Raw genomic sequence first — 55,877 nt, forward strand, 5'->3', positions numbered from 1 at the left:
TGGGCAGTTTTCATATGGCTATATACCTATTACGCGTTGTATGGGGCCCGGCCCTACGGGGCGCAGATTCTCTGCGCCCGGGCACCGGTGCCCGGGCGTAACAGCGTTCAGGGCATGGCCTTTCACAAGACTTTCCCCTCGCTGCGAGGCTGAGCATCGGCGTGCTGACGGCCGTGCTCAAGGGGTTGCTGGACGGCTTGCGGGGCCAGGGTTTGCAGGGCCTGGAACTGGCTGATAAACACCTGACCGCCGAACTCGTCGAGAAAGCTGGAGCGGCGCAGTTGGTCCATCACCGGGCCCTTGACCTCGGACAGGTGCAGCTGCACCCCAGCGGTGCGCAGGCGCTCGACGATGGCCTCCAGCGAGTCCAGGGCGCTGGCGTCGATCAGATTGACCCCCGAACACATCAGCACCAGATGGCGGACCTGCGGCCGGCTGGCGATCAGCTCGCCAATGCGCTCTTCCAGGTAGCGCGCATTGGGGAAGTACAGGCTCTCGTCGACCCGCAGCGACAGCACGCTGGGCGACTCGATCACGGCGAAGCGCTCGACATTGCGAAAGTGTTCGCTGCCCGGCACCTGGCCGACCACGGCCATATGCGGCTGGCTGGTGCGCCAGAGAAACAGCAGCAGTGACAGGCCGACGCCGAGCAGGATGCCGACCTCCACGCCGATCAGCAGCACGCCGAGGATGGTCGCCAGCTGCGCCGCGCCGTCCTGGCGCGAGTAGCGCCAGGTGCGGCGCAGGGAACCGAGATCGACCAGGCTGAGCACCGCGACGATGATGGTGGCGGCCAGCACGGCCTGGGGCAGGTTGTGCAGCAGTGGGGTCAGCAGCATCACGCTCAGCGCGATGCCGGCGGCGGTGAATACTCCGGCCATGGGGGTCTGCGCGCCGGCGTCATAGTTGACCACCGAGCGGGCAAAGCCGCCGGTGACCGGGAAGCCGCCGCTGAATGCCGAGCTGAGGTTGGCCGCGCCGAGGCCGAGCAGTTCGTTGTCGGGCTCGATGCGCTGGCGCCGTTTGGCGGCCAGCGTCTGGCCCACGGAGACCGATTCGACGAAGCCCACCAGGCTGATCAGCAGTGCCGCCGGCAGCAGTTGCAGGGCCAGGCTCAGGTCCAGGGTGGGCAGGGTCAGGCCCGGCAAACCCTGGGGAATGGCCCCTACCACCTTGACCCCAACCTGATCCAGCTGCAGCAGCGAGACCGCGACGATGGCGACCACGATGGCCAGCACCGGGCCGGCCTTGGCCAGGTTGCCCGCCATGGGCGCGGACAACCCCAGGCGCTGCAGCAGGGTTTTCAGGCGCGCGCGGGCCCACCACAGCCAGGCCAGGCTAAGCAGGCCGATCAGCAGGGTCGGCCAATGGGTAGCCGGTAACGCCTGCCAGAGTTGCGGCAGGATCTGCCGCAGGCTTTCGCCCGAGGCCGATACGCCGAGCAGGTGCTTGAACTGACCGACTGCGATCAAAATCCCCGAGGCGCTGATAAAGCCGGAAACCACCGGGTGGCTGAGGAAGTTGGCGAGAAAGCCCAGGCGCAGTAGCGCCATCAGGGCGAGAAGCAGACCCGACAACAGAGCCAGCAGCATCGCCGCACCGATATATTCGGCGCTGCCTGCGGGGAACAACGGGGCCAGCGCCGCAGCGGTCATCAGCGACACCACCGCCACCGGGCCGACCGCCAGGGTGCGGCTGGAGCCAAACAGGGCATAGGCCAGCAGCGGCAATATGCTCGCATACAGGCCGGTGACCGGCGGCAGGCCGGCAAGCATGGCGTAGGCCAGGCTCTGAGGTATCAGCATCAGCGTCACGATCAGCGCCGCCAGGCCATCCTGGGCGGCGCTTGCGCGGTCGTAGCGTCGTCCCCAGTCCAGGCAGGGCAGCCAGCGGCTCAGTTTCATTTACCCGGTTCCTTGCTGAAGTCGCAGGCGGCCGGGGCTTCTACCGGCAGCGGTTCGTGGGGCAGGCGCTTGGGCCCCGCCAGCCACTCATGGCCACGCAGCATCATGTCGAAGTAGATGCTGGGCATCGCTTTCACCTTCAGCTCCCAGGCAAGGCGGCGCGGTATGGCGGGGTCGAGGGGGAAGGTCGGCAGCAGCTTGCCACCGTAGCCGAACTCAGCGAGCACCACCTTGCCTCGCTCCACTGTAAGCGGGCAGGAGCCGTAGCCATCGTACAGCGCTCGCGGCCCCTTGCCGGCGAGCACTGCGATAACGTTTTCCGCCACTACCGGTGCCTGCTTACGCACCGCGGCGGCGGTCTTGGCATTGGGCGCGGCACAGACATCGCCGAGGCTGAAGATATTGCCGAAGCGCGGGTGACGCAGGGTTTCATGATCGGCTTCGACCCAGCCGTCGGCATTGGCCAGCGGGCTCTGGCGGATAAACTCCGGCGCGCGCTGAGCGGGCACGGCATGCAGGAAGTCGAAGGATTTTTCGATGGTCTGGCTGTTACCCGCAGCATCGATCTGCTTGAACCAGGCCTTGTGGGCCGGGCCGTCCACTGCAGTCAGGGTGGTGTTGAAGGCCAGTCCAACGCCGTAGCGCTCGACGTATTTCATCAGCGGCGGCACAAAGGTCGGCACGCCGAACAGCACCGCCCCGGACGAGCAGAACTCCACGTCGATATCCTTCAGCACGTCTTCTTTGCGCCACCAGTCGCAGGACAGATACATGGCCTTCTGCGGCGCGCCGGCGCATTTGATCGGCATCGGCGGCTGGGTAAACAGCGCGCGGCCCTGACGCAGGTTCTGCACCAACTGCCAGGTATAGGGGGCCAGCTCGAACTGGTAGTTGGAGGTGACGCCGTGTTTACCCAGGGTCTCCTTGAGTCCTTCGACCGCATCCCAGTGCAGGCTCAAGCCGGGGCAGACGATCAGGGCGCGATAACCCACCCGGGTGCCGTCTTCGAGTACCACACGCTGTTGCTCGGCTTCGAAACTGGCCACGGCGGCGCGAATCCACTGCGCGCCGCGGGGTATGCACTGCGCCATCGGCCGTTCGGTGCGGGCGCGGTCGAAGATGCCGGCACCCACCAGGGTCCAGCCCGGCTGGTAGTAGTGCTGTTCGCGCGGTTCGACCACAGCGATGCGCAAGTGCGGATCACGGCGCAACAGGCTGGCGGTTACTGCACAACCGGCCGCGCCGCCCCCCACCACCAGCACGTCGTAGCGCTGGGTGGGGGTGCTAGCAGCCTGGGGAATCGAGGCCGGGGCCTTCTGCCAGCGTTGCTCCAGGCGCTGGGCCAGGCCACTCAGGTCATAGCCGTTATCCCGTGTGGTTTGCAGCAGGGTCAGCGGGTCCAGATGATGGGCTTCGCTGAGCGCCCAGAGGCTGGTGGAGCGGGTTCCGGTGCGGCAGAACGCCAATACCGGGCCGCGCACCTGGGCGAGCAGTTCGGCGAACGCAGCCACATCGTTTTCGCCGATCTGGCCCGAGATCACCGGCAAATAGTGGTAGTCGAGACCGCTGGCTTGCGCCGCCGCCTGCAGCTCAGCCGAAGTGGGTTGGCCTTCGCCCTCGCCATCCGGACGGTTGTTGATCACGCTGCGAAAACCCGCGGCGGCCAGGGAACCCATGTCCGCTGGTTGCATTTGCGCAGCCACGGCGAGGAAGGGCGTCAGGCGTTTCAGCGATTCCATAGCGTCACCTCAGAGCACGTCCAGGGGGATTTTCAGGTAGCGGGTGCCGTTGTCCTCGGCGGGCGGCAGCTGCCCGCCGCGCATATTCACCTGCACCGACGGCAGGATCAGGCTCGGCATCCCCAGGGTGGCGTCGCGGGCGCTGCGCATGGCGACGAAGTCCGCCTCGCCGATGCCCTCATGCACGTGCACGTTGTGCGCGCGCTGCTCGGCCACCGTGGTCTGGTTGCGAAAGTCATCGCGGCCCGGTGCCTTGTAGTCATGGCACATAAACAGGCGCGTTGCATCCGGTAGCTCGAACAGCCTGCGGATCGACTGGTACAGCGTGTGGGCATCGCCGCCGGGGAAGTCGCAGCGCGCGGTGCCATAGTCGGGCATAAACAGGGTGTCGCCGACAAAGCCGGCATCGCCGATCAGGTAGGTCATGCACGCCGGGGTATGGCCGGGGGTGTGAATGGCCCGGGCTTCGATAGCACCGACCTGGAAGCTGTCGCCATCCTTGAACAGATGGTCGAACTGGCGGCCGTCGGTGGCGAACTCGGTGCCGGCGTTGAACAGCTTGCCGAAGGTGTTCTGCACGACGGTGATGTTCTCGCCAATCGCCAGCTGCCCGCCCAGCTCGCGCTTGAGGTAGGGCGCAGCCGAGAGGTGGTCGGCGTGCACATGGGTTTCCAGCAGCCAGTCCACCTGCAGTTGGTTGTCCTTGACGTACTGGATCAGGCGATCGGCGCTGTTGTGCGAGGTGCGCCCGGAGGCGGGGTCGTAGTCCAGCACCGAGTCGATGATGGCGCAGCGCTTGCTGCCGGGGTCGGTGACCACATAGCTGTAGGTGTAGGTGGCAGGGTCAAAGAATGCTTGGACTTGGGGTTGCATGACGGCGCTCCTCTCGGATACCCCTTGGGGTATTTATTTAAGGAAGAGCGTAACTATTTTTCAGTTCTATGCATAGATTAAAAAGGCATATACATGGATGGTGTTGCGTCAGGCAGCCATATGATTTTTCAACTGATTGAAAATAAAGGTTTTATGGGGGCGTTCGAGATTGGTCTTAGGGTGCTTGCGCAGGTGCCGGCCTGATAGGCGGAGCCTGTGGTGCCGAATGAGGCGCTCATCATGCAGGTGCTGAGCGCCTTGCGCGGGCCCCGCAGGCATTGCGCGCTGCGGGGCCGGTGGCGGTTACAGCAGGTCGAAACGGTCGGCGTTCATCACCTTGGTCCAGGCCGCCACGAAGTCGTTGACGAACTTCTCGCGGTTATCGTCCTGGGCATAGACCTCGGCGTAGGCGCGCAGGATCGAGTTGGAGCCGAAGACCAGATCGGCGCGGGTCGCCGTCCATTTCAGCGCACCGGTCTGGCGATCACGAATCTCGTAGAGGTTTCTGCCGGTCGGCTTCCAGGTGTTGCTCATATCGGTCAGGTTGACGAAGAAGTCGGTGGTCAGCTGACCTTCACGGTCGGTAAACACTCCATGCCTGCTGCCGCCATGGTTGGTCCCGAGCACGCGCATGCCGCCCACCAGCACGGTCATTTCATGGGCCGTCAGGCCGAGCAGCTGGGTGCGATCAAGCAGCAGCTCTTCGGCGCTGACCACGTAATCCTTTTTCAGCCAGTTGCGATAGCCGTCGGCCACCGGCTCCATAAACTCGAAGGATTCGACGTCGGTCATCGCCTGGCTGGCGTCGCCACGCCCCGGACTGAAGGGCACGCTGACCTCGAAGCCGGCGGCCTTGGCGGCCTGTTCGATCGCCAGGTTGCCGGCCAGCACTATCACGTCGGCCAGGCTCACAGCGCTTTGTGCGGCGATCCCCTGGAGAACCTCGAGCACCCTGGCCAGACGCGCTGGCTCGTTGCCTTCCCAGTCCTTCTGCGGGGCCAGACGGATGCGCGCGCCGTTGGCACCGCCACGCATGTCGGAGCCGCGGAAGGTGCGCGCGCTGTCCCAGGCGGTGCTGACCATTTCGCTCAGGGTCAGGCCACTGGCGGCGATTTGGGCCTTTACGGCGGCCACATCGTAGTCGCTGCGCCCGGCCGGCACCGGGTCCTGCCAGAGCAGCTCTTCCTGCGGCACTTCCGGACCGATATAGCGGGTCTTGGGGCCCAGGTCGCGGTGGGTCAGCTTGAACCAGGCGCGGGCGAACACCTCGGAGAAATGAGCCGGATCCTGGTAGAAACGCTCGGCGATCTTGCGGTACTCCGGGTCCATCTTCATGGCCATGTCGGCGTCGGTCATGATCGGGTTGTGGCGGATGCTCGGGTCTTCGACATCGACCGGCTTGTCTTCCTCGCGGATATTGATCGGCTCCCACTGCCAGGCACCCGCCGGGCTCTTCTTCAGCTCCCAGTCGTAGTTGAGCAGCAGCTGGAAATAGCCGTTGTCCCAATGCGTCGGGTGGGTCGTCCAGGCACCTTCGATGCCGCTGGTCATGCTGTCGCGGCCAATGCCACGGCTGCTGTGGTTATTCCAGCCCAGGCCCTGTTCTTCGATACCCGCCGCTTCCGGCTCGGGCCCGAGGTTGGCGGCGCTGCCGTTGCCGTGGCACTTGCCGACGGTGTGGCCGCCGGCCGTCAGGGCAACGGTTTCCTCGTCGTTCATGGCCATGCGGGCGAAGGTCACGCGCACGTCCTGTGCGGTACGCAGCGGGTCGGGCGTGCCGTCGACGCCTTCCGGGTTGACGTAGATCAGCCCCATCATCACGGCGGCCAGCGGGTTGTGCAGATCCCGTTCGCCGGAGTAGCGGCTGCCTTCGCTGCCGGTGGGGGCGAGCCATTGCTTCTCCGAACCCCAGTAGATGTCCTGCTCGGGGTGCCAGATGTCGGCGCGGCCAAAGGCAAAGCCGAAGGTTTTCAGGCCCATGGATTCATAGGCCACATTGCCGGCCAGGACGATCAGGTCGGCCCAGCTGATCTTGTTGCCGTACTTTTTCTTGATCGGCCAGAGCAGGCGACGTGCCTTGTCGAGGTTGGCGTTGTCCGGCCAGGAGTTCAGCGGGGCGAAGCGCTGGTTGCCGGTGCCGGCACCGCCGCGACCGTCCGCCACCCGGTAGGAACCAGCTGCGTGCCAGGCCATGCGGATCATCAGGCCGCCGTAATGGCCCCAGTCGGCTGGCCACCAGTCCTGGCTGTTGGTCATCAGGGCGGTGAGGTCACGTTTCAGCGCGGCCACATCGAGGCTCTTCACCGCTTCGCGGTAGTCAAAGCCCTGCCCCAGCGGGTTGGTCTTGCTGTCGTGCTGATGCAGGATGTCGAGGTTCAGTGCGTTCGGCCACCAGGCCATGTTCGTGTTGCTGGTGGCTGTATTGCCGCCGTGCATGACCGGGCACTGGCCGGCACTTTTGCGGGTGTTCGAATCCATCTCAAGCTCCTCAGGTCTACACATGCTCGGCCCGTTGGCGGGGCGCGGACGGCCGAGCAGATGTGCGGCGGCGGGTCATCGTCAGGCCCGCCGCGGGTGAAAGTGGGCTCGAGGTTAGCAGCTAAGGGTGCGGTAAATACGCTCGGGGGTATTGGCATTCTCTATGAGTCTGTTAGCCACAATTGCTTTCAGGGCCGGGGATGGTTGTCGCCAGGACGGCCCTGCGGGTTTATGGCTTACCGATGAACCCGGGGCGCAGCGGCCGTCGCCCAGGCAAGGCGACGGCCCTGGCGTGAAAGCTGGTTACTCTATTGCCTCGTAGGGCAGGCCGACGTAGTTTTCCGCAATGGTCTTGCGCCCGGCCTCGGAGCCGACGAAGTAGTCCAGTTCGGTCTGCTGCATGCGCCGGCTGAAGGCATCGGTGTCGGGGAATTTGTGCAGCATCGAGGTCATCCACCAGGAGAAACGCTCGGCCTTCCAGATGCGCTTGAGGCACACCGCCGAATAGTTTTCCAGCAGCTCGTGACGGCCTTCGCGGTAGACCTTGAGCAGGATGCGATACAGGGTGCTGACATCGCTGGCCGCCAGATTAAGGCCCTTGGCACCGGTGGGCGGGACGATATGCGCGGCGTCGCCAAGCAGAAACAGATGGCCGTACTGCATCGGTTCGACCACATAGCTACGCAGCGGCGCGATGCTTTTCTCAATCGACGGGCCGGTGATCAGGCGCGCGGCGGCTTCCATCGGCAGGCGGCTTTTCAGCTCGTCCCAGAAACGCTCATCGGACCAGTCCTCGACCTTCTCCTCGCTCCCCACCTGCACGTAATAACGGGTGCGGGTCGGTGAACGCATGCTGCACAGGGCGAAGCCGCGCTCGTGGTTGGCGTAGATCAGTTCCTCGTTGACCGGTGGGGTATCGGCCAGCACGCCGAGCCAGCCGAACGGGTAGACCCGCTCGAATTCCTTGAGCACGCCGGCCGGAATCGACTGCCGCGACACGCCGTGGAAGCCGTCGCAGCCGGCGATATGATCGCAGTCCAGGCGTACCGCTTCACCGTTATGGGTGAAGGTGATGTGGGGCTGTTCGCCCTTGAGCTCATGCAGCTGGGCGTCGGTGACGTTGTACAGGGTGATGCCGCCGCTGGCCTTGCGCGCTTCCATCAGGTCGCGGGTGACTTCGGTCTGGCCGTAGATCATCACCGTCTTGCCGCCGGTGAGTGCGTGCAGGTCGATGCGTTCGCGGCGGCCGTCGAAGGCCAGTTCGAAGCCATCATGCACCAGGCCTTCGCGGTCCATGCGTGCGCTGACGCCTGCCTCGCGCAGCAGGTCGACCATGCCCTGTTCCAGAACGCCGGCGCGGATGCGACTGAGCACATAGTCGGGGCTCTGGCGTTCGATGATGATGTTGTCGATACCGGCCTTGAGCAGCAGCTGGCCGAGCAGCAGGCCCGAGGGGCCTGCACCGATAATGGCGACTTGGGTGTTCATTGTTATTGTCCTCGGGGCCACAAGGCCTTGGTGGGTTCTCCTGTATTTTTGGTGGATTGCATCGGGCTTTGAAGGCACTATCCGATTATATTTATGGATTTTCCGAGGGTGCTGGCGATGCATAAAGCCTCTGCCGCAGCGGTGCCGGTGTTCAAGCTATATGGCGAAACGGCAGTCTGGCCGACGCCGGACCTGCTCCATTGCGAGTCGATTCCCGAGCGCAGTCGCCTGCACGATTGGGAGATCAAACCCCATCGGCATGGCGACCTGGTGCAGCTGCTATATGTGCAGGGCGGCAGCGCCGAGCTGGAAGTGGAGGGCGTGGTCAGCCACGTGCAACAGCCAGCGCTGCAGGTGGTGCCGGCGCTTAGCGTGCACGGCTTTCGCTTTTCCCGGGACGTTCAGGGCCATGTGCTGAGCCTGGCTTTGCCGCTGGTGGAGCAGCTCGGCGCGGTGCTCGACAGCCCGCCGCTGGCGCGCGCGGCCTGTTACCCGGCGGCTGAGCAGCGGCGCTATCTGGATGCCCTGTTCGACTCCATCGCCGAGGAGTACAGCACCCAGCAGCCGGGGCGCGAGTTGATGCTGCAATCGCTGATCAGCGCCTTGCTGGTATGGGTCGGCCGCCGTTCCCAGGCCCTGGCGCATGCCGAGACCCAGGGCCAGGACCGTGGCCGCGAACACTTGCAGCGCTTTACCCGCCTGCTGGAAAGCCACTTTCGCGAGCATCGGCCCATCGAACAGTACGCTTCCGAGCTGGGCATCAGCGCCGCGCACCTCAACGCCCTGTGCCGACGCCTGGCCGGGCAGTCGGCCTTGCAGCTGATCAACCAGCGCCTGCTGCTGGAAGCCAAGCGCAGCCTGGTGTACACCGCCATGACCATTAATCAGGTGTCGGACAGTCTGGGCTTTTCCGAGCCGGCGTATTTTTCCCGTTTCTTCAAGCGCGGCAGCGGGCTGTCGCCCAAAGCCTTCCGCCTGCAGCGTTGAGGCAGAGAGCCGTATGAATATCGACAACCGCATCAAGTTTCGCCATCTGCTGTGCTTTCTCGAAGTGGCGCGCCAGGGCAGCCTCGCGCGCGCCGCCGAGGTGTTGGCGATCAGCCAGCCGGCGGTGTCGAAGACCCTCAAGGAGCTGGAGGAGGTCCTCGCCGCGAGCCTGTTCGACCGCAGCAAGCAGGGGGCCGTGCCGACCGCGGCCGGGCTGGCCTTTCTGCGCTACGCCGGGCCCAGCGTGCAGGCACTGCGTGAAGGGGTGCGCAGCCTGCGCAGCGGCGAGCACGAGGCCGGGGTGGTGCGCCTCGGCGTGCTGTCGACGGTGGAAAGTTCGTTGCTGCCCGAGGTAGTGCGGCGGCTGCATAAACAGCACGTGGCCCTGGTGGTCAGTGTGGTTACCGGGCCCAGCGCCCACCTGCTCGACCAGCTGCGTGTCGGCGCGCTGGACCTGGTGGTCGGGCGTATGACCGACAGCCCGCAGATCGAGGGGCTGACCTTCGAGCACCTGTACAGCGAGTCGATGATCCTGGTGGTGCGTCCCGCTCACCCCTTGCTGCAGGCCGACCTGCGTGACCGCAGCCAGTTGGGTGATTACCCGGTGGTGCTGCCGCTGGGCGGTACCACCATCCGCCGCTATGCCGACAGCCTCTATGTGCAGTGCGGCATCGTCATGCCGCAACAGCGTCTGGAAACCCTTTCGGTGGCCCTCAGCCGGCGCTACGTGCAGTCCAGCGATGCGGTGTGGATTGCCCCGCAGGATGCCGTGCGTCAGGACCTGGCGCGTGGCGAGCTGCAGGAACTGGATATCGGCCTGCGCGAACCGGGCGGCTCGGTGGGCATCTGCAGCAACCCCACGGCGGCGCTGTCGCTGGCGGCGCAGTGGTGTTGCGAGGCCTTGCGTGGGGCCGCAGCAGACTACCGAGACGGACTAGCAGGCTGTTGAAAAACTACCTGCGTTGCCATCGCCGCGTTAAAAACAGGCCGGGACGCGGCGTCTCAAAATGCTCATTTACAACTCGTAAACTCCGCTTTTTCGCCTGTTTTTGCCTTGCGCTGGCTGCCTCGCCAACGTTTTCAACAGCTTGCTTGATCCATAACCATTTGGTTATGGATGGCGACGATCTTTTCAATTTTCAGCCTTGTTGCGCTGCTGGAGACTGTGGCTCTGCCTGAGCCTGCAGGCCGCTGCAGCCATTCCAACAAGAGGAGATCGATATGTCCGACGCGCAGCACAGCCGCTTCGTCATTCGCGACCGCAACTGGCACCCCAAGGCCTTTACCCCGGACTACAAGACCTCCATTGCCCGCTCACCGCGCCAGGCGCTGGTGAGCATCCCGCAGTCGATCTCGGAAACCAGCGGGCCGGATTTTTCCCACCTGAAAATGGGCCAGTACGACAACGACCTGCTGCTCAACTTCAATAACGGCGGCCTGCCGGTGGGCGAGCGCATTCTGGTCAGCGGCCGGGTTATGGACCAGTACGGCAAGCCGATCCCGCATACCCTCGTGGAGATGTGGCAGGCCAACGCCGGTGGCCGCTATCGGCATAAGAACGACCGCTACCTGGCCCCGCTTGACCCCAACTTCGGCGGCGTCGGTCGTGCCCTGACCGACAGCGAAGGGCGCTACAGCTTCCGCACCGTCAAGCCCGGCCCGTACCCCTGGCGCAACGGCCCGAACGACTGGCGTCCGGCGCATATCCACTTCTCCATCAGCGGCCCGTCGATTTCTACCCGCCTTATTACCCAGCTGTATTTCGAAGGCGACCCGCTGATCCCCATGTGCCCGATAGTCCGATCGATCGCCAACCCGGATGCGGTACAGAGCCTGATCGCCAGGCTCGACATGAGCGCGGCCAATCCCATGGATTGCCTGGCCTATCGCTTCGATATCGTGCTGCGCGGGCAGCGTCAGACCCACTTCGAAAATCGCTAAGGAGCGTTCTATGCCTATCGAACTGCTGCCGGAAACCCCTTCGCAGACTGCCGGCCCCTATGTGCATATCGGCCTGGCCCTGGCCGCTGCCGGCAACCCGAGCCGCGATCAGGAAATCTGGAATCAGATGGCCAAGCCTGGCGCGCCGGGCGAGCACATCACCCTGATCGGCCAGGTCTACGACGGCAACGGCCATCTGGTGCGCGACTCCTTTCTGGAGCTGTGGCAGGCCGACCATGAGGGCTGCTACGACAGCGCCTTCGACCTGGAAAAACCCTTCAACGGCTTCGCCCGCACCGCCACCACCTTTGATGCCGGCAGCGAGTGGAGCGTGCAGACGATCAAGCCGGGAGTGGTGCTCAATGCCGCCGGGGTAGCCATGGCACCTCACGTCAACGTCAGCCTGTTTGCCCGGGGGATCAATATCCACCTGCAGACCCGCCTGTATTTCGACGACGAGGCCGAGGTCAACGCCCAGGATCCGGTGCTTAACCTGATCGAGCAGCCGCAGCGCCGCGAAACCCTGATCGCCAAACGTTGCGAGCTGGACGGTAAAACCGCCTATCGTTTCGATATCCGCATTCAGGGCGAAGGCGAGACGGTGTTCTTCGATTTCTAGCGAGCCGTTGAAAACCTAGGCATGTGAGGAAAAAGCGCTCTTGAGCAACCAACTGTTCGACCGTTACTTCATCAGCGCCGCCATGGCGGCGGTGTTTTCCGACACCGGACGGGTCCAGGGCATGCTCGATTTCGAGGCCGCCCTGGCCCGTGCCGAAGCCCGTGTCGGCCTGATTCCCCAAAGCGCGGTGGCCCCCATCGAGGCGGCCTGCCGCGCCGAGCGCTATGACTTTGCCGAGCTGGCCGAGGCCATTGCCCTGGCCGGCAACTCGGCGATTCCGCTGGTCAAGGCGCTGGGCCGGCAGGTCGCCGCGGTTGATCCGCAGGCCGAGCGCTATGTTCATCTCGGGGCCACCAGCCAGGATGCGATGGACACCGGCCTGGTGCTGCAACTGCGCCAGGCCTGCGCGCTGCTCGACGCCGATCTGGCGCAGCTTACCGAGGCCCTGGCGCTGCAGGCCGAGCGTTATGCCGACTGCGTGCTGCCCGGGCGCACCTGGCTGCAGCACGCCACCCCGGTAACCCTGGGCATGAAGCTGGCCGGCAGCCTGGGTGCCATCACCCGCCACCGCCAGCGCCTGGCCGAGCTCAAGCCGCGTCTGCTGGTGCTGCAGTTCGGCGGCGCGGCCGGCACCCTGGCGGCGTTGGGCGAGCAGGGCTGGGCGGTGTCGGAGGCGCTGGCCGAGGAGCTGCAACTGGCCTTGCCCGATCAGCCCTGGCACACCCAGCGCGACCGTTTAGTGGAATTCGCCAGCTTGCTCGGCCTGATCGCCGGCAGCCTGGGCAAGCTGGGGCGCGATCTGAGTCTGTTGATGCAGACCGATGTGGCGGAAGTCTTCGAACCGTCGGCGGCGGGCAAGGGCGGTTCCTCGACCATGCCGCACAAGCGCAATCCGGTCGGCGCGGCGGTGCTGATTGCGGCCGCCACCCGTGCGCCTGGGCTGGTCGCGACGCTATTCGCCGCCATGCCCCAGGAGCACGAGCGCAGCCTGGGTCTGTGGCATGCCGAGTGGCAGACTCTGCCGGAGCTGTGCGGCCTGGTTTCCGGGGCGCTGCAGCAGGCGCTGCTCGCCGTGCCGGGGCTGGAGGTGGACACCGCGCGGATGCGCAGCAATCTCGAGCTGACCCGCGGCTTGCTACTGGCTGAGGCGGTCAGTATCGCCCTGGCCCAGCGCATCGGCCGCGATAAGGCCCATCACCTGATCGAGCAGTGTTGCCGCCAGGCCATCGCCGAGCAGCGCCATCTGCGCGAGGTGCTGGGCGAGCAGGCCGAGGTCTGCGTCCAGCTCAGCGCCGCCGAACTGGATCGCCTGCTCGACCCCGGCCATTACCTGGGCCAGGCTCAACGCTGGGTGGCCCGGGCCGTGGCCGAGCATCGCGCTTTGCATAGTTAAAGGTCACCTGTCCGCCAGGAGTGGATAGCCTGTTAATCGTGATTACTTTGGTGCGCACGGCGCACCCTACCTGATCCGCGATTCGCCCGTCGCACCACCTCTTACCAGGAGCCCGAAATGGACGAAAAACAACGTTACCAAGCCGGCATGCAGGTACGCCGCGCGGTATTGGGCGATGCCCATGTCGACCGCAGCCTGCAGCACATCACCCCATTCAACGAAGAGTTCCAGAACATGATCACCCGCCACGCCTGGGGTGATATCTGGACCCGCCCCGGGTTGCCGCGGCATACCCGCAGCCTGATCACCATCGCCATGCTGATCGGCATGAACCGTGAGGGCGAACTGCGCCTGCACCTGCGCGCGGCGAAGAACAACGGCGTGACCCGCGACGAGATCAAGGAGGTGCTGATGCAGAGCGCCATCTACTGCGGCATCCCGGCCGCCAACGCCAGCTTTCACCTGGCCGAAGAGGTCTGGGACGAGCTGGGCGTGGAGTCGTTGCAAGACTGATCGCTACGGGCGAATAGCTTCCCTCTCGAACCGCCGGCAGCCTTTGCGCTGTTTCGGTGGTTTTTTTGTTTTGGCTGCGGCCCCGTTAACCGTTGCGCGACTGTCCGGCTGACGCCGATTAGTCCCCTCGCCCCCTGGGGGAGCGGGCGTCATTCAGGCCTGTACAACTGGCGACTTGAACCTTGCGCTTCTTAGTCGCGTCGGATCGCCAGCAATTCCGGCTGGCGATGGCTTTGCTGCTGGCGCTATTGGTCCTTTGGTTACTGGGATCGGAACTGGAATTGCGGATATTCCTGCAGGAGTACCACTGATTTATGGGGGCGCGTGGCAATTCTGCGCGCCTCGAACTCGTAGGTTGTCACTGCATCCGTGACTTGATTTTTTGTGAACATGAATGTCCAATCCTGCTTCGATCTCATACAGAAGCTATCGACTTATGACTGCTGCACAACGTCGTATACACGAAGCCGCTATGCGTCTATTCGCCGAGAAGGGTGCAGGAGAGATCAGCATCAGTGAGCTGGCCGAAGCGGCGGGTGTTGCCAGGGGGACGATATACAAGCATATGGACAGCATTGAAGGGCTGTTCAGAAATGTCGCCACCCATCTCAGCGAAGAGATGAATCAGCGTGTGGCTCGTAGCTCGCCGGAAGATGTGGATCCGGCACTGCGCCTGGCCAATGGTATCCGCTACTACATCCGCCGTGCCCATGAAGAACCGAGCTGGGGCAAGTTTATCGTGCGTTACTCGGTGAGCTCGCAGTCCTTGCGTGGTATGTGGGCGGGGCAGCCGCTGGCGGATTTGATGATGGGGATGAGTCAGAAACGTTACGATGTTCGGCAGGAGCAACTGGTATCGGTGCTGGCAATGATCGGCGGTTCGGTGCTGACCGCAGTGGCCTTGGTGCAGGACGGCCACAGAACATGGCGTGATGCTGGTAGCGACATTGCTGAGTTGACTCTGCGCGCGCTCGGTCTTTCCAAGGATGAGGCTAAGCAGTTGGCGACCGTCGAGTTGCCGCCATTGGCACCTGCCTGAAGGCAGGGTGCCGTTTCGAGGCGGGCTTCAACGCTCGAGCAGTTGCAAGCTTTCCTGCACCAGTTGCCTGGCCGTCGACTGGGTACCCTCGTGCATTACGATTCGGTCTGGTCGAACCACGGCCAGCGATCCTGTGGGAGCGTCGGCCAGCAGCGTTTGGCCGATGTCTTCGACGAAAGGCGTTACGCTACTGCGTTTCTGGCCATGCAGGCCGATCTGTAGATAGCTACCCCCGTGCCTTTCCCACAGTTGACAGAGTTCCGGGGTCAAGTTGGCGCGTGGATCGATACCCAATCCAACCAGTGCCAGGTTATCGCCCAGTGCCACGTCGCTGAGAATGATCGAACCATCTTCTTGGCGTACCAGTCCCTGTGGGAACAGCCCGCCACGAAGAAGGCTACGACCCCGGCCAGCAGGCATGAACAGGCCTTGCTTGAAGATGTTCTTCGGCTTGATGTCGAGTTCTTCGAAGTGACGGCGCAGGGGAGGAATCAGACGCGTGATGCGCATCAGACCGTGTGCCAGCATTGCTGTTGGTGCATTGCTCGGCATAACCATGCGTCCCATCAGTTTGGCGAGGGCTATCATTTTCTGCGCGTGGGGGCGACGCTCCTGATCGTAACTATCCAGAATGTTCGGTGCAGCGCGCCCTTTGAGAACCCATGCAAGCTTCCAGGCCAGATTGGCAGCATCGCGCAGGCCTGCGACCAGACCCTGGCCAACGAAGGGTGGCGTGATATGCGCAGCATCACCGATCAGAAAAACCCGCCCGTTCTGGAAACGCTCGCAGCACCGCGCATGAAAGCGATAGACCGCTTTACGCTCGATCTCCAGTTTGTCTGGGCTGATCCACTTCTCCAGCAATTTGGCGATGTGGTCTGCATCTTCCATCTGCTCGCGCGTTTCCCCTCCTTTGAGCATGAACTCCCAGCGTTCCCGGCCCCCTGGCGCAGGCATATGGGGCGTCGGTCGGCGATAGTCACAAAGAAACTCGACATGATCGATCGCATCTTTTTCACGACCCCGTGCATCGACGATTAGCCAGTCCTCAGCGTAGCTCCTCCCACGAAATTCCTGGCCAATCAAGCAGCGGGCTTTCGAACTCGCCCCGTCCGCACCGACTAGATAGCGCGCTTTTATCCGGTGGGTAGTTCCATCCTCTGCACGCAGCTCGGCTTCCACGCCTTGCGTGTCTTGAGTCAGATTCAGCAGCTCCAGGCCACCAAGGCTGGTCACGTTATCGAAGAGCTTGCATTGGTCACGCAAGGTACGTTCCAGATCCGGCTGGTAGAAGGTCACCAACTTGGGGTGCCCATCTAGGCTGCCGCTGGTATTGGCCCGGCCGAACTGGCCGACGATTGGGCAGTACATACGCACTTCCGGAATCACGATCTTTTCGAAGGCGTCTTCCCCTAGTCCCGCCAGTTGCAGAATCCGCAGCGCTTCGTTGTCCAGAGCGATGGCGCGCGGCATCAGTAGTACGTCATGGAGCCTGTCTACCACTAGGGTGTTGACGCCGTGCCGTCCGAGCAAAGCCGCGAGCGAAGCGCCAACCGGGCCATTGCCGACGACGAGAACGTCGACCGAGTCGGGTACGGAGTGAGCGAGTGGAGGGTTCATGCCGGTCCTTTTTTGTTGGTCACTCCGCGCTGCGGAGCTTTGGTTGTTTTCAACGAATCGAAAAAGCTGGCAGTTGCTGTGAGTGCAAAAAATGAACACAGGTGTTCATTTTCACGATTATGATGCAAAACTAGAAAAATAAAATACGCGTTGACCATATTTGTACACTGATGTTCAATTGATCCATGGGGTGCTTACCGCCAGGCATGGATTTCGATGAGTCCGTTGCCGCGTCGTTACTAGAGATCTGCTGCGCTTCTGTTCGCTGCTGTAACGGACTTGGCGCGAATCGCCATTCAGCACGGTTAAGAGATCACTGAGCGTGTAGAGGGATGTCTTTCGGCGATTGGAGTCGCCGGCTCGAGAACTGGCAGTCAGAGAGCTGTCGCCTTTGCCCGAAGAGGGCTGAGACCAACGTTTTCACTGAGGCCTAAGTGAGCTGGTCCGGTAACGGCTTTGCCTTAAAAAGGGCTGTGGAGAAAAACAATGAAACAAGGTGTCGATTCACTTCGTCTGCTGACACAGCAGCCTGCCAGACATACCTCGCCGACAGTGAAAGCGAGAGCTTTGGGCTACCTGATCTTCGCTCGCCCTGATCTGGATCTGGCCGAGCGTTTCCTGCTCGATTTTGGTTTGCAAACGGCGCATCGCGAGGCCGATCGGCTCTACATGCGAGGCACCGGGACGACCCCTTACTGCTATCGAATAGAGCATGCGAAACAGGCACGCTTTCTGGGCTTCGCGCTGGAAGTAGCATCGCACGATGATCTTGAAACACTGGCGCATCTGCCGGGTGCTTCAGCCATCGAACCGCTGGAGGGGCCTGGCGGCGGGCAACGAGTTCGCCTGACCGATCCGTCCGGGTTCCTGGTCGAGGCCGTCCATGGCCGTCAGCCTTGTGAGCCTGTTGCCCGCCGCTCGGCGTTGCCGCTGAACCTTGTGGATGACTCTCCACGCATCAATGCCACGCAGCGGCCCCCCATTGCCCCGCCTGAAGTGATCAAGCTCGGTCATGTCGTGCTCGAACTTGCCGACTACCAGGCCACTTGCGCCTGGTACACCCGCCACTTCGGTTTTATTCCCAGTGATGTGCAGGTGCTTTCGGACGGCTCACCGGTAGTTGCGTTCATGCGTCTTGACCTGGGCGATGAGCCCGCCGACCACCACACCCTGGCGCTGGCTCAGGGGTTCATGGCGACCTACAGCCACAGCGCGTTCGAGGTGGTGGATGCCGATGCGGTGGGCGTTGGCCAGCGCATCTTGCGTGAGCGCGGTTGGAAGCATGCCTGGGGCATCGGTCGCCACATTCTGGGCAGCCAGATCTTCGATTACTGGCAAGACCCCTGGGGTCTGAAGCACGAGCACTACTGCGATGGCGATCTATTCACGGCTGATCACCCCGTGGGTCTGCATGAGGTAAGCGCCGAGGCAATGTCGCAATGGGGGCAGCGGATGCCGAAGAGTTTCACCAAGCCTGTGATGAATCTGAAGAACCTCAAGGCTCTGGTGCACAACCTCCAATCCAGCCCGGATCTGACCTTACGCAAGCTTCTGGCGTTGAAGCGGCTCTTTGGCTAAGGGCGCACTCCTGCGTCCTTTCGGCCGCCGCAGCCTGCTCAAAGCCGCTGCTGTTCTGGGGAGCCTGCTGCCGCTGCATGCGGCTTCAGCCGGATCTCAATCGAAAACTGCCGCTTGTGTGCGGCACCTTGCTGTACCAGGAGCTACATCCATGTCTGTCAACGTCGTCCGCTTCGAGTATCAGAACGAGAATCGCTGGGGAGTGGTGCGCCAGGGGCGCATTGTTTGCATTCCCGGGAACTACGAAACCACAGGTGATCTGATCCGGCAGGTTTCGCGGGAGCAACTTTCTCGTCTGGAGGGGGCCGAGCTGGAGATGAGCCAGGTACGACTGCTCTCGCCAGTCACGCGTAACCAACAGTTCGTATGCCAGGGGGCGAACTATCGCCAGCACATGATCGAGTCGGGTATGGATCCCGATGCCAAGCACTACAACATGATCTTCACCAAGGCCACGAGTTGCATCGTCGCGGCCGATAGTGAACTGATCAAACCGAGGCAGGTGCGCTTCCTCGATTATGAAATCGAGCTTGGGCTCATCCTGGCACGCGATATCACTGGCCCGGTGAAGGTCGACGCACACAACCTACACGAGTTTGTGGCTGGGCTGGTCATCGTCAATGACTACTCGGCACGCGATATCCAGATTCCTCAGATGCAGTTCTACAAGGGCAAGAGCTTCCGCACTTTCGGCCCGGTCGGCCCGCACCTGTGTCTGCTTGAAGCGAAGGACATGAAGTACCTGCAACAACTGCAGCTGCGCCTGACAGTGAATGATCAGGTGCGTCAGTCCGATAGCACCGCCAACTTGGTTCATAAGCCCGCCGAAACACTGACCGAACTCTCCGGCGTGCACGACTTCTCGGCCGGTGACTTGATCGCCACCGGAACTCCCGCCGGTTGCGCACTTGCCATCCCATCGCCTGCCAAGCAACGGCTGGCCGCCGCTGTGTTGCCCGAATCGGTGAAGTGGAAGGCATTTCTCAAGGCTCAGGAAGCGCGTCGGAATTTCTACCTGAAGAACGGTGACGTGGTAAAGGCCACGATTCGTAGCGAAGATGGCGTGATCGACCTGGGTACCCAGCGCAATGTCGTGGTGGAGGAGGTCTGATGGCTGTCAAAGTCCTGGCTGACATCGAGGCGCTGGAACAGGCTCCGCTTGCTCAACGGCAACTGCCGCAAAGAACCTACGCGGAATTGCAGCTGTGCGCCAAGGCCAACGGTTCGGCCCTGTGATAACCCGCACGTCGAGATCATCACGCTTATTTGTCTGGCTACGGGCGCTCGATGGTCAGAAGCTGAAAGCTCAAGCCGACCGGGCTGCGTAATGGGGTGATCACGTTCAGCGGAACCAAGAGCGGGAAGGTACGTTCTGTGCCGATCACAGCAGATCTGGAAGCCAAGATCCGCCAACACTGGAAACAGCATGGTCAGCCAAACGCGGCCATTACCTCGTTCCGCCGTGCCTTGGCCAAGACGACTATCCAGCTACCGAAAGGGCAGGCCGCTCACTCGCTACGCCACACCTTCGCCAGTCACTTTATCCAGAACGGCGGTAACATCCTCACCCTGCAAAAGATCTTGGGTCACTCCAGCTTGGCCATGACCATGCGCTATGCGCACTTGGCACCGGATCATCTGCAGGATGCTGTGCGTTTAGGCCCGTTGGCGAATTTCGACAAGTCTTCCACACCTACGTGATGCCAGAAACAAAAAGCCCCGAAATTCCGAGGAAAATCAGGGCTTTAAGTATTTCTATTTGGTGGAGCCGGGGGGATTTGAACCCCCGTCCGCCAGTGTTCCGCTTTCGGTACTACATGCTTAGCCGTGTCTATTGAGTTAATCCGCAGCCGCCCGACGGGCAGGGTGCTTTGGACGAGTTGTGTAATTTTTAGCCACTTTGTCCACAACGTACTACGCGGCGATCCTGTTCTGCATGACAATCACTTCAGGTTTACAGGCATCCCCTAGTGATCGCTGGAGCCGAAGCTACCAGAAGGTGCTAGTCGCGCCGCTTACGCAGCGAGAGCGTAGCCCTCGTAGTTTTCGTCATTGGCAACTATAAAAGTTGCAACAGTGGATTTACGACTTCTGTTACCAAGTCGGCATGCACCTAGAGTTTCACTACCGGCGTCGAATCCTAATCGGCCCCAAAACCTGTACATCTGTAGGTATGACGCGAGTGTACGCCAAAGGTTCCCTAGCGTCGACCCGGCAATGGCCAAGCGACGCTGGGCGTTGTGGCCAGCTATGATTAGCACTTTGGCTGTCTGCCCGTCTTCTGGATGAGACCCTCATATGCCGCGCACATCGCGTTACCCCCTGCGTCAGTGGATCTGGCGCGCCTTTGTGCAGAGTGCTCTGATACCGCTGGTGCTGGTCGAGTCGGTGTTGATCGCCGTGTATCTGCTGAGCAATGCGGCGATTCGCGATGCGCAGATTGACCACCTGCAGCAGAGCGCGCTGGAGGATCTGGCCACGGCGGTGGCCCGTGAAGGCCAGGTGATTGACAGCCGTTTGCGGGCAGTTGAGGCGCAGGTGCAGATCTTCCGCGATGTGGCGGTGCATGCCTTGCAGAACGATGCGTATCAGCCCGATGCACTTGAGCGCTCGCGCCATGCGGTGACCGACAGCGGGGTTTTTTACAGCCGCAGTGATGACGGCCGGGCGGCTTCTTTCTATGCCAATAGCACGCCGCTGGCCGAGCAGGATCATGCCAAGGCCTTGCGTCTGTCGCAGCTCGATCCGCTCATGCGCTCGCTGCGGGCGGTCAATCCGCTGGTGGCGGCGTGCTATTTCAACAGTTGGGACAGTTACAACCGCATCTACCCCTTCTTTATGACCCCCGAGCAGTATCCCCACGACATGGTGATACCGGATTACAATTTTTATTACCTGGCGGATGCCAAGCACAACCCCGAGCGCAAGGTGGCCTGGACCGATGTCTATCTCGACCCGGCCGGCCTGGGCTGGATGATGTCGGCAGTGGCCCCGGTGTATCGCGGCGATTTTCTCGAAGGGGTGGTGGGGCTGGATATCACGGTCGGGCAGATGCTCGGCGAGATCGGCGAGCTGGATGTGCCCTGGCAGGGCTACGCCATGCTGGTCAGCCATGATCACAACATCATGGCGTTGCCGCAGGCGGGCGAGGCCGATTTCGGCCTGCGCGAGCTGACCGAGTACTCCTATGCCGAGGCGGTGCGCCGTGAAGTGCTCAAGCCCGAGGATTTCAACCTGGGTAAACGCGATGAAATGCAGCCCCTGCTGCAGGCGATAAGCAAGGGTCAGGGTTCGGTTCAGGAGGTCATGCTGGGCGGGCGCAAGCAGCTGATCGCCTGGAGCGAGATTCCACAGACTGGCTGGCGTCTGCTGCTGGTGGTGGACGAGGAGAATATCTTCAGCGAGACCAATCGCCTGGCGCAGCGCTACCTGCATATCGGTTACCTGCTGATTGTCGGCCTGCTGCTGTTCTACCTGCTGTTCTTTGCCCTGATGTGGCTGCGTTCGCGGCGCTTGAGCGAGCAACTGGTGCAACCGATCGATGGCATCGTCGGCATGATGCGGCAATTGGGTTTGGGTAATTTCCATCCAGCCGCGCCGCCCAGCCAGATCAACGAGTTGAGCAGCATGGCCGAAGCCGTGCAACACACCGGCGAACAGCTGCAGGCCAGCGAAAGCGAACGCCGCGAAGCGCAGCGGATTCTCCAGCTGGTACTGGAAAGCACCACCGAAAGTCTCTGGGAGGTGGATGCTGCGAGCATGACCATCAAGCTTAGCGAGCATTTTCTCCGGCGCTTCGGCCTGGCCCACGAGCGCATGGGCTTCAGCGAGTTCAACCAGCGCGTACACCCCAACGATCTGGAGCGCCTTCGCCATCTGCGTCAGCTGTTCGCCACAAGCGGTGAGGATCACTTCGAGGCCGAATACCGCTACGCCGATGCCCGCGGCGAGTACGCCTGGCTGCTCAGCCGCGGCAAGGTGCTGGAGCGCGATGCCGAGGGCCATGCGCTGCGGGTTGCCGGTACCCACGTCGATATCACCCGGCTCAAGCAGGTGCAGGATGACCTGCGCCGCGCCAGCCTGGATGCCCAGGCCGCCAGTCAGGCCAAGAGTCGTTTCCTGTCCAGCATGAGCCATGAGCTGCGCACGCCGCTCAATGCGATCTATGGTTTCGGCCAGTTGATCGAGATGGAGGTGCAGGGCAAACCGGAGGCCCAGCAGGAGGCCGATTACGCCCGCGAGATCGTCAATGCCAGCCGCCACCTGACCTCGCTGGTCGACGATATTCTCGATCTGTCGAGCATTGAAAGCCGTCGCCAGCAGCTCAACCTGCAGCCCGTGGAAGTCTGTGCGCTGTTGCGCGGTTGTGCCGAGCTGGTCCAGCCGGAGGCGCAGCAGCGCCAGTTGCAGCTGCAGGTCCTGGCCGACGCCGACGCAGGGCTCTATGTGCAGGCCGATGCGCGTCGCGTGCGCCAGGTGCTGCTCAACCTGCTATCCAATGCGATCAAGTACAACAGGCCCCAGGGCCTGGTCAGTCTGGGTTACGAGGTGCGCTCGAACTGCGTACGGCTCTGGGTCGAGGACAACGGCGCAGGCCTGAGTGCCGAGCAGCAGGCCAACCTGTTTCAGCCTTTCCAGCGTCTGGGGCGAGAGAATTCGAATATTCCTGGCACCGGTATTGGCCTGGTGCTATGCCGCGAGCTCGCCAGCCTGATGGGTGGCGAGATGGGCTTCAGCAGTGCGCCGGGGCAGGGCAGCCGGTTCTGGATCGACCTGCCCAGCGCGGCGGCACCGGGTGGGCAGAGCGCCTCCAGTGACGACGTCGCTGCCCCGGCACCGCGGCAACTGGCCGAGGTGCTCTGCGTCGAGGATCACCCTGCCTGCCTGAAGGTGGTTCAGGAAGCGTTGCGCGAATTCGCCGAAGTGCGCGGTGCGGGTTCGGTGCAGCGTGCCCTGGCCGAGCTGGAGGTTTGCACGCCGACCCTGCTGTTGCTGGATCTGGACCTGCCCGATGGCGATGGCCTGCTGGTGCTGGATGCCATGCGGCGCAGCCCGCGCCTGCACGCCGTACCCGTGCTGGTGATCAGTGCCGCCGCCGATGAAGGGGTATTTGCCGAGGCGCGTCGACGTGGCGCGCAAGCCTGTTTGGCCAAGCCCATCGACCTGGCTCAGGTACGCCGTTTGGCTCTGAGCCTGCTGGCCCACGGCCTGTAAGTGGCCCGGCTGGGCCTGTCGCCGGAGAGGGCGCGCAGGCCCGAGTCAGGCCGCCCTGGAGCTATTCGCTGGCTTCGAGCAGTTGCAGGGCTTCGCCCAGTACCTTGACCGACTGGCCGTGGTCGCCGGCCTTGTGCAGGGTTTCGCCTTCGGCGCGCAGTTGCTGCACTTTGGCCAGTACCGCGGCATCGGCGGGTGGGTTGGATTTCAGTAGCTCATCGATCTTGGCCATATCGGCCGGGCAATGCATGGCCCAGAGTGAGGTGCTGAGCAGAGCAGCGGTGAGGAAAGCAGCTAAACGATGCATGGCAATCTCCTTTCTAGGATGGAGTCTTAACTCTAGAAGGCGTGGCGCAAAAGCGCAGAAAAGCGATGAGTGGTGGGGCTGGTGGCCGACAGACCCAGTGTTCGGCTCTGTCAGCCCCTTTTCAGCTCGACTCAATTCGCCTCGGCGGCACCATTCTTGTTAGGACCTTGCAGCAGCTGCAAGGCTTTTTCTGCATGAGTGCCACAGGTTTCGCTGTCACCCATACCCTGGGCCTCTTCGGCAGCCTTCATGTGCTCTTCGACTTGCTCCTTGAGGGGCGAGGCCATGGTTGTGAGTGCTGCCTTGTTGTCCGAGAGCTTCTGCATACCGAGGGTACAGGTGTCTTCGGCAAAGGCGGGTGAAGCCAGCATGGCGATGGCGACAACGCTACACAGGGAAAATCCTTTCATGGGAATGTCCTTCGGCTAGTAACTGTTTTTTAGTTTTCGGAACGGGCTTATCAGGAGTGCAAGCGCGTCACCGAGAAGGGTACTGAGCCCATTTACTGGGCTCACAGTAGATGACCCCTTTGGGTTGGGCTGAGTTCAGGTTTTTTAGTTTCTCCACCTGTACCCCTAGCAGATGAGGGAACAAAAGAGGGTGCCGTCGCCGCGCGATGCCTGGGGCCAATGCTGCGCAACATTTTATGCGGCCATGGCCGAGCCCCCGTGTTGGGCGGGGGCGCGCTGGTTACGGAGTGTGTTTAGGTGCGGGCGCTGCTGACCCGATCGAGCAGATACACCAGCCCGTGATAATCGATACCGCCATGCTGGCTAAGGCCGATTTCGCAGGTGCGGCTGGTGCTGATGCCTTCCTCGCAGTACTGCACCGCGGATTTCAGGCTGCGCAGGGCGTGGTCGTTCAGCTCGGGGGTGGTAAAGCCCTTGTCGCCGGCGAAGCCGCAGCAGTGGATGCCTTCGGGGATAACCACCTCGCTGGTGCAGCGGCGGACAATATCGATCAAGCCTTGCGCCTCGCCCAGGTGCTGAGTGCTGCAGGTGACATGCACCGCCACCGGTTTGTCCTGCGGGGTGATCTGCAGGCGGTCGAGCAACTGCTCGCGGATAAACTTCACCGGGTCATGCAGTTTCAGCCGGCTGTCCAGGCCGTCCTGCATCAGCCGCAGGGTGCAGGGGCTGGTGTCGCAGTAGATGGGGTCGAGGCCGCCACGGCTGGCCTTGAGCAGCGCGTCGATCAGCTCCTGCTTCTTGCGTTCGGCCTGTTCGCTGTAGCCCTTGGAGGCAAACGGCTGGCCGCAGCAGAGGTTGTCCAGATCATCCGGGAACACCACCTGAAAGCCGCCTTTTTCCAGCAGGGTGCGGGTCTTGTCGAGCAGCGGCATTTGCTCGCTGTCGCCGGCAGCCGGGCCCATGGCGCGGGATACGCAGGCGGCCAGATAGACCACCCGTGGTCGTGCATCGTCATTGCCCTTGGGCAGTTGCAGGCGTTGCAGCGGCTGCGGCATGGCCGGCGTCCACTGTGGTACGCGGCCCTGGCTGGCCTTGCTGAGCGCCGCCGAGGTGCGGCTGAGCAATGGAGCGCCCATGATCATGCGTGCGCCGTTGGCCACATGCAGCATCACCCGTGCACCCTGCATGGCGCGGCGGAAGTTGTTCGCCAGCCAGTCGGCGCTGCGCGGGCTGTTGGCGTCGCGGCTGCGCAGCTGGCGCACCAGGTCGCCGGTGTTGATGCCCACTGGACAGCGCTGGGCGCACAGGCCGGTGGCGGCGCAGGTGTCGATGCCCTGGTACTGATAGGCTGCTTCCAGCTCGCGGGTGTCGATGCCGGCGCGCTTTTTCGCCTGAATATCGCGCCAGATCACGATGCGCTGGCGTGGGCTGAGTGTCAGTCCCTTGGACGGGCACACCGGTTCGCAGAAGCCGCACTCGATGCACTTGTCGACGATTTCGTCGGCGGCCGGCAGCGGCTTGAGGTTTTTCAGGTGGATGTCGCGGTCTTCGGAAAGAATCACGTCCGGGTTGAGGATGCCCTGGGGGTCGAGCAGGCGCTTGATCTGCCACATCAGCTGGTAGGCGTCTTGGCCCCATTCCAGCTCGACGAAAGGGGCCATATTGCGCCCGGTGCCGTGCTCGGCCTTGAGCGAGCCGCCAAACTCCACGGCTACCAGCTGCGCCACCTCATCCATAAAGGCCGAGTAGCGAGCGATCTGTTCAGGCGTTTCGAAGGCCTGGGTGAAAACAAAGTGCAGGTTGCCTTCCAGGGCATGGCCGAAAATGATCGCCTCGTCGTAGCCGTGCTTGTCGAACAGGGCGAGCAGGCGGTTGACGCCCTCGGCCAGTTGTTCGATGGGGAAGGTGACGTCTTCGATGATCACCGTGGTGCCGGTCTGGCGCACCGCGCCGACGGCGGGGAAAGTGTCCTTGCGGATCTTCCACAGCAGGTTGTAGACGGTCGGGTCTTCACTGAAATCCACCTGCTTTTCCAGGGGGAAGTCGGCGATGGCGGCCATGATCAGTTGCAGCTGCTCATGCAGCAGGCTCTGGCTGGCGGCGCGGGATTCGATAAGCAGGGCGCAGGCGCTATTGGAAAGGCCCTTGACCCAGTCCGGCATGCCGGACTTGTCCTGCACCGAGCGCAGGCTGCGGCGATCCAGCAGCTCCACGGCGGACACCGGCTGCAGCTTGAGCAGGGTGACCGCGCGGCAGCAGCTCTCGACATCGGGGAACACCAGCAGGGCGCTGGCCTTGTGTGGGTGGTCGGGCACGGTGTTGTAGGTCACGGCGCTGATAAAGCCCAGGGTGCCTTCGGAACCGACCAGAAGGTGGCTGAGGATATCCAGCGGCTGGTCGAAATCCACCAGAGCGTTGAGTGACAGGCCGGTGGTGTTCTTCAGGCGGTATTTGTGGCGGATCTTCGCCGCCAGCGCGCTATTGGCGCGGGTCTGTTTGCCCAGCTCACGCAGCTGCGCCAGCAAGTCGGCGTGGGTGGCGAAAAAGTGCGTCACGCTGAGCGGGTCTTCAGTGTCCAGCACTGTGCCATCGGCCAGCACCAGGCGCATGCCGGCCAGGGTGTGATAGCTGTTCTGCGCAGTGCCGCAGCACATGCCGCTGGCGTTGTTGGCGACTATGCCGCCGATCTTGCAGGCGTTGATCGATGCAGGATCGGGGCCGATCTTGCGTTGAAAGGGCGCGAGTACGGCGTTGGCTGCCGCGCCGATCACGCCCGGTTGCAAGCGGATCTGGCTGCCCTGGTCACGGATTTCCCGGCCGTTCCAGTTATCCCCCAGCACGATCAGCACCGAATCGCTGATGGCCTGGCCGGACAGGCTGGTGCCGGCGGCGCGGAAGGTCACGGGTACGCGGTGCATGCTGGCCAGCTTAAGCAGGTCGACCACTTCCAGCTCCGCCTCGACGCGCACCACCAGCTTGGGAACCAGCCGATAGAAGCTGGCATCGGTGCCGAAGGCCAGGGTCGACAGCGGATCGTCGAAACGCCGTTCTGCAGGGATCAGGCGCTGGACTTCGGCGAGAAAAGTGGCGGGCAGGCTCATAGGCGCTCCGGAATACAGCGATTGATCGTTTATCTGTAGGAGCCTGCTTGCTGGCGATCATCTTGCCGCGAGGGCATCGCCAGCAAGGACTAGGCGTCCCCTGGCTCCTACAAAAGCGGGGCAGTGGTCTGCTTAGCGGCCCAGTTCACGCACCAGCGAATCGGCATTGATCTCGCTGATCGATTTGGCCCCGGTCAGCACCATGGCCACGCGCATTTCCTTCTCGATCAGCTCCAGCAGGTTGCTCACTCCCGCGCCACCGGCGGCGGCCAGGGCGTAGATAAAGGCGCGGCCGAGCATCACCGTGTCCGCACCGAGGGCGATCATGCGCACCACGTCCAGGCCGGTGCGGATGCCGGAGTCGGCGAGAATCGCCAGATCACCTTTGACCGCATCGGCAATCGCCGGCAGGGCGCGGGCGCTCGACATGACGCCATCGAGCTGGCGGCCGCCGTGGTTGGAGACGACGATGCCGTCGGCACCGAAGCTCACCGCGTCTCTGGCATCCTGCGGGTCGAGGATGCCCTTGATGACCATCGGGCCGTCCCAGAATTCACGAATCCATTCCAGGTCCTTCCAGCTGATCGAGGGGTCGAAATTGTCGCCCAGCCAGCCGATATAGTCGGCCAGGCCCGTGGGGTTGCCCCGGTAGGCGGAGATATTGCCCAGGTCATGGGGTTTGCCCATCAGGCCTACATCCCAGGCCCAGCTCGGGTGGGTCATGGCCTGCAGCATGCGCCGCAGCGGCGCGTTCGGGCCGCTCATGCCGGAATGGGCATCGCGGTAGCGCGCGCCCGGCACCGGCATGTCCACGGTAAACACCAGGGTGGTGACGCCGGCGGCCTTGGCCCGTTCCAGGGCGTTTTTCATAAAGCCGCGGTCTTTCAGGACATAGAGCTGAAACCACATCGGCCGGTCGATGGCCGGCGCGACTTCTTCAATAGGGCACACCGAAACGGTGGACAGGGTAAAGGGGATGCCCTTGGCGGCGGCGGCCTTGGCGGCCTGCACTTCACCACGACGGGCGTACATGCCGGTCAGACCGACCGGGGCCAGGGCCACCGGCATGCTCAGGGTTTCGTTGAACAGGCGGGTTTCCAGGCTCAGTTCCGACATGTTGCGCAGCACGCGTTGACGCAGGGCGATATCGGCCAGGTCGGTGACGTTGCGCTTGAGCGTGTGCTCGGCATAGGCCCCGCCGTCGATGTAATGAAACAGGAACGGCGGCAGCCGGCGTTGGGCGGCGGCGCGGTAGTCGGTGGAGGCAGAAATGATCATGGAATCACCCAGGTGGAGAAAGAGGGTTGTTACAAGGGTTGGGCGCGCCTAGTTGTCCGCGCGCCCACACCGGCTATCAGCCTGCCATCAGCGGGTCGCTGACGCCCAGCACATACACGGCAAACAGCGCGATCAGGCCGGTAAACAGCACGTAGTACAGGGTAGGCCAGATCGTCTTGCGCAGGATGCTGCCTTCGCGACCGAGCAGGCCAACCGTGGCCGAGGCGGCCACCACGTTGTGGATCGCGACCATATTGCCGGCGGCGGCACCGATGGCCTGTACCGCGACAATCAGCGCGCTGGAGATGCCCAGGCTGCTGGCCACGCCGAACTGGAACTGGCTGAACATCATATTGCTGACGGTGTTGGAGCCGGCGATAAATGCCCCCAGGGCACCGACGCTTGGAGCCAGCAGCGGGTAGATGCCGCCCACGCTATCGGCCACCCAGCGCGCCATCAGGATCGGCATGCTCGACAGCTCGGCGGCGTTGACCCCGGAGTTGATCAGGATGCGCACCATGGGCACGGTGAACAGCAGGACGAAGCCGGCGCTCAGCAGCACGCCCGAGGATTCCTTGACCGCCGAACCGAGGTCACGCAGTTTCATGCCGTGGAAGAAGAAGGTGGCGATGACCACGGTGACCAGAATCCCGCCCGGCAGGTACAACGGCTGGAAGTTGGCGCTGACACCGGTTTCGCCGAGCAGGTCGGGGAAGTTCAGCATCACGCCTTTGAGCGCTGCACTCACCTCGGGGAATACCCGGCTGATCACCAGCAACAGGCCGACCAGCATATAGGGCAGCCAGGCGCGCAGGGCGCTCATCGGCTTGGCGGTGAGCTGGTCGAGCTTCATCTCGATGGTGCCCAGCCATTCGCTCGGCCACTTGTCCGCCGGGGCGAAATCCCAGGTGGTTTTCGGCAGCAGAAAGCCCATGCGCGCGGCGCTGGTGACAATCGCCAGACCGATCAGGCCGCCGGCCAGGGAAGGGAATTCCGGGCCGAGGAACACGCCGGTCAGGGCGTAGGGGATGGTAAAGGCCAGGCCGGCGAAGAGGGCGAACGGCAGCACTTCGAAACCGGCTTTCCAGCTTTTCTCGCTGCCGAAGAAGCGGGTCAGCATCAGCACCATCACCAGCGGCATCACGGTGCCGACAGTGGCGTGGATAATCGCCACTTCGCTGGTGATCAGCTGCAGGAATTGCGCCCAGGATGAGCCCTGTTCGACCAGTTGGGCACCGATGGTGGCCGAGTCCAGGCCGGTATTGACCCCGACGATGATCGGCGTGCCCACCGCACCGAAGGATACCGGCGTGCTCTGCACCAGCATGCCCAGCAGCACCGCGGCCATGGCCGGGAAGCCGATGGCCACCAGCAGCGGTGCGGCGATGGCAGCCGGGGTGCCGAAGCCGGAAGCACCCTCGATAAAGCAGCCGAACAGCCAGGCGATGATGATCGCCTGAATGCGCCGGTCCGGGCTGATGGTGGCGAAACCCGCGCGGATTGCGGTAATGCCGCCGGAGTGCTTGAGGGTGTTGAGCAGCAGGATCGCGCCAAAGATGATCCACAGCAGGCCCAGGGTGATCAGCAGGCCCTGCACGGTGGACGCCAGCACGCGGTTGAAGCTCATGTCCCAGGCAAACAGACCGACGCAGGCGGTGACCAGATACACCAGCGGCATGGCGTGTTTGGCCGGCCAGCGCAGGCCTACCAGCAGAACGGCCGCCAGCAGGATGGGCGAGAAAGCGAGTAACGCAAGAAGACCAGTCGACATGGTGATCTCTCCTTAACGCTGCGCGGTGCGCATAAGTGGATGCGGATGCAGCGGTACGGCGGGTAGTCGGGTATTGGCCGGCATGGAGAGACCTCTTGGTTTTCTTGGAATTGTTTTTTACCAAAGTAAATTGGTAATACCAATTTACAAAGTGGCGTGCTCAGGGTAAAAGTGCTGATGCGCGGCTGTCAATCGTCTGAGCTGCTACTTTGGTCGAACAACTGCGCCTTGTAAGGCTTTTGGCGGCGCTATAGGCTTGCGCAGAGGCCCCTGGAGAGGCCGTATACAGGTGGTAAAACCATTGGAGAGTGGGTTATGGAAGTAGGCCAGGTGCGCCAGCGCCGTTTGTCGGACGATATCGTCAGCCAGCTGGAGACCATGATTCTCGAGGGGACGCTCAGGGCCGGCGAGCGTCTGCCGGCCGAGCGGGTGCTGGCCGAGCAGTTCGGCGTGTCGCGGCCGTCCCTGCGCGAGGCGATCCAGAAACTGGCGGCCAGAGGCCTGCTGGTCAGCCGTCAGGGCGGCGGCAACTATGTCGCCGACTCCCTCGGCTCGACCTTCAGCGATCCGCTGCTGCACCTGCTGGAAAGCAATCCCGACGCGCAGCGCGATCTGCTCGAGTTCCGCCATACCCTGGAGGGCTCATGCGCCTTCTATGCCGCCCAGCGCGCCACCGAACTGGATCGCCAGCGCCTGGCGGATGCCTTCGCCGCGCTGCAGGACTGCTACAGCCGCAGCGGCAAGGTAACCCGCGCCGAAGAGGGGGCGGCCGATGCCAACTTCCATCTGGCCATCGCCGAGGCCAGCCATAACGCCGTACTGCTACACACCATTCGCGGCTTGTTCGACCTGCTCAAGCGCAACGTGGTGACCAATATCGGCGGCATGTACGCCCAGCGCGACGAGACCCGCGACATGCTGATCGAACAGCACCGCACCCTTTACCAGGCGATTATCGACGGCCGAGCTGAAGACGCCCGGGCCTTGTCCAATCGGCATATCGACTATGTGCAGGAAGTGCTGGCCGAAGTGCAGCAACAGGCGCGCCGCGAAAAGCGGGCGCAGCGCCGGGGCGGCCTTGCGCCGCGCTAACGGGGACGCAAGGGGTGTTGTAGGAGCCAGCTTGCTGTGGTCCAGCATTCTGGCGATCAGGCCACAGTCAGGCCCGGCTTCTCGGCAAGCGCACCGCGACTTCCAGGCCACCCAGGGGCGACTCGCACAGCGCGATAGTGCCGCGGTGCAGTTCGACCACCCGTAGCACGATGGACAGGCCCAGGCCCGCGCCCTGGCCTTCACCAAGCCGATAGAAACGCTCGAAGAGTTTTTCCCGCTGCGCCTCGCTCACACCCGGGCCGCTGTCCTGCACGCGCAGCACGATGGCATCCGCTTGGGCCTCCAGCTGAACCTGAATACGCCCGCCGTCCGGGGTGTACTGCACGGCATTGCCGACCAGGTTCTGCAGCAGGGTACCCAGGCTCGGGCCATCGGCCAGCAGGTGATAATCGGCCGTCTCATCGGCTTCCAGGCTGAGCTCCTGATGGCGCTCCAGGGCCAGCGGCGTCAGCTCGGCCAGGTCGTTGCGCAGGTAGTCGAGCAGGTTTACTTCGCGCATCGCCAGTTGCACCACGTTGGGGTCCAGGCGCGCCAGGGTCAGCAGCTGGGCGACCACTCGGGTGGCTCGGTCGACGCCCGCGCCAAGTTGGCGCAGGGCTTCGCGGCGGTCTGCTGGATCGGGGGCTTCCAGGGCGTTCTGGGCGTGGATGCGTAGCACCGCCAGCGGTGTGCGCAGCTCGTGGGCGGCGTCGGCGATAAAGCGTTTTTCCTGATCGAGCAGTTGGTTGACCTGCAGCAGCAGACGGTTGATCGCTGCGCCCATGGGCTCCAGCTCTTGGGGCAGCGGGTCGAAGACCAATGGAGCCAGGTTGTCCGGCGCGCGCGCCTTGATCGACTCGGCCATGCGTTGCAGCGGGCGCAGGCCCCAGCCGATGGCCAGCCATACCAGCAAGGCCAGCAGTGGCAGGCCCACCAAATCGGGCAGCAGGCTGCGCAGGGCAATCTTCTGTACCAGCTCGCCGCGTACGTCTTCGCGTTCGGCCGCCAGGATCAGGTGCTTGCTCTGCCGATCACGCAGGATAAACAGCCGCCACTGGTGACCGTTTTGTGCCACCCGATGATAGCCGCTGAGCTGTTCGGCCAGGCTCGCCAGGGGCGTGGCCTGGTCTCTGGGGGGGAGCTCGGCGACCAGTTGCGGCAGCAGGTCGGGCGGGGCGCTGGCCGATTGCAGGAGCATCTGGCCTTGTTCGTCGAGCACTTGGAAAGCCAGTTTGCCCTCGTAGACATGGCCGTTGCGCTGGGCCGGGTCGCCCGGCTCCTGGCGGGCCTGCAGGGCCTGATCCAGGGCTTGCTGGAGGGCCTGGCGCTCAGCCACCGGCATCGCGCGGCCGAGCATGCCCTGAAGCAGGCGGGCCGATTGCGCCAGCTGGGCATCGAAGAGTTCTTCGATCTCATGCTGGGCATCGCGGTAGCTCTTGTAGGAAATCGCGCTCATCGACAGGCTGAGCAGGCCGAGTACCAGCAGCAGGGTACGTGCACGGATCGAGCGCATCAGGCTTTATCCACCAGATAGCCGACGCCGCGCACGGTGCGGATCAGCTCGGCAAAGAACTTCTTGCGCAGGTGGTGCACATGCACCTCCAGGGCGTTGCTCTCCGGCTCCTCATCCCAGCCATAGAGCGCCTGCTGTAATTTGTCGCGGGTCATCACTCGGCCCGGTTGGGCGAGCAGTTCGTGCAGCAGGAGAAACTCCTTGCGCGGCAGATTGACCGCCTGGCCCTGATAACTGACAGATTGGCTGACCGGGTCGAGACTGATGCCGCGGTATTCCAGCGCCGGTTGCGGGCGGTTGAAACTGCGCCGCAGCAGGGCGCGCAGGCGTGCCTTGAGCTCGGCGACATCGAAGGGTTTGACCAGGTAATCATCGGCCCCGGCATCCAGCCCGGCGATGCGATCGCTGGTGGAGTCGCGGGCGGTCAGCACCAGCACCGGCACCGGGTTGGCGGCGGCGCGCAGGTGCTTGAGTACCTCCAGGCCATCCATGCGCGGCAGGCCGAGGTCGAGGATCGCCAGCTCGAAACTCTCGCTGGTCAGGGCATGCAGCGCACTGCTGCCATCCTGCACCCAGTCGACGGTATAACCCTCGGGTTTGAGGGCGGTGCGAATACCTTCGCCAAGGGCCTTGTCGTCTTCGACCAGCAAGATGCGCATGCAGTAATTCCCGTTTCTTCTATTCAAACTCGCGCAGGCGAGATTAGCAGGCTCTTGAAAAACGCTATGTCGCCGTTAGGTGATGGTGCATGCGCTTGAGTGCAAGGCGTAGGGTGCGCCGTGCGCACCAAGATCTCGCCATCTGCGCTGGTGCGCACGGCGCACCCTACCTTTTGCCGAGCCTGCTTTTAGCGTCCGATCTTGTCCTTGGGGCGGGAGCGCAGATCGTCTTTTAACAGCCTATCACCGCAGCTCGGCTTTGACCGTGCTTAGCAGTGCCTGGATTTCCAGCTTGCGTCCGGCATCGGCGGACAGGCGATCGGGCCGCGCAGGCGCTTGCAGGGCTTTCTCCAGGGCGGCCTTGGCTTCTTCGAAGCGTTTGGCGCGAGCCAGGTAGTCGCCATAGAAATAGTTAGGGTCGATGCCGTCCGGGTTGATCGCCAAGGCCTGCTTGAGCATGGCCTCGGCCTTTTCGTCATCGCCAAAGCCTACCGGCCAGCCTGGCACCTGATAGTAAAGGCTACCGAGGCTGGTGTAGGCCGAGCCGGACAGCGCTTGCGGGTCCAGTGCCAGGCCCTGTTCCAGGCTGGCCTTGGCCTGCTTGACCAGGCCAAGGGCACCCAGGCCGCCTTTGGCCCCGGCATAGGTGCTGAGGATGATGCCGTTCCATATGTGCAGCTCTGCGGCATCCGGTTCGGCGGCGACGGCTTTTTGTGCCTGTTCGCTAAGGCTGGCAAAGGCCTTTTCGCGTTGTTCCTTGGGCAGCTGGTAATTGATCTCGGCCCAGCGGTCTTGCAGGCTTTGCAGCTGCGCCTGGCCCTGTTCGCTGAGGGCGAAGCTGGGCAGGCTGACGAGGCAGAGCAGGGCACAGGCGGCGTTACGGATAAGGTTCATGCGGGTTTCCTCTTAGGGTTTGCTGCGGGCAAAACGCTGGATAATCGGCAGTTGTTTACGCAGTGCCTGGTCGACCACGCGCGGCAGCAGGCTGTTGAGGCGGACGAAGAGTTTCTCCGGCCAGCCCAGGTAGCGTTCCTCTTCTTCGCGGCGGATGGCGGCCAGCAGCTGCTGGGCCACGCTGCGCGGGTCGTCCATGGCAACGTTCAGCTCATCATTCATGGCCACCACGCTGGCGGCGTTCATCCCGGTACGAGTAGCGCGCGGGGCGAAGTAGAGGACCTTGACCTGGGTGTCGGCCAGCTCGCGGCGCAGCGCTTCGGAGAAGCCGCGCAGGGCGAACTTGCTGGCGCAGTAGGCGCTGAAACCGGGGTAGCCGATGGAGCCGAAGGTCGAGCCAAGGTTGACCAGCAGCGCACGTTTTTGCTGGCGCAGCAGCGGCAGCAGGCGATGGGTCAGTTGCAGGGTGGCCGTGACGTTGAGCTCGATCAGTTCGGCGATGGCGCTTTCGTCATGCTGCTCCAGCAGGCCGAAGTGATTGACCCCAGCGGCATTGATCAGGGTATTGATGCCGCCGAAGCGTTGCGCCGCGGCGAGCACCGCTTCACGGCCACTGCGTTGACGGATATCGGCCGCCACCACGGCAACTTTGCCGGGGTGCGCCTGGGCCAGCGCCTGCAAGGTCTCGGCTTGGCGGCCAACCAGCAGCAGTTGCGCGCCTTCGGCCAGCAAGGCTTTGAGCAGCGCCTGGCCGATGCCGCCGCTGGCACCGGTGATTACGGCGCGGCATTCAGACAGTTTCATTGGGGCTCCTGGGCGCTAAGCGGCAGGCTACGGAATATGTCGCCGTACAGGCGGTAGACCACCTTGGCGGTGTGTACCACGGCGGCCTTGTCGTCGTCGTTGTCGAGCTGGTTCATCAGCTTTTTAAAGAACTCGATATGTTCCAGGTCAAGGCTGCCGTGGGAGGTCAGGTAGCTGAAGGCCTGGTTCGGCAGCTGCAGCCTGTCCTGAATCACTCCGGCCGCCTGGGTGGCCAGGGCGATGCTGGTGCCTTCCAGTACGTTGACCATGCCGAAGAAGCTCACCGGGTTATGCCGGGCGATGCGGTCATAGACGTAGCTGACCATCAGCTCGGTGGCCATGGCCGGGGTGCCGTTGCGTACGGCCTCCTTGTCGGCACCACAGGCGGCGATGTCATTGAGCACCCATTCCTGATGGCCTTTCTCCTCGTCGATATATTCGGCGATGGCTTCGCGCAGCCATTCGAGGCGTTCCGGCAGGCGCGCGCCGCAGGCCATCAGCAGTGGCACCGTGTGTTTGACGTGGTGATAGGCCTCGGTGAGAAAGGCCACGTAGCTGTTGAGGCTGACGGTGCCGGCCATGGCCTGGGCAATAATCGGCGCGCTGAGCAGGTAATGGCGTTCGGCGCTGGTTTGTTCGAGCAGGGATTCGTAAAAGCTCATCAGGCATCTCCGTAGCAGGATTCAGTGGCCATCAGTTGCGCGATGGCGCTTTGGTAGTGGTTGAACAGGGCGTTGCGGCGCAGGCGACCATTGCTGGTGGCCAGTTCGTTGCTACTGCTGAAGGGGTGTTCGGCGCGTAGCCAGTGGTGCACGCGGGCGTAGTCGGGCAGGGCCTGGTTGGCGGCGGCGACGGCAGCGGCCAGTTGTTCATCACTGGTGTTTGCGAAACGCGGCACCAGCACGGCGACATTGCCCGGCAGGGCTTCGCCATGCAGCCAGGCCTGGGCAATCGGCAGTTGCTGCACCAGCTCGGCCTCGACCCATTCCGGATTGACGTTGCGACCGTAGGCAGTGATGAACTGGTGTTTCTTGCGCCCGTGCAGAACAAGGAATTTGCCGTCGAAATGCCCCAGGTCGCCAGTGCCCAGCCATTGCTCGGTGGTGGACGGCTCGCCCAGATAGCCCAATAGGCGCGGACCTTTGACCTCTACTTCCTGATCCACTCCCAGGCGTACCTGCAGGTGCGGCAGGGGTTGGCCGACGGTGCCGATTCGGCGGTTTTCCGGAGTATTCAGGCACACCACCGAGGCGCATTCCGACAGACCATAGCCCTCGAATACCGGCAGCCCCAGGGCATCGGCGCGTTGCAGCAACTGGCTGGCCACGCGGCCACCGCCGACGGCGATAAAGCGCAGGCTGTTCGGCACTGGCAGGCCGCGTTCCGCTGCACTGACCAGCGCCAGCAGCAATTGCAGCAGCAGAATCAGGCTATTGGGCTGCGCATGGGCCAACGCACCGAGAAAACGTGGCAGATCGAACTGGCTGGCCCCCAGCAGGCCAATCTGCGCCATCGGCATCAGCTCGATCTGCGCGCCGGCCAGCAGCGGGGCATAAACCCCGGCGATATTCTCCAGCAGGGTGGCCAGCGGTAGCACGCAGAGGTGGCGCTCGACCTTACAGCTAGCGCTGGCCTGCACCAGGCTGTGGGCCACCGCCAGTTGCGTGGCGATATCCAGGCACACGCCCTTGGGCTGGCCGGTGGTGCCGGAGGTGTAGGTGATCTTGCAGGTGCCGGCATGCAAGGCCGCTGCCTGGGGCATGGGGCGCAGATGCAGGTCGGACAGTGCCTGGACAAAACTGGGGTAGGGTTGGACGCTGATCAGGCAGTCGATGCCGGCGCTGTCGAGCACATGGGCCTGCTGGCTGCTGGAAAAGAACCCCGGCAGCGGCACGCAGACCAGCCCCGCTTGCAGGGTGGCCAGGTCCCAGAGTACCCAGTCGATACCGTTATCCAGGGCCAGGGCGACACGCCGCGCCCCGAGCTGCTGCAGTTGCTGGCTACGGACTTCGACCTCGGCCAACAACTGGGCATAACTCAGGGTCCGGCTGCCTTCACGCAAGGCGATGGCGTTACCCAGGGCGGCCAGGTGGTCGAAGAAGGGTTTAGCGGCAGGCCACATTGGGCATGTCCTCCAGGGCATAAAAGGCTTGGTGGGCCAGGCGCGGGTATGCGCCCAACTGCAGCAGACGCTGGTGTCCGGCATAGATGTCGCCGGCCATCACGTGTGGCTGGTTGTCGTAATAGGTACCCCAGTCGGCCTGTTCATCGCCCAGGCAGTCAGGGTTGGCTGGCCCCAGCGCTACTGGGGTCAGCCCCAGGCGTTGGAAGCTGTTGAGCAGGGCCAGGGTGCCGGTGAAGGTCACCCAGCGGTAACCGAGTGCGACCAGCAGATCGGTCAGCGCCACAATTAGCAGTCGCGCGGCACCAGGGCTGCCTGCGGCGAGGTTGCCGACTTCCACCAGTTGCGTGCGCTGTGGCGCATTGGCCACTTGCTGGGCGACAATCACCTGTTCCGCCGGTTGCTGCAGATAGCGCTCAAGAAACAGCGGGCCAGTGCTGGCACTGCGCAAACCCACCGCGCCGAGCAGTTGTCCGCTGCTGTCTTCCAGGCTGAGCAGGCAGGGCATGAAATGACGGATACGCGCCTGATGTTGAATCGCGAAGCGCTCGGCTATAAACGCTTCAATACCGGCCCGGCGAGGGCTGGTGGCGTTGGCCAGATAGAGGCTGAGCGGCTGCTCGCGGCCGATCTGTGCAAGTGCAGTGTCGTGATACACCCAAGGCAGCTCCATATCAGGAACCTCATCTGAGAACTTGGGTGCGAGTTTCGACTCCTAGTCTTAACGCCAAATTAAGAGCCTATTTACGATCTGCTGCGCGTCGGCCCTGCTGCGTTAAAAACAGGCCGGGACGCGGCGTCTCGGAAAGCCGCTTGCGGCTAACGCGCTTCAGCGCGACCCGAAGGGCGAGTGAAGCGCGTCATGCTCATGTACAACTCGTACATTCGCGTGCGAGCCCAGTCCGTTTCCTCGCCGTTTTGACCAGCCGCAGGCTGTTACTACGTAGCGCCCTGCATGGCTCTAGTTCGCGAGATCGTAAACAGGCTCTAGGTCGCGAAATATTCTGTGCGAGGGGGCTGCGTGCATTTCATTGCTTGCGCTGCAACCGCAACAGCCCATAGCCTGCAAATCCCTGCTTGCAGGACGACTGCAGGTTTTATTTGCCCTGACCTTAGCGGGTGGTTACAAACGTAGCGCAAGAGTTTGTAGACACCCTCATAAACGCCAAAACGCTCGGAGATAGTTATGCCCCCTATGGATACTGAGCAACAACTGGCGGCCCGTCTGGCCATTCTGGAACACCCTGAAGCGCAGGACTGCACGGTCTACCGCGCCGATGAACAGGACCCGGAAGCCGAGGAAGTGGATCTGGGTGATGCCAAGGTGCTGTTCTGCGGCCCGTTCGAGGCCCCGGCCGATTGGGATGCGGCGGAGCGCGAGGATTATTTCGGCGACAGCGCGCCGGAGCTGTTCGTCAATGCGCGCATCGAATGCGAAGCCAAGCCGGGCTCCAAGGACCATTTCACCGTGGACATCGGTGACTACGTGGCGGCCCAGCCCGGTCTGGGGGAAGTCGTGATGTTCTATGTGCACGACTACCTGGAAGACGACAGTGGCTGCACCTATGTGCTGCTGCGTGATGAGGAAGTGCTGGAATAATCCAGCCACCGCGCTGGGCTTCTTGCGGAAGTCCAGCCGCGCACTGCCTTCGCCCTTTTCTCGCTGACCGTCTATCCGTCATCTGCCCTGTAGTACCGGGTTATTACCCGTTTCTGACTGATCTGAACAACACTCTGTGCTTCTCAACCCAGAAAGGGAGTAGGCACATGGCAGCGAAGAAGATTCTCATGCTGGTCGGCGACTACGTCGAAGACTACGAAGTGATGGTGCCGTTTCAGGCACTGCTGATGGTTGGTCACCAGGTGCATGCGGTGTGCCCGGACAAGACCGCCGGGCAGAGCGTGCGCACTGCTATCCATGATTTTGAAGGCGAGCAGACCTATAGCGAGAAGCCCGGGCATAACTTTGCCCTCAACTTCGATTTCGCCCAGGTCAAGGCCGACGATTACGATGCTCTGCTGATTCCCGGCGGCCGCGCCCCTGAATACCTGCGCCTCAACGCCCAGGTGCTGGCACTGGTGCAGGCCTTCGACAAGGCCGGAAAACCCATCGCTGCGGTCTGCCATGGCGCGCAGTTGCTCGCCGCCGCAGGCGTGCTAAAGGGTCGTGAATGCAGCGCCTACCCGGCCTGTGGCCCGGAGGTGACCCTGGCGGGTGGGCGCTACATGGATATCGCCGTGGATCAGGCCCATGTGCAGGGCAATCTGGTGACAGCCCCGGCTTGGCCGGCGCATCCCAACTGGCTGGCAGCGTTCCTAGGCCTGCTCGGTACGCAGATCACGCTATAAACTGCTGGGGCCAGTCAGGCCCCAACATTCAGGGAGGTGAGCCGCCATGTGCGAGCTGTATGTCAAAGCCGATCCGATTCTCTACGAATCCCGTGCCCGCTCGCTGCGCATCCGTGGCGTGGTCACCACCCTGCGCCTGGAAAATCAGTTCTGGGACATCCTGCGCGAAATCGCCGAAGTCGATGGCATGACCACCAATCAGCTGATCGCCAAGCTGTATGACGAGGTGATGGACTACCGCGGCGAGGTGGTGAATTTCGCCTCGTTTCTGCGCGTCAGTTGTACCCGCTACCTTAGCCAGCGCCGTGCGCCGGCTGAGCTCAGCCTGGTGCGGGCGATCCAATCCTAACAGGCCGTTGAAAAACTACCTGCGTTGGCAATACTGCGTTAAAAACGGCCCGGGACGCGGCGTCTCGGAATGCTCATGTACAACTCGTACACTCCGCTTCCTCGGCGCTTTGACCAGCCTTCGGCTGTTACTACGTAGCGCCTTGTCTTGCCTGCCTCGCCTACGTTTTTCAACGGCCTGTTACGCGGTAGCTGAGATGCGTAGTGCAGGGTCACCCAGCGGGTGGCTGAGCGCATCGAAGAAACGCAGCTCCACCTGCTGCTCGGCGAACAGACTGGCGTAGTGCTGCTTCTGCTGCACGATAAACAGCGGGTTGTGCGGGTAGATCGAGATCGCCAGGGTTTTCAGCCCGGCCTGCTGCAAGGCCAGGGTCAGGTGCTGGTCCTGCGCGCCGAGGCTGTGGCCGAAGATGCACAGCCTGTCCTTGGGCTGCGCCAACTGGCCGTAGCAGAACGACAGGTAGTCAGAGCTGCGGATGGCCTTGAGCTTGTCCGCGCTGCTGCCTTCGTTGACGAACAACGGAATATCGCCCAGCTGGTTGATGGCGAAGCTGGCCAGCAAGGTGCTTTCCGAAGAATTGAGGATGCGCGTGCTGCCGTCGATGTTCTTCACCAGGTGCATGCCGCCGTGCAGGTAGAGCAGGCGCGTGGCATTGCCCTGGCGCTGGCAGTCGCCGGGGGCGAAGGTTGAATCCGCGCCGCGGAACATGTCTTCAAATGCGTCCGGTGCCTGCATCACGGCCCAGTAGTTGAGCAGGTCGTAATTGCCGGAATAGACGGTCTGGTACTGGCTAAGCGCGCTGTTGATCCGCGCCAGGCTGTCAGCCTGCATCTGGCTCCAGGGAATATGCACAGCGCGCACGGCGTGGATCAGCGCTTCCTTGATGGCGAAGTAGCGATGGCGCGGCGAGGAGGAGTTGATGGTCAGCGCGGCATTGACCCGGATGCTGTTCTTCAGCGCGCTGAGTACCTGCTCGAAGTTGCTGGTATCCAGGGCGCGGAACACGCTGAGTTCAGTCGCGCTAAGCGGGCGATTGCGCGTGGTCTGGGCCTCGTCGAACAGCGAGAAGTAGGCGAACTTGCGCCATACCGCCAGGCTCGCGCCGTTGCCGATCAGCAGCTCGGGAAAACCAATGCTGCTGTTCAGGGTGGTCCAGTCTTCCAGTTCGCCAGTAAATGCCGGGATTTGCATAATCGCTAGTTGTCGCCTCGGGGTCAGGGCGCGACTTTAACATGAGCCCCGGATGATTCTGGATTGGCTGAGCTGGCTGCGGGTGTTTTGGCCGATGCCTGCGCCGCGGCCCATTGCACCGCCAGGATGCTGCCCAGCACCGCAATCAACCCCAGCAGCGCCACGCCGGTGATGCTCTGCCCGAGCAATGCCCAGCCCAGCAACACCGCCACCAGCGGGCTGAGCAGCCCTAGAGAAGACACCGCCACCGGTGCCAGGCGGGCGATGCCGCGAAACCAAAGCACATAGGCCAGCAGCGCGCCGAACAGCGACAGGTAGGCATAGCCCAGCCACTGCAGCGGGCTTAGCTGCGGCAGCGGCGGGTCGATCAGCCAGGCCACCGGCAGCAGCAACAGACCGCCAATCAGCAACTGCCAGCCGGTAAAGGCCAGCAGTGGCACAGTCGGCCGCCAGCTCCGCGTCAGGTAGGTACCGCTGGCCATGCAGGCGGTGCCGACAAAGGCGGCGGCAATCCCGACCGGGTCCCAGCTGGCTCCCGGTGCGAGCAGCAGGGCGGCCATCCCGGCGATACCGACCACGCTGGCGGCGACCGCCACAGATGCCGGCCGCTGGCGATCCATCGACCACACCAGGCCCATCACCAGCAGCGGTTGAATCGCCCCGACCACTGCAGCTAGTCCGCCAGGCAAACGGTACGCGGCGACAAACAGCAGCGCTTGGAAGAAGCCGATATTCAGCGCCGCCAGCACCAGCAAGCGTGGCCATTCGCTGCGCCGGGGCAGGTAGCGGCTGTACAGCACCAGCAGCAGGCCGGCGGGCAGGGCGCGCAGCAGCGCGGCGGTAAAGGGCCGGTCCGGTGGCAGGATCTCGGTGGTGACGATATAGGTCGAACCCCAGATGGCCGGTGCCAGGGCGGTGATCAGTACATCCAGCCAGGTGCTACGCGATGCTGGGCTGTCCATGCATTTGTCTCGTATTCAAGATAAAATGCGAGGCTAGTAGCAACTTGTCTTGAGTTCAAGATAAATTTTCAGGGGTAAGCCAATGGCAGTCCAGCGACAGATGGATGCGGTCGATGCAATTCTTCAGCAGTGGCACCGCGAGCGGCCTGACCTGGATGTCAGCCCGATGGGCGTGATCGGCCGCGTTGGTCGTTGCGCATCGTTGCTGCGGCGCGAGCTGGACAGGCTGTTCAGCAGCTTTGGCCTGACCTCCTGGGAGTTCGATGTGCTGGCCACCTTGCGCCGCTCCGGCGAGCCCTACCGCCTGGCTCCGACTACCCTGTTCTCGACCCTGATGGTCACCTCCGGCACCATGACCCGGCAGTTGCAGCAACTTGAGGCCTCTGGGCTTGTCAGTCGTATAGCCAACCCCAGTGATGCGCGCAGCATGCTGGTGCAGCTGACTCCGGCCGGACTGGAGCTGATCGACCGCGCGGTAACCGCGCATGTGGCCAACGAAGCGCGGCTGCTGGCCCCGATTGCCGCCACCGAGCTGGCGCAACTGGAGGCGCGGCTATCCGAGCTGCTGGCGGTGCTGGAACCGGCTGGCGAGTGATATTCAACAACTCTGCCGCAGGTCGGTGGGGGACAAGAAGAGGTGCGTGATGAGCAACGAATTGGTGATCGAAGATATTCAGTTGGGTGATGGCAAGGAAGTGGTCAAGGGGGCGCTGATCACCACCCAATACAATGGGTTTCTCGAAGATGGCAGCAAGTTCGACTCCTCCTATGATCGCGGCAAGGCCTTCCAGTGCGTGATCGGCACCGGCCGGGTGATCAAGGGTTGGGATATCGGCATGATGGGCATGCGCGTCGGCGGCAAGCGCAAACTCTTCGTCCCCGCGCACCTGGGTTATGGCGATCGCGAGTTCGGTGCGCACATCAAGCCCAACTCCAACCTGATCTTCGAGATCGAGTTGCTGGAAGTGCTGACGCGGGATGATTGAAGGACGTTCAGTAGCCACCCTCGTCATCAACGCAGTGCCGCGATTTTTTGTGAATACGTAGGATGGGTGGAGTGGAACGATACCCATCACGCTTCCATGCGAGCCAGGGTGTTGAGCTGAGGGCTGCATGGGTATCGCTGCGCTCAACCCATCCTACGAGCTAAGGTGCTTTGCGCCATAGCCGGTAAAGCTGCATCCCTTTACGATCAGGCAACCACTCGGAAGGATGCAGCCAATGGATTGCCTGATTCGAATCGCAACAAACGGGGACGCTGCTGCCATAAGCCAGATCGTTGTTCGCTCCCTACGTGAGTCCAATGCCCAGGACTACTCGCCAGAAATAATCGAGCAAGTGGAGCAAAGCTTTTCCCCTGCGGCGATCCTTCACTTGCTGACCCAGCGCCAAGTCTACGTGGCGACAATCGACGGCCATGTTGTTGCAACGGCCAGCCTTGATCGGGACATTGTACGAAGCGTGTTGGTCGATCCGGCCTCTCAAGGGGCAGGTATAGGAAGACAGCTGATGGCGATGATCCAGTCAGTCGCCGTCAACGCAGGCGTCAAACTATTGCGCGTTCCATCTTCAATCACCGCAGAAGGCTTTTACTCTTCACTTGGCTTTGAAAAAGTTCGAGACGAATTTAACGGGGCTGAGCGCACGACCATCATGGAAAAGAGCCTGGATCAATAGCGTATGTCTGCGGACTCACATCTAGCTTCTGCACTGGGCCACGATGGGGCGAGGCCGCCACTTACCAGGCCGCTGCTATTCCCTTGCCCCAAAACAACAAACCCGGCACAAGGCCGGGTTTGCAGGGTAACGGTGTAGCGCTTACTTGATCTCGACCGCCAGGCTGTCGTGGATCTTTTTGTTCCAGATCGCTGGGCCGGTGATATGCACCGACTCGCCCTTGGTGTCGACCGCCACGGTAACCGGCATATCCTTCACGTCGAACTCGTAGATGGCTTCCATGCCCAGTTCGGCGAAGGCCACCACGCGCGACTTCTTGATCGCCTGGGCGACCAGGTAGGCTGCACCGCCGACGGCCATCAGGTACACGGCCTTGTTGTCCTTGATCGCTTCGATGGCAATCGGGCCGCGCTCGGATTTACCGATCATGCCGAGCAAGCCAGTGCTTTCGAGGATCTGCCGGGTGAACTTGTCCATCCGCGTGGCGGTGGTCGGGCCGGCTGGGCCTACCACTTCTTCGCGTACCGGATCGACCGGGCCGACGTAATAGATAAAGCGGCCTTTGAGGTCCACCGGCAGCTCTTCACCCTTGTTGAGCATGTCGACCATGCGCTTGTGCGCGGCGTCGCGGCCGGTGAGCATCTTGCCGTTGAGCAGGACGGTTTCGCCCGGCTTCCAGCTCTGCACGTCTTCCGGGGTCAGGGTGTCGAGATCGACGCGGCGCGCGCTCGGGCCGGCTTCCCAGACAATTTCCGGGTAGGCGGACAGGTCCGGCGCTTCCAGCTCGGCCGGGCCGGTGCCGTCGAGCACGAAGTGGGCGTGACGGGTGGCGGCGCAGTTGGGGATCATGCACACCGGCAGGCTGGCGGCGTGGGTCGGGTAATCCATGATCTTGACGTCGAGCACGGTGGTCAGGCCGCCCAGGCCCTGGGCACCGATGCCCAGCTGGTTGACCTTCTCGAACAGTTCCAGGCGCAGTTCTTCGATACGGTTCGAAGGGCCGCGGGCCTGCAGTTCGTGGATGTCGATGTGCTCCATCAGCACTTCCTTGGCCATTACCGCGGCCTTCTCGGCGGTGCCGCCGATGCCGATGCCGAGCATGCCCGGCGGGCACCAGCCAGCGCCCATTTCCGGTACGGTCTTGAGTACCCAGTCGACGATGGAGTCGGACGGGTTGAGCATGGCCATCTTCGACTTGTTCTCGGAGCCGCCGCCCTTGGCCGCAACGTCCACTTCCACCTTGTCGCCGGGGACGATGGAGTAGTGGATCACCGCCGGGGTGTTGTCCTTGGTGTTCTTGCGCGCGCCTGCCGGGTCGGCCAGGATCGAGGCGCGCAGGACGTTTTCCGGCAGGTTGTAGGCGCGGCGTACGCCTTCGTTGATCATGTCGTCGACGCTCATGGTCGCGCCGTCCCAGCGCACGTCCATGCCGACGCGGATAAATACGGTGACGATGCCGGTGTCCTGGCAGATCGGCCGGTGGCCGGTGGCGCACATGCGCGAGTTGATCAGGATCTGCGCCATGGAGTCCTTGGCTGCTGGCGATTCTTCGCGCAGGTAGGCCTCATGCATGGCCTGGATAAAATCCACGGGGTGGTAATAGGAGATGAACTGCAGGGCGTCGGCGACGCTCTGGATCAGGTCGTCTTGCTTGATCACGGTCATGCTGGGCGCTCCTTTTTGTAGGGGTAGGAGTAGGGCGGGGACGTTGCGGGGCGCTGGGTCATGGTCCGGCGCAGGCTTTCACGGTGCTCTCGAGGTAAACCACCACGAGCTTAAAAAAGGCGCGGCAGTATAACGCGCGTCAACCGGTGCGGACAGTCGCCAGGCCCCGACCTTGGTCGCTGATCGGCCACAGGCGCTCTGCGCCGGGCCAGAAACGACGGGTCCTGGAGGGCCTGCGTCGGCCCGGCGCAACCTTGTGTCAATAGAGCCTAGGCATTCCCAGGACGCGAGGGTAGAGTGGCGGCTAGATGCCAGTATGGGAAGGAGCCCGTGAGCCCAAATAGCCAAAGGGTCACTCAGCGAACGTTGCAACATCTGCTGCTGAAGCGTTTCGGCATGGCAGCGGCGAGCTACGCCCTGACTGCGCTGTTGTGCGGGGTGGCCCTTGTCAACGGGCTGTTTCATGCGTCCCTGAGCAGCGCCCTGTTGCTGCTGGCGCTGGCCGTGGTCAGCCAGCTGGTGTTTCTCGGTCTGTTCCTTAGCCGGCAGAATCTGCGCTTTGCCGACCCCAGCCTGACCGAACCTCAGGTCCTTGTCGCGCTGGCCTGGCTGACCCTGGTGCTGGGGCTGTTCAGCGACGGTCGCGGCAGCATGCTGGTGATCTATATGCTGATTCTGCTGTTCGGCGTATTCCAGCTACCGCCCAGGGTGTTCGCCCGTTGCGCGCTGTTCGCCTTCTTCGGTTTTGCCGGCCTGAATCTCTATGAGGCCTTCACCTATCAACTGGCCGACCCGCGGGTGGCGATTCTTCAGGTAAGCGTGCTGGCCGCCGTGCTGTTCTGGCTGAGCCTGTTTGCCAGCTACGCCCAGGCCATGCGCCAGCGTATGCGCCAGCGGCGCTTTGCCCTGCAGGCGCATCAGGACACCCTGCGCGGCATGATGCATCAGCTGGAAGAGCTGGCCGCCACCGACGAGCTGACCGGCCTGTGCAACCGTCGGCATTTTCTGCGCCTGGCCGGGCACGAGCTGCAGGGGCTGAGCCGCGACCGCCAGCATGGCCTGGCCCTGCTCGATCTGGATCATTTCAAGCGGATCAACGATGTGCACGGGCATGCCGCTGGTGATCGGGTGCTGCAGACCTTTGCCGCGGTGGCGCGGGCCTGTCTGCGCGAGGGTGACGTGATCGCCCGCTATGGCGGCGAAGAGTTCGTGCTGCTGTTGCCCAATACCGAGGCCGATCAGTTCACCGCCTGTTGCGAACGTTTGCGTGAAGCCTTCAGCCGTGCCGAGCCGTTAGGGGTTAAGGTAGTCAGCCTGAGTGTTTCCATAGGTATGACCTTGTTAAACCAGCACGATGATCTCGACGAGGCGCTGCAGCGCGCCGACCAGGCCCTGTACCAGGCCAAGCGCGACGGCCGTAACCGTTGCGCGGCGACCTGGGAGGATGCCGATGCCTGAGTTGCGGGTCGCCGAGCGGTGCCTGCATGTCGCGCCAGCCCGTAACCTTCTGGATGCCCTGCTCGATGGCGGGGTCGCCGTGCCCTACAGTTGTCGGGCCGGCAGCTGTCATGCCTGTCTGGTGCGCTGCGTGCGCGGCGAACCCCTGGACGACAAGCCCGAGGCCCTCGATCAGGCCAGTCGCGAGCAGGGCTGGCGGCTGGCCTGTCAGTGCCGGATTGTCGATGATCTGGTGGTCGAGGTGTTCGACCCGCTGCGCGATGGCCGGCCCGCCCGGATCGCCGCATGCGACTGGCTGAGTCCGACGGTGCTGCGCCTGCGCCTGGTGCCGCAGCAGCCACTGCGCTACCGAGCCGGTCAGCACCTGGTGCTGTGGACGGAGAGCGGCATTGCCCGGCCCTATTCGCTGGCCAGCCTGCCGACGGAAGATCCCTGGCTGGAGTTCCATCTGGACTGTCGGCTGAGTGGGGCCTTTAGCGACGCCGCCCGGCATTTTCAGCCTGGCGAGGCCGTGCGTCTGGGCGAGCTGCGCGGCGGTGCCCTGCACTACGATGCCGACTGGCAGCAGCGCCCGCTCTGGCTGATGGCCGCCGGCACCGGCCTGGCCCCGCTCTACGGGGTGCTGCGCGAAGCCTTGCGCCAGGATCATCAGGCCACTATCCGGGTTCTGCACCTGGCCCATGAGGCTGGCGAGCATTACCTGGCCGACAGCCTGGGCGAACTGGCTGCCAGCCATCCACAGGTGCAGGTCGAACTGATTACCGCGGCCGACTTGGCGGCTGCTTTGGCCGAACTGCGCCTTGTTTCACGACAAACCATCGCCTTACTCTGCGGCCACCCGACGAGCGTCGAAGCCTTTGCACGCCGCCTTTATCTGGCGGGTCTGCCGCGCAACCAGGTCTTCGCCGATGTGTTTCTGCCCCACGCCCGCTGATGGCGACGTGGCGGCTCTGCGAGGATAGACGATGAGTGAGCATCTACTGGTTGAGCGCGAGCAGGGCTTGCTGACCCTACGCATGCACCGCCCGGACAAGAAGAATGCCCTGACCCGCGCCATGTACAGCGGCATGGCCGAAGTGCTGCTGCAGGTCGATCAGGATAAAAGTGTACGCGCTGTGCTGATCACCGGTGGCGAGAGCTGCTTTACCAGTGGCAATGATGTGGCCGACTTTATCCAGGCTCCGCCCAGTGGGCTGAACAGCGAAGTGTTCCAGTTTATGCAGGCGCTGTTCGAGTTCAGCAAGCCGGTGGTGGCGGCAGTCAACGGCCCTGCGGTGGGCATCGGCACGACCATGCTGCTGCACTGCGACCTGGTCTATGTCAGCGGCGATGCAACCCTGAAGATGCCCTTCGTCAACCTCGGCCTGTGTCCCGAATATGGCTCCAGCCTGATTTTGCCGCGTCTGCTCGGCCATGCCCGTGCCGCCGAACTGTTGCTGCTCGGGCAAAGTTTTAGCGGCGAGCAGGCCGCTACCTGGGGTATCGCCAATCAGGCGCTGGAGAGCGGTGCAGCAACCCTGGCCAAGGCCCGGGAAATGGCCCTGCGCTTTCAGCAACTGGCCCCCGCAGCGGTGGCAGACAGCAAACGCCTGATGCGTGGGCCAGGGCGTGAAGAGCTGCGCCGGGTAATCGAGGAGGAGGGCGCGCTGTTCGGCCAGCGCCTGCGTTCGCCAGAAGCCATCGAAGCGCTGACAGCCTTTATGCAGCGGCGCACGCCGGATTTCTCCAAGTTCGCGTAGGGTGTGCCGTGCGCACCAGGGGGCTTCAGTGCTCCTGGTAGGTGGCCCCGCAGGCTACGAATAGCAAAAGGCCGCTCAATTGAGCGGCCTTTTGCATTGCTTGCGCTTTAAACCAGCGCTTCGCCTACATGCAGCAGCTTCATGGTGTTGGTGCCGCCGATGGTGTGGTAGCTGTCGCCCTTGGTCAGGATCACCCAGTCGCCGGCCTGCACCACGCCGCGCTTGAGCAGCTCGTCCACCGCCGCCTGGCTGACTTCGCTGGGCTGCAGCGCCGCCGGGTCGAAGGGCACGGTATAGACGCCACGGAACATGGCCGCGCGGGCCTGGGTTTCGCGGTGCGGGGAGAAGGCGAAGATCGGCACCGAGGAGCGGATGCGCGACATGATCAGCGGCGTGTAGCCACTTTCGGTGAGGGCGATGATCGCCTTGACGCCGGGGAAGTGGTTGGCGGTGTACATGGCCGCCAGGGCGATGCTTTCGTCGCAACGCTCGAACTCGGTGCCCATGCGGTGGCTGGATTTCTTGCTGGTCGGGTGCTTTTCCGCGCCCAGGCAGATGCGCGCCATGGCTTGCACCGCTTCCAGTGGGTAGGCACCGGCGGCGCTTTCCGCCGAGAGCATCACCGCATCGGTGTAGTCGAGCACGGCATTGGCCACGTCGGAAACTTCGGCTCGGGTCGGCATCGGATTCTGGATCATCGACTCCATCATCTGCGTGGCCGTGATCACCGCCTTGTTGTGGCGGCGCGCGTGCAGAATGATTTTCTTCTGGATGCCGCACAGCTCGGCGTCGCCGATTTCCACGCCCAGATCGCCCCGGGCCACCATGACCGCGTCACTGGCGCGGATCAGGCCGTCGAGGGTTTCGTCGTCGGCTACGGCTTCGGCGCGTTCGATCTTGGCCACCAGCCAGGCAGTGCCGCCGGACTCGTCGCGCAGCTTACGCGCGTACTCCATATCCGAAGCGTCGCGCGGGAAGGACACGGCCAGGTAATCCAGCTCCATCTCTGCGGCGAGCTTGATATCGGCTTTGTCTTTTTCGGTCAGGGCCGGGGCGGTCAGGCCGCCACCGCGGCGGTTGATGCCTTTATGGTCGGACAGCGGGCCGCCAATGATCACTTCGCAGTGCAGCGCGTCGCCGGTAGCGCTTTCCACGCGCATCACCACGCGGCCGTCGTCGAGCAGCAACTCGTCGCCGACGCCGCAGTCCTTGACCAGGTCGGGGTAGTCGATGCCGACGATGTCCCGGGTACCGGCCGTCAGTGGGTGGCTGGTGGAGAAGGTGAAGCGGTCGCCGACCTTCAGTTCGATACGCTTGTCGGCAAATTTGGCGATGCGGATCTTCGGGCCTTGCAGGTCGCCGAGCAGGGCAACATGGCGGCCATGCTTGGCGGCGAGATCGCGGACCAGTTTGGCGCGCGCCTTGTGCTCGTCGGGGGTGCCATGGGAGAAGTTCAGGCGGGCCACATCGAGGCCGGCGAGAATCAGTTGCTCGAGGACTTCGGGCGAGTTGCTGGCCGGGCCGAGGGTGGCGACGATTTTGGTGCGGCGAATGGTCATGCACTGACTCCTGAGTTGCGAATGAGCACGAGGCTACTATGGCGCAACCCTGTAGTCATTGTTCCTCTGCACTACCTCGGTAACTGGTTTCGTGGGCGGCTAAGTAGTCGGTGATGTAGGCAGTGGGGTGAGTGCCAGTGCTTACCCGCGTAAGCCGCGGGCTCTTGGCAAAGCCCTTGGTCCGGAGTGGCATTGCTCAGCAATGCGCAGATTGCTCGGTGCGCACGGCGCACCCTACTGGAGCGGCTTGCTGAGCATTGATGCGCCGGCCGCCTGGGGCTAGAACGTGGCGCGGTTCAGCGCCTGATCCAGATGGCGGGCGGCCTTGATGCTCAGCTCGCTCTGCGGGTATTGCACCAGCAGACGGCGCAGGTAGGAGATGGCCTTGTCGCGGCTGGCGCTGGGGTTGTCGGGGGCCAGGTACATCAGGGCGAGTTGGTAGAGGGCCTTTTCCTTGATGTCGGCGGGGATACCGGGGTCGCTCAAGGCCAGCAGGTAGAGCTCCTCGGCCTCGTCGACGCGGTTCTTCAGCACGGCGCGGCGTGACAGCAGGGTCATGTCCGGGTCGAGGCTGGGCTTGTACAGGTCGAGTTTCTGGTTGGGTTTCCAGTGGGCGAGTAGTTCGCGTGAAGTTTTTTGTACCGGTTCTTTGGCGCGTTGGCGGATCATCACGATGCGCGCCTCGGCCCGCTCGGCCGCACGGCTGGCGGGGAATTCGTTAAGTACCTGGGAGAAGTAGTTGAGGGCCTTGCTGTCATCACGCTGTTCGTTAAAGCGGTTCATATAGAGCAGGCCGCTCTGGTACAGGCTGATGGCACGGACTTCGTTGCTGAGATTCTCGTCGTGGTAGCCGGTCAGGTAGAGTTGTTCGGCCTTTTCGCTTTTGTTATCGCGGATGGCCTGGGCGCTGTAGGTCAGCAGGTCGCCTTCCTCTTCGATGGCGGCGAGCATGCGGTTATTCTTCAGGGTCTTGTATTCCACCACTTCATGGGTGGCCACCTGGGCGATAAACAGCGGGGTGGTGGGGGAGCAGGCACTGAGCAGGCCAAGACAGACCAGGGGCAACAGGCGGTGAGCGATGGGCATGACGACTCCAGGGCGAATAGCCGGGTCGCGCCAGTCTAGCCAGGCGCGGCTGGCCGGGCTAGCCAGGATGGCCAAGACCCATCGGAGGATATGGGCCTGAAGAATTTCCCCCGGCGGTCGATACACTGCCCATATAAGGAGAAGGCTATGCGAATTCTAGTGATCGTGGTGGTGCTGTTCAGCATGCTGGGGTGCAGCCGCCATCGCCTGGACAGCAATCTGAACAATGCCTACCAGGCCTATGAGCGTGGCGAATGTGAGGAAGTGATGCTCTACCTGTCCAAGGCCGAGCGTTACAGCCGTTCGCGCAGCTATATACAGCCGGAGATTTCCCTGCTGCGCGGGCAGTGTCTGGAGCGTCAGGCATTGTTTGTCGATGCGCTGCAGACCTACCGCTTCATCGTCGCCCGCTATCCCACCAGTGAATATGCCTACCGCGCCCGCGCGCGCCTGGAAACCCTGCGTCAGCTTGGGCATGATAGTCCGGTCGAACCAGCCAAGGTGTCTGCCGTCAGCCCTTGACCGCTGGTCGACGAGTGCCGAAGCCCGCCGGGTCGGGCATTAAGCTTGGGACTTGATCGGGAGGGATTCCATGCGTGCGTTGTTATGCCTGTTGCTCGTGCCGGGGTTGGCGGCTGCGGAAATCTATCGCTGGACCGACGCCAATGGCCAGGTGCATTTCGGCCAGCGCCCCGCCGCGGCGGGTGCCGAGGTGATCGAGGTCAAGCCCCAGGTGGTCGAGCGCGACGAGCTGACCCGTGAGCGTGAAGCCCGCGCCAGCCGCTTTTATGACGCACGCCGTGAAGAGCAGGCTCAGGCTTCGGCTGCGGCGGCCCAGAGCCGGGCCGAGCGGGCGAACGAATGCAATAAATTGCGCCGCATGCTCGCGGAGATTCCCGAAGGCCTGCGCTACTACCAGGAAACCGCGGACGGCCAGCGCAACTACCTCAGTGACGAGGAGCTCGATACCACTCGTCGTCAGTTGCGTGACCGGGTGTCAGAGCGCTGCTCCTGAAACTGGTTTACCCGCAGTAGTGGGGTCATACTCAATGGCCATCCATAGCGATTTGCCATTATGTCTATGCATGTTCAGCGCCGCATCGAACGCCATCAGTTGCCGTACTACCTGAAGGTGTTCAATCGCATCACCGACAAGCCGATGGGCTACATCGGCAATGTGTCCCTGGACGGCCTGTTGCTGATCAGCCAGCTGCCGCTGCTGGTTGGGGCGCGTTTCGATATGCGCCTGAAAATCCCCGGCCAGCTCGAGCCGCACTTTATCGACTTCTCCGCCACCTGCCAGTGGAGCCGTGAGGATGTCACTCCGGGTTATTACGACTCGGGATTTGCCCTGGTCGCTCCACCCGCCGATTACGTGGAAATGGTCGACGCCCTGCGTCACTACTTCAGCTTCCATCCCCTGGCGGCGTCCGCTTAAGCCAGGCGAATACACCACCCATAGGGTGCGCCGCGCACCGGGTCCCCACCGTTCTTGCTGCCCTTAGCCAATCGCTCTGGCATATCTGCGTTAAATCTTCGCGGACAAGCCCGCTCCTACAGAAACGTTATTGTTAACGGCCATAAAAAAACCGCCCCGAGAGGCGGTTTTTTTCAGGGGCCAGCTTAGGCGTTGACCGGCTGCTCCAGGGGTTCCAGTTGCAGCAGCGCATCGGAACGGGCCTGGACTTCGCGGTAGCGCTCGGCATCGTTGGCCAGCACCTTGCCCATGGCCGGGAAGATCTCGGCCAGCTTGGTCTGCCACTGCGCCGAAGCGACCTGCTCGGGGAAGCAGCGCTGGATCAGGTCAAGCATGATCGACACCGTCACCGAGGCACCAGGCGAGGCACCGAGCAGGGCGGCGATGGTGCCGTCCTTGGCCGCCACCAGTTCGGTGCCGAACTGCAGGATGCCGCCGTTCTTGGCGTCCTTCTTGATGATCTGCACGCGCTGACCAGCCACCTCCAGGCTCCAGTCCTCGGCCTTGGCCAGGGGGTAGAAACCACGCAGGGTTTCCAGGCGCTGGGCTTCGGATTGCAGCACTTCCTTGACCAGGTAGCGGGTCAGGTCGAAGTTGTCGCGGGCCACCGCCAGCATCGGACCGATGTTGTTGAAGCGGATCGACAGCGGTAGATCGAGGAACGAACCGCGCTTGAGGAACTTGGTGGTGAAGCCGGCGTAAGGGCCGAACAGCAGCGAGGTCTTGCCATCCACCATGCGGGTATCCAGGTGCGGTACCGACATGGGTGGCGAACCGACCGCAGCCTGGCTGTAGACCTTGGATTGGTGCTGCCGAACCACGTCCTGGTTGTCGCAGCGCAGCCACATGCCGCTGACCGGGAAGCCGCCAAAGCCTTTGCCTTCCTCGATGCCGGACATCTGCAGCAGCGGCAGCGCCGCGCCGCCAGCGCCGAGGAAGACGAACTTGGCCTGGATTTCACGGCTGCTGCCGTTCTGCTGGTCCTTGACGCTGACTCGCCAGCCCTGGCCGTTGCGGGCCAGGCCGACGACTTTTTGGCTGCAGGTGACCTTGGCTTGCGGCTGTTGGCCAACATGAGCCAGCAGGCTTTTGGTCAGATTGCCAAAGTTGACGTCGGTGCCGGCCATGACGCGGGTGGCTGCAATCGGCTCGTTGGGATCGCGGCCCGGCATCATCAGCGGCATCCACTCCTGCAGGGTGGCGCGGTCCTCGGTGTATTCCATGTCCGCAAAGGCATGGTGCACAGTCAGCGCCTTGAAGCGCTTCTTGAGGAAGTCGATACCTTTCTGGCCGCGTACGAAGCTCAGGTGAGGAATGGGGTTGATAAAGGACTGAGGCGTGCCGAAGCGACCTTTCTCGACCAGGTAGGCCCAGAACTGCTTGGACTCCTCGAACTGGGTGTTGATGGTCACCGACTTCTTGATGTCGATCGAGCCATCTTCCGCTTCCGGCGTGTAATTCAACTCACACAGGCCGGCATGGCCGGTGCCGGCATTGTTCCAGGGGTTGGAACTCTCCAGCGCCCCGGCGTCCATCATCTCGAGCACTTCCAGCTTGATGCCGGGGTCGAGCTCCTTCAGCAGCACGGCCAAGGTCGCGCTCATGATGCCGGCTCCCACCAGCACCACATCCATCGTTTCGTAATCGTTCTGCGCCATTACTACTTCTCCGCAAACCAGCACTCAATAGACGTTAGAAGGCCTGTGCATAAAACACGGCCGATCAGAAGTCGCCGAGATGCTCTGGATAAAAGGAAGTAAGACCCAGGAAGCTGATGCCTGCCGCAAGATCGTTCATTTTCGCCACACTCTTGTGAAGTTTTTAAAACCGTTTTTTTCACGCTCTTTTGGAGCCGTGAACCTCAAAAAGCACGTCTGCGTGGGGGTTGCCTTTGTGCCCGCGCAAAGCAGCCGCAGCCATGCTGCAGGCGTTTACGTTATGGGCGAAGGCGGCAACCGGAGGGGCAGCGCGAAGTGGGCGACTCTCTGGGGCGGTGGCCGATCAGTGCGGCATCGGCGTGAGGGCAAGGCCCGATCAGGAGGCGTCCTTATAATCGGGGCGAGATTATAAGGGCAAAGCGGAAAAATTGATCGCCTGGCGTGACTTTTCTTCTTCCGTCGGTCAGGCCGGCAGCGCGGTGCGGGGGCGTGCCTGGACTCTGGATTGGGGAATTATGGCGCTGCCCGGCAGGGGTTGATCGAGCCAGCTGAGGTTGACCTGAGTGACCTCGACCCAGCCCGCGCTTAGTGGGGCCTGGGCTGACTGGCGCAGGGAGCGGCAGATGCCCTGACTGTTGAGCAGGGCGAAAGCGCGCAGAGGACGGGCAGGGGCGAACAAGGCAAACAGTGAAAACATGGCGAATGACTCAGGCTTTGGACGACTAAAGTCTTATGCCATGGCCACGTGACAAGGCTGTGACGGGAACCAGTTGCGCCGTAAAAGGTTCCAAAAAGCAGCGCTGTCAGGCGTTTGCACCGCGGTTATACTGCGCGCCACTTTCGCCCCTTTTATTGGAGAGATGAGCATGCATCGTCTACTGCTTGGTCTGGTGGCCGTTGCCAGCCTGACCCTGGTTGGCTGCGCCCACAGCCCGCAACAACTCAGCCCGCAACTCAAGATCAACAGCCCATTGACAGCAGTCGGCCAGGGCCAGCCGGTCGTCGTACGCGTGGCCGACGGCCGGCCGTCGCCAGTACTGGGCACTCGTGGCGGTCTCTACCCGGAAACCAGTGCGATCAGTGTTAGCGGCCAGGACATCCTGCCCAAGCTGCAGGCCCAGGCCGAAGCGGCCGTCCGCCTGCTCGGCTTTACCCCCACGGCCAATGCCTACAATGCGCCGCAGCTGACCCTGACCCTGGCCGAGCTGAAGTATCAGTCGCCGAAAGAAGGTCTGTATGTGACCGAGGCGAATATCACCGCCACCTTCCGCTCCGATGTGCAGAACAGCAGCCGGCGCTACAGCGGCCGTTACGGTGCCTCGCTCAACCAACGTTTCGGTATGGCACCTAACCAGGCGACCAATACCAAG

Annotated in this window: 51 protein-coding genes, 1 other RNA gene and 1 pseudogene (2 of these 53 only partly in view); 26 read left to right on the plus strand and 27 right to left on the minus strand. The window is 62.9% G+C overall.

Features of this window, described 5'->3' with window-relative positions; all coding sequences use genetic code 11:
• The 6 genes from WMW70_RS15115 to pobA form a co-directional block, all read right to left on the minus strand.
• Nucleotides 1-14, minus strand: the 5' portion of a protein-coding gene (locus tag WMW70_RS15115; RefSeq protein ID WP_341438287.1) for a rhodanese-like domain-containing protein. Its footprint begins 367 nt before the window's first position; the window shows 14 of its 381 coding nt (coding positions 1-14); it begins with the start codon at nt 12-14; its stop codon lies beyond the left edge, outside the window.
• A gap of 108 nt (nt 15-122) precedes the next feature.
• Entirely contained in the window at nt 123-1,904 is a 1,782-nt protein-coding gene (locus WMW70_RS15120; protein WP_341438288.1) for a SulP family inorganic anion transporter, read from the minus strand.
• Nucleotides 1,901-3,643 carry a bifunctional protein tyrosine phosphatase family protein/NAD(P)/FAD-dependent oxidoreductase gene (locus WMW70_RS15125; RefSeq protein WP_341438289.1) on the minus strand — a complete coding sequence of 581 codons (1,743 nt, stop codon included), beginning with the start codon at nt 3,641-3,643 and terminating at the stop codon, nt 1,901-1,903. Before WMW70_RS15125 ends, WMW70_RS15120 begins: the two co-directional genes overlap by 4 nt.
• A 9-nt stretch (nt 3,644-3,652) precedes the next feature.
• Nucleotides 3,653-4,516, minus strand: coding sequence for an MBL fold metallo-hydrolase (locus WMW70_RS15130; protein WP_341438290.1), 864 nt, complete (start codon nt 4,514-4,516; stop codon nt 3,653-3,655).
• Between the two features lie 303 nt (nt 4,517-4,819).
• Nucleotides 4,820-6,994, minus strand: a complete 2,175-nt coding sequence (katG, locus tag WMW70_RS15135) for a catalase/peroxidase HPI (RefSeq protein ID WP_341438292.1) — start codon at nt 6,992-6,994, stop codon at nt 4,820-4,822.
• 303 nt (nt 6,995-7,297) lie between these two features.
• On the minus strand, nt 7,298-8,482 hold the full coding sequence (pobA, locus tag WMW70_RS15140; protein WP_341438293.1) for a 4-hydroxybenzoate 3-monooxygenase: 1,185 nt from the start codon (nt 8,480-8,482) through the stop codon (nt 7,298-7,300).
• 117 nt (nt 8,483-8,599) lie between these two features.
• Here pobA and WMW70_RS15145 point away from each other — a divergent pair, with 117 nt between their 5' ends.
• The 7 genes from WMW70_RS15145 (at nt 8,600) to WMW70_RS15175 (ending at nt 14,974) form a co-directional block, all read left to right on the plus strand.
• A complete protein-coding gene (locus WMW70_RS15145; protein WP_341438294.1) occupies nt 8,600-9,469 on the plus strand; it encodes a helix-turn-helix domain-containing protein in 870 nt (289 codons plus the stop codon).
• A gap of 13 nt (nt 9,470-9,482) precedes the next feature.
• Complete coding sequence (pcaQ, locus tag WMW70_RS15150; RefSeq protein WP_341438295.1) at nt 9,483-10,418, plus strand: pca operon transcription factor PcaQ; 936 nt, start codon at nt 9,483-9,485, stop codon at nt 10,416-10,418.
• A gap of 272 nt (nt 10,419-10,690) precedes the next feature.
• A complete protein-coding gene (gene pcaH / locus WMW70_RS15155) occupies nt 10,691-11,410 on the plus strand; it encodes a protocatechuate 3,4-dioxygenase subunit beta (protein ID WP_341438296.1) in 720 nt (239 codons plus the stop codon).
• Nucleotides 11,411-11,420: 10 nt separating this feature from the next.
• Nucleotides 11,421-12,029, plus strand: coding sequence for a protocatechuate 3,4-dioxygenase subunit alpha (gene pcaG, locus WMW70_RS15160; protein WP_341438297.1), 609 nt, complete (start codon nt 11,421-11,423; stop codon nt 12,027-12,029).
• 40 nt (nt 12,030-12,069) lie between these two features.
• Nucleotides 12,070-13,422, plus strand: coding sequence for a 3-carboxy-cis,cis-muconate cycloisomerase (locus WMW70_RS15165; protein WP_341438298.1), 1,353 nt, complete (start codon nt 12,070-12,072; stop codon nt 13,420-13,422).
• A gap of 117 nt (nt 13,423-13,539) precedes the next feature.
• On the plus strand, nt 13,540-13,935 hold the full coding sequence (pcaC, locus tag WMW70_RS15170; RefSeq protein ID WP_341438299.1) for a 4-carboxymuconolactone decarboxylase: 396 nt from the start codon (nt 13,540-13,542) through the stop codon (nt 13,933-13,935).
• A gap of 472 nt (nt 13,936-14,407) precedes the next feature.
• Complete coding sequence (locus WMW70_RS15175) at nt 14,408-14,974, plus strand: TetR/AcrR family transcriptional regulator (protein WP_341438300.1); 567 nt, start codon at nt 14,408-14,410, stop codon at nt 14,972-14,974.
• Nucleotides 14,975-15,001: 27 nt separating this feature from the next.
• Here WMW70_RS15175 and mhpA read toward each other — a convergent pair whose 3' ends face one another.
• Nucleotides 15,002-16,594 (minus strand): bifunctional 3-(3-hydroxy-phenyl)propionate/3-hydroxycinnamic acid hydroxylase MhpA, encoded by a 1,593-nt coding sequence (gene mhpA / locus WMW70_RS15180; protein WP_341438301.1) that lies wholly within the window; start codon nt 16,592-16,594, stop codon nt 15,002-15,004.
• Between the two features lie 486 nt (nt 16,595-17,080).
• Between mhpA and WMW70_RS15185 the strand changes: the two genes are divergently transcribed.
• The 4 genes and pseudogenes from WMW70_RS15185 to WMW70_RS15200 form a co-directional block, all read left to right on the plus strand.
• A complete protein-coding gene (locus tag WMW70_RS15185; RefSeq protein ID WP_341438302.1) occupies nt 17,081-18,172 on the plus strand; it encodes a VOC family protein in 1,092 nt (363 codons plus the stop codon).
• A 151-nt stretch (nt 18,173-18,323) separates the two neighbouring features.
• On the plus strand, nt 18,324-19,283 hold the full coding sequence (locus WMW70_RS15190) for a fumarylacetoacetate hydrolase family protein (protein ID WP_341438303.1): 960 nt from the start codon (nt 18,324-18,326) through the stop codon (nt 19,281-19,283).
• Nucleotides 19,283-19,408 (plus strand): hypothetical protein, encoded by a 126-nt coding sequence (locus WMW70_RS15195; RefSeq protein ID WP_341438477.1) that lies wholly within the window; start codon nt 19,283-19,285, stop codon nt 19,406-19,408. The genes WMW70_RS15190 and WMW70_RS15195 overlap by 1 nt, the downstream gene beginning before the upstream one ends.
• A pseudogene (locus WMW70_RS15200) lies at nt 19,404-19,873 on the plus strand (tyrosine-type recombinase/integrase); the annotation flags it as partial. The gene WMW70_RS15195 and the pseudogene WMW70_RS15200, both read left to right, overlap by 5 nt.
• 59 nt (nt 19,874-19,932) lie before the next feature.
• Here the strand turns inward: WMW70_RS15200 and ssrA are convergent.
• Nucleotides 19,933-20,324, minus strand: a transfer-messenger RNA (tmRNA) gene (gene ssrA, locus WMW70_RS15205).
• 146 nt (nt 20,325-20,470) lie between these two features.
• Here ssrA and WMW70_RS15210 point away from each other — a divergent pair.
• Nucleotides 20,471-23,386 carry an ATP-binding protein gene (locus tag WMW70_RS15210; protein WP_341438304.1) on the plus strand — a complete coding sequence of 972 codons (2,916 nt, stop codon included), beginning with the start codon at nt 20,471-20,473 and terminating at the stop codon, nt 23,384-23,386.
• Between the two features lie 61 nt (nt 23,387-23,447).
• Here WMW70_RS15210 and WMW70_RS15215 read toward each other — a convergent pair whose 3' ends face one another.
• The 5 genes from WMW70_RS15215 to WMW70_RS15235 form a co-directional block, all read right to left on the minus strand.
• On the minus strand, nt 23,448-23,693 hold the full coding sequence (locus WMW70_RS15215) for a hypothetical protein (RefSeq protein WP_341438305.1): 246 nt from the start codon (nt 23,691-23,693) through the stop codon (nt 23,448-23,450).
• Between the two features lie 131 nt (nt 23,694-23,824).
• Nucleotides 23,825-24,103: a hypothetical protein gene (locus tag WMW70_RS15220; RefSeq protein WP_341438306.1), complete on the minus strand. Its 279-nt coding sequence runs from the start codon at nt 24,101-24,103 to the stop codon at nt 23,825-23,827.
• Nucleotides 24,104-24,396: 293 nt separating this feature from the next.
• Nucleotides 24,397-27,204 carry an FAD-binding and (Fe-S)-binding domain-containing protein gene (locus WMW70_RS15225; protein WP_341438307.1) on the minus strand — a complete coding sequence of 936 codons (2,808 nt, stop codon included), beginning with the start codon at nt 27,202-27,204 and terminating at the stop codon, nt 24,397-24,399.
• A gap of 132 nt (nt 27,205-27,336) precedes the next feature.
• Nucleotides 27,337-28,482 (minus strand): FMN-dependent L-lactate dehydrogenase LldD, encoded by a 1,146-nt coding sequence (gene lldD, locus WMW70_RS15230; protein ID WP_341438309.1) that lies wholly within the window; start codon nt 28,480-28,482, stop codon nt 27,337-27,339.
• A 76-nt stretch (nt 28,483-28,558) separates the two neighbouring features.
• Entirely contained in the window at nt 28,559-30,253 is a 1,695-nt protein-coding gene (locus WMW70_RS15235) for an L-lactate permease (protein ID WP_341438310.1), read from the minus strand.
• A gap of 315 nt (nt 30,254-30,568) precedes the next feature.
• Between WMW70_RS15235 and WMW70_RS15240 the strand changes: the two genes are divergently transcribed.
• Nucleotides 30,569-31,345, plus strand: coding sequence for an FCD domain-containing protein (locus tag WMW70_RS15240; protein WP_341438311.1), 777 nt, complete (start codon nt 30,569-30,571; stop codon nt 31,343-31,345).
• Nucleotides 31,346-31,412: 67 nt separating this feature from the next.
• On the opposite strand, the gene WMW70_RS15245 is transcribed toward WMW70_RS15240, so the two are convergent.
• The 7 genes from WMW70_RS15245 to WMW70_RS15275 form a co-directional block, all read right to left on the minus strand.
• On the minus strand, nt 31,413-32,858 hold the full coding sequence (locus WMW70_RS15245; RefSeq protein WP_341438312.1) for an ATP-binding protein: 1,446 nt from the start codon (nt 32,856-32,858) through the stop codon (nt 31,413-31,415).
• A complete protein-coding gene (locus WMW70_RS15250) occupies nt 32,858-33,517 on the minus strand; it encodes a response regulator transcription factor (RefSeq protein ID WP_341438313.1) in 660 nt (219 codons plus the stop codon). Before WMW70_RS15250 ends, WMW70_RS15245 begins: the two co-directional genes overlap by 1 nt.
• 243 nt (nt 33,518-33,760) lie before the next feature.
• The gene (locus WMW70_RS15255; protein WP_341438314.1) at nt 33,761-34,411 is read right to left on the minus strand and encodes a tetratricopeptide repeat protein; all 651 of its coding nucleotides are present in this window, start codon (nt 34,409-34,411) and stop codon (nt 33,761-33,763) included.
• 12 nt (nt 34,412-34,423) lie between these two features.
• Complete coding sequence (locus WMW70_RS15260) at nt 34,424-35,215, minus strand: SDR family oxidoreductase (protein ID WP_341438315.1); 792 nt, start codon at nt 35,213-35,215, stop codon at nt 34,424-34,426.
• Nucleotides 35,212-35,877 carry a TenA family transcriptional regulator gene (locus tag WMW70_RS15265; protein ID WP_341438316.1) on the minus strand — a complete coding sequence of 222 codons (666 nt, stop codon included), beginning with the start codon at nt 35,875-35,877 and terminating at the stop codon, nt 35,212-35,214. The genes WMW70_RS15260 and WMW70_RS15265 overlap by 4 nt, the downstream gene beginning before the upstream one ends.
• On the minus strand, nt 35,877-37,337 hold the full coding sequence (locus tag WMW70_RS15270; RefSeq protein ID WP_341438317.1) for an AMP-binding protein: 1,461 nt from the start codon (nt 37,335-37,337) through the stop codon (nt 35,877-35,879). Before WMW70_RS15270 ends, WMW70_RS15265 begins: the two co-directional genes overlap by 1 nt.
• Complete coding sequence (locus tag WMW70_RS15275; RefSeq protein WP_341438318.1) at nt 37,321-38,010, minus strand: thermostable hemolysin; 690 nt, start codon at nt 38,008-38,010, stop codon at nt 37,321-37,323. The genes WMW70_RS15270 and WMW70_RS15275 overlap by 17 nt, the downstream gene beginning before the upstream one ends.
• 513 nt (nt 38,011-38,523) lie before the next feature.
• Here WMW70_RS15275 and WMW70_RS15280 point away from each other — a divergent pair.
• The 3 genes from WMW70_RS15280 (at nt 38,524) to WMW70_RS15290 (ending at nt 40,035) form a co-directional block, all read left to right on the plus strand.
• Nucleotides 38,524-38,937 carry a hypothetical protein gene (locus tag WMW70_RS15280; RefSeq protein ID WP_341438319.1) on the plus strand — a complete coding sequence of 138 codons (414 nt, stop codon included), beginning with the start codon at nt 38,524-38,526 and terminating at the stop codon, nt 38,935-38,937.
• Nucleotides 38,938-39,104: 167 nt separating this feature from the next.
• Nucleotides 39,105-39,686 carry a DJ-1/PfpI family protein gene (locus WMW70_RS15285; RefSeq protein WP_341438320.1) on the plus strand — a complete coding sequence of 194 codons (582 nt, stop codon included), beginning with the start codon at nt 39,105-39,107 and terminating at the stop codon, nt 39,684-39,686.
• Nucleotides 39,687-39,732: 46 nt separating this feature from the next.
• Nucleotides 39,733-40,035 carry a ribbon-helix-helix domain-containing protein gene (locus tag WMW70_RS15290; RefSeq protein ID WP_341438321.1) on the plus strand — a complete coding sequence of 101 codons (303 nt, stop codon included), beginning with the start codon at nt 39,733-39,735 and terminating at the stop codon, nt 40,033-40,035.
• 180 nt (nt 40,036-40,215) lie between these two features.
• Here WMW70_RS15290 and WMW70_RS15295 read toward each other — a convergent pair whose 3' ends face one another.
• Nucleotides 40,216-41,226, minus strand: coding sequence for a DUF4917 family protein (locus WMW70_RS15295; protein WP_341438322.1), 1,011 nt, complete (start codon nt 41,224-41,226; stop codon nt 40,216-40,218).
• 23 nt (nt 41,227-41,249) lie between these two features.
• Nucleotides 41,250-42,188: an EamA family transporter gene (locus WMW70_RS15300; protein ID WP_341438323.1), complete on the minus strand. Its 939-nt coding sequence runs from the start codon at nt 42,186-42,188 to the stop codon at nt 41,250-41,252.
• Nucleotides 42,189-42,270: 82 nt separating this feature from the next.
• On the opposite strand from WMW70_RS15300, the gene WMW70_RS15305 reads away from it, so the two are divergent.
• From WMW70_RS15305 to WMW70_RS15315, 3 genes are all read left to right on the plus strand, one after another.
• Nucleotides 42,271-42,783 carry a MarR family winged helix-turn-helix transcriptional regulator gene (locus WMW70_RS15305; RefSeq protein WP_341438324.1) on the plus strand — a complete coding sequence of 171 codons (513 nt, stop codon included), beginning with the start codon at nt 42,271-42,273 and terminating at the stop codon, nt 42,781-42,783.
• Nucleotides 42,784-42,832: 49 nt separating this feature from the next.
• Nucleotides 42,833-43,174, plus strand: coding sequence for an FKBP-type peptidyl-prolyl cis-trans isomerase (locus WMW70_RS15310; protein ID WP_325503218.1), 342 nt, complete (start codon nt 42,833-42,835; stop codon nt 43,172-43,174).
• A gap of 235 nt (nt 43,175-43,409) precedes the next feature.
• Complete coding sequence (locus WMW70_RS15315; protein WP_341438325.1) at nt 43,410-43,865, plus strand: GNAT family N-acetyltransferase; 456 nt, start codon at nt 43,410-43,412, stop codon at nt 43,863-43,865.
• A gap of 141 nt (nt 43,866-44,006) precedes the next feature.
• On the opposite strand, the gene WMW70_RS15320 is transcribed toward WMW70_RS15315, so the two are convergent.
• Nucleotides 44,007-45,530 (minus strand): fumarate hydratase, encoded by a 1,524-nt coding sequence (locus WMW70_RS15320; RefSeq protein WP_341438326.1) that lies wholly within the window; start codon nt 45,528-45,530, stop codon nt 44,007-44,009.
• A 330-nt stretch (nt 45,531-45,860) separates the two neighbouring features.
• Between WMW70_RS15320 and WMW70_RS15325 the strand changes: the two genes are divergently transcribed.
• Genes WMW70_RS15325 through WMW70_RS15335 form a run of 3 tightly spaced genes read left to right on the plus strand, consistent with a single transcriptional unit; the run spans nt 45,861 to nt 48,727 of the window.
• Nucleotides 45,861-46,988 carry a GGDEF domain-containing protein gene (locus WMW70_RS15325; protein ID WP_341438327.1) on the plus strand — a complete coding sequence of 376 codons (1,128 nt, stop codon included), beginning with the start codon at nt 45,861-45,863 and terminating at the stop codon, nt 46,986-46,988.
• On the plus strand, nt 46,981-47,922 hold the full coding sequence (locus WMW70_RS15330; protein WP_341438328.1) for an iron-sulfur-binding ferredoxin reductase: 942 nt from the start codon (nt 46,981-46,983) through the stop codon (nt 47,920-47,922). The genes WMW70_RS15325 and WMW70_RS15330 overlap by 8 nt, the downstream gene beginning before the upstream one ends.
• Before the next feature lie 31 nt (nt 47,923-47,953).
• On the plus strand, nt 47,954-48,727 hold the full coding sequence (locus WMW70_RS15335; protein WP_341438329.1) for an enoyl-CoA hydratase: 774 nt from the start codon (nt 47,954-47,956) through the stop codon (nt 48,725-48,727).
• A gap of 107 nt (nt 48,728-48,834) precedes the next feature.
• Here the strand turns inward: WMW70_RS15335 and pyk are convergent, their stop codons facing one another.
• Nucleotides 48,835-50,286, minus strand: a complete 1,452-nt coding sequence (pyk, locus tag WMW70_RS15340) for a pyruvate kinase (protein ID WP_341438330.1) — start codon at nt 50,284-50,286, stop codon at nt 48,835-48,837.
• Between the two features lie 279 nt (nt 50,287-50,565).
• Nucleotides 50,566-51,372: a tetratricopeptide repeat protein gene (locus tag WMW70_RS15345; RefSeq protein ID WP_341438331.1), complete on the minus strand. Its 807-nt coding sequence runs from the start codon at nt 51,370-51,372 to the stop codon at nt 50,566-50,568.
• Nucleotides 51,373-51,519: 147 nt separating this feature from the next.
• Here WMW70_RS15345 and WMW70_RS15350 point away from each other — a divergent pair, with 147 nt between their 5' ends.
• From WMW70_RS15350 to WMW70_RS15360, 3 genes are all read left to right on the plus strand, one after another.
• Nucleotides 51,520-51,894 (plus strand): tetratricopeptide repeat protein, encoded by a 375-nt coding sequence (locus tag WMW70_RS15350; protein WP_341438332.1) that lies wholly within the window; start codon nt 51,520-51,522, stop codon nt 51,892-51,894.
• 70 nt (nt 51,895-51,964) lie between these two features.
• Entirely contained in the window at nt 51,965-52,387 is a 423-nt protein-coding gene (locus WMW70_RS15355; RefSeq protein WP_341438333.1) for a DUF4124 domain-containing protein, read from the plus strand.
• 66 nt (nt 52,388-52,453) lie between these two features.
• Nucleotides 52,454-52,810, plus strand: a complete 357-nt coding sequence (locus WMW70_RS15360) for a PilZ domain-containing protein (protein ID WP_341438473.1) — start codon at nt 52,454-52,456, stop codon at nt 52,808-52,810.
• A 185-nt stretch (nt 52,811-52,995) separates the two neighbouring features.
• Here WMW70_RS15360 and mqo read toward each other — a convergent pair whose 3' ends face one another.
• Together mqo and WMW70_RS15370 are read right to left on the minus strand one after the other, a co-directional pair.
• Nucleotides 52,996-54,507 carry a malate dehydrogenase (quinone) gene (gene mqo / locus WMW70_RS15365; RefSeq protein WP_341438334.1) on the minus strand — a complete coding sequence of 504 codons (1,512 nt, stop codon included), beginning with the start codon at nt 54,505-54,507 and terminating at the stop codon, nt 52,996-52,998.
• Between the two features lie 463 nt (nt 54,508-54,970).
• Nucleotides 54,971-55,204: a hypothetical protein gene (locus WMW70_RS15370; protein WP_341438335.1), complete on the minus strand. Its 234-nt coding sequence runs from the start codon at nt 55,202-55,204 to the stop codon at nt 54,971-54,973.
• A gap of 169 nt (nt 55,205-55,373) precedes the next feature.
• Here WMW70_RS15370 and WMW70_RS15375 point away from each other — a divergent pair, with 169 nt between their 5' ends.
• Nucleotides 55,374-55,877, plus strand: the 5' portion of a protein-coding gene (locus WMW70_RS15375; RefSeq protein WP_341438336.1) for a YajG family lipoprotein. Its footprint extends 78 nt past the window's final position; the window shows 504 of its 582 coding nt (coding positions 1-504); its start codon is at nt 55,374-55,376; its stop codon lies off the right edge, out of view.

The organism is Pseudomonas sp. XK-1 (assembly GCF_038069885.1).
GTDB lineage: Bacteria > Pseudomonadota > Gammaproteobacteria > Pseudomonadales > Pseudomonadaceae > Aquipseudomonas.

Bases quoted from the DNA above. Each gene is read 5' to 3' on its own strand.
- WMW70_RS15120 (WP_341438288.1), bottom strand. From the start codon at position 1,904: ATGAAACTGAGCCGCTGGCTGCCCTGCCTGGACTGGGGACGACGCTAC.
- WMW70_RS15125 (WP_341438289.1), bottom strand. From the start codon at position 3,643: ATGGAATCGCTGAAACGCCTGACGCCCTTCCTCGCCGTGGCTGCGCAA.
- WMW70_RS15130 (WP_341438290.1), bottom strand. From the start codon at position 4,516: ATGCAACCCCAAGTCCAAGCATTCTTTGACCCTGCCACCTACACCTAC.
- katG (WP_341438292.1), bottom strand. From the start codon at position 6,994: ATGGATTCGAACACCCGCAAAAGTGCCGGCCAGTGCCCGGTCATGCAC.
- pobA (WP_341438293.1), bottom strand. From the start codon at position 8,482: ATGAACACCCAAGTCGCCATTATCGGTGCAGGCCCCTCGGGCCTGCTG.
- WMW70_RS15145 (WP_341438294.1), top strand. From the start codon at position 8,600: ATGCATAAAGCCTCTGCCGCAGCGGTGCCGGTGTTCAAGCTATATGGC.
- pcaQ (WP_341438295.1), top strand. From the start codon at position 9,483: ATGAATATCGACAACCGCATCAAGTTTCGCCATCTGCTGTGCTTTCTC.
- pcaH (WP_341438296.1), top strand. From the start codon at position 10,691: ATGTCCGACGCGCAGCACAGCCGCTTCGTCATTCGCGACCGCAACTGG.
- pcaG (WP_341438297.1), top strand. From the start codon at position 11,421: ATGCCTATCGAACTGCTGCCGGAAACCCCTTCGCAGACTGCCGGCCCC.
- pcaC (WP_341438299.1), top strand. From the start codon at position 13,540: ATGGACGAAAAACAACGTTACCAAGCCGGCATGCAGGTACGCCGCGCG.
- WMW70_RS15175 (WP_341438300.1), top strand. From the start codon at position 14,408: ATGCGTCTATTCGCCGAGAAGGGTGCAGGAGAGATCAGCATCAGTGAG.
- mhpA (WP_341438301.1), bottom strand. From the start codon at position 16,594: ATGAACCCTCCACTCGCTCACTCCGTACCCGACTCGGTCGACGTTCTC.
- WMW70_RS15185 (WP_341438302.1), top strand. From the start codon at position 17,081: ATGAAACAAGGTGTCGATTCACTTCGTCTGCTGACACAGCAGCCTGCC.
- WMW70_RS15190 (WP_341438303.1), top strand. From the start codon at position 18,324: ATGTCTGTCAACGTCGTCCGCTTCGAGTATCAGAACGAGAATCGCTGG.
- WMW70_RS15195 (WP_341438477.1), top strand. From the start codon at position 19,283: ATGGCTGTCAAAGTCCTGGCTGACATCGAGGCGCTGGAACAGGCTCCG.
- WMW70_RS15210 (WP_341438304.1), top strand. From the start codon at position 20,471: ATGCCGCGCACATCGCGTTACCCCCTGCGTCAGTGGATCTGGCGCGCC.
- WMW70_RS15215 (WP_341438305.1), bottom strand. From the start codon at position 23,693: ATGCATCGTTTAGCTGCTTTCCTCACCGCTGCTCTGCTCAGCACCTCA.
- WMW70_RS15220 (WP_341438306.1), bottom strand. From the start codon at position 24,103: ATGAAAGGATTTTCCCTGTGTAGCGTTGTCGCCATCGCCATGCTGGCT.
- WMW70_RS15225 (WP_341438307.1), bottom strand. From the start codon at position 27,204: ATGAGCCTGCCCGCCACTTTTCTCGCCGAAGTCCAGCGCCTGATCCCT.
- lldD (WP_341438309.1), bottom strand. From the start codon at position 28,482: ATGATCATTTCTGCCTCCACCGACTACCGCGCCGCCGCCCAACGCCGG.
- WMW70_RS15235 (WP_341438310.1), bottom strand. From the start codon at position 30,253: ATGTCGACTGGTCTTCTTGCGTTACTCGCTTTCTCGCCCATCCTGCTG.
- WMW70_RS15240 (WP_341438311.1), top strand. From the start codon at position 30,569: ATGGAAGTAGGCCAGGTGCGCCAGCGCCGTTTGTCGGACGATATCGTC.
- WMW70_RS15245 (WP_341438312.1), bottom strand. From the start codon at position 32,858: ATGCGCTCGATCCGTGCACGTACCCTGCTGCTGGTACTCGGCCTGCTC.
- WMW70_RS15250 (WP_341438313.1), bottom strand. From the start codon at position 33,517: ATGCGCATCTTGCTGGTCGAAGACGACAAGGCCCTTGGCGAAGGTATT.
- WMW70_RS15255 (WP_341438314.1), bottom strand. From the start codon at position 34,411: ATGAACCTTATCCGTAACGCCGCCTGTGCCCTGCTCTGCCTCGTCAGC.
- WMW70_RS15260 (WP_341438315.1), bottom strand. From the start codon at position 35,215: ATGAAACTGTCTGAATGCCGCGCCGTAATCACCGGTGCCAGCGGCGGC.
- WMW70_RS15265 (WP_341438316.1), bottom strand. From the start codon at position 35,877: ATGAGCTTTTACGAATCCCTGCTCGAACAAACCAGCGCCGAACGCCAT.
- WMW70_RS15270 (WP_341438317.1), bottom strand. From the start codon at position 37,337: ATGTGGCCTGCCGCTAAACCCTTCTTCGACCACCTGGCCGCCCTGGGT.
- WMW70_RS15275 (WP_341438318.1), bottom strand. From the start codon at position 38,010: ATGGAGCTGCCTTGGGTGTATCACGACACTGCACTTGCACAGATCGGC.
- WMW70_RS15280 (WP_341438319.1), top strand. From the start codon at position 38,524: ATGCCCCCTATGGATACTGAGCAACAACTGGCGGCCCGTCTGGCCATT.
- WMW70_RS15285 (WP_341438320.1), top strand. From the start codon at position 39,105: ATGGCAGCGAAGAAGATTCTCATGCTGGTCGGCGACTACGTCGAAGAC.
- WMW70_RS15290 (WP_341438321.1), top strand. From the start codon at position 39,733: ATGTGCGAGCTGTATGTCAAAGCCGATCCGATTCTCTACGAATCCCGT.
- WMW70_RS15295 (WP_341438322.1), bottom strand. From the start codon at position 41,226: ATGCAAATCCCGGCATTTACTGGCGAACTGGAAGACTGGACCACCCTG.
- WMW70_RS15300 (WP_341438323.1), bottom strand. From the start codon at position 42,188: ATGGACAGCCCAGCATCGCGTAGCACCTGGCTGGATGTACTGATCACC.
- WMW70_RS15305 (WP_341438324.1), top strand. From the start codon at position 42,271: ATGGCAGTCCAGCGACAGATGGATGCGGTCGATGCAATTCTTCAGCAG.
- WMW70_RS15310 (WP_325503218.1), top strand. From the start codon at position 42,833: ATGAGCAACGAATTGGTGATCGAAGATATTCAGTTGGGTGATGGCAAG.
- WMW70_RS15315 (WP_341438325.1), top strand. From the start codon at position 43,410: ATGGATTGCCTGATTCGAATCGCAACAAACGGGGACGCTGCTGCCATA.
- WMW70_RS15320 (WP_341438326.1), bottom strand. From the start codon at position 45,530: ATGACCGTGATCAAGCAAGACGACCTGATCCAGAGCGTCGCCGACGCC.
- WMW70_RS15330 (WP_341438328.1), top strand. From the start codon at position 46,981: ATGCCTGAGTTGCGGGTCGCCGAGCGGTGCCTGCATGTCGCGCCAGCC.
- WMW70_RS15335 (WP_341438329.1), top strand. From the start codon at position 47,954: ATGAGTGAGCATCTACTGGTTGAGCGCGAGCAGGGCTTGCTGACCCTA.
- pyk (WP_341438330.1), bottom strand. From the start codon at position 50,286: ATGACCATTCGCCGCACCAAAATCGTCGCCACCCTCGGCCCGGCCAGC.
- WMW70_RS15345 (WP_341438331.1), bottom strand. From the start codon at position 51,372: ATGCCCATCGCTCACCGCCTGTTGCCCCTGGTCTGTCTTGGCCTGCTC.
- WMW70_RS15350 (WP_341438332.1), top strand. From the start codon at position 51,520: ATGCGAATTCTAGTGATCGTGGTGGTGCTGTTCAGCATGCTGGGGTGC.
- WMW70_RS15355 (WP_341438333.1), top strand. From the start codon at position 51,965: ATGCGTGCGTTGTTATGCCTGTTGCTCGTGCCGGGGTTGGCGGCTGCG.
- WMW70_RS15360 (WP_341438473.1), top strand. From the start codon at position 52,454: ATGCATGTTCAGCGCCGCATCGAACGCCATCAGTTGCCGTACTACCTG.
- mqo (WP_341438334.1), bottom strand. From the start codon at position 54,507: ATGGCGCAGAACGATTACGAAACGATGGATGTGGTGCTGGTGGGAGCC.
- WMW70_RS15370 (WP_341438335.1), bottom strand. From the start codon at position 55,204: ATGTTTTCACTGTTTGCCTTGTTCGCCCCTGCCCGTCCTCTGCGCGCT.